Raw genomic sequence first — 57,671 nt, 5'->3', positions numbered from 1 at the left:
GTTCCTTATGCAACAGAACAAGATTTAGAGGATATTTTAAGGTCTTTTAAACTTGATGTCCGCATTATAGGAGATGAGTATGCTAGCAAACAATTTACAGGTAGAAAGTATTGCGAAGAAAAAGGAATTGACTTGTACTTTAATAAAAGAGAGCACCGTTTTTCTAGTAGTGGACTGCGTAAAGAAGTTCAAGAAAAAGAGAATTTAAAAAAGAAAGAGAAATAAGTGTTTTACATATTCTGGTGAAAAGATTTCATTTTTAGAATGATTTAATATTTCGCCAATAATAGCGTGAAAACACCTATTTACCGTGGAATAATTTAATTTATATTTGCAAAATAAATGAAAAAACTTATTATAGTATCAGGATATTTTAATCCAATTCACAAAGGACATCTAGAGTATTTTAACAATGCAAAAGCGTTGGCAGATGAATTGTTTGTAATTGTTAATAGTGATCTTCAAAGAGGATTAAAAGGCTCTAAAGAATTTCAAAAAGAAGAAGAGCGCTTGTTTATTGTAGAGAATATTAAATCTGTAGATAAAGCAATGGTTTCTGTTGACAAGGATAGAACTGTTTGTGCGTCTATACGTGCTATTCATGAAAAGTATGGAAAAGAGTATCAAATAGGTTTTGCCAATGGAGGAGATCAAGACAATAACTCTATTCCTGAAGTACCTGTTTGTAAAGAATTACATATTGACTTGATTGATGGTTTGGGAGATAAAATACAATCATCATCGTGGTTGTTGAAAAATAATTAGAGAGAAAAACACTTATTTTTAAGTGTTTTTTTATGATGATATCTTAAATAAAATTGAATATTAAAAAATAAAAAGAATTATGAATATTGCTGTTATAGGTTCAGGTTATGTTGGTTTAGTATCTGGTACTTGTTTCGCAGAAATGGGAAACAAAGTTACTTGTGTAGATATAGATCAAAATAAAATTCAAAAATTAGAGGAAGGAATCATTCCTATTTTTGAACCAGGTTTAGAACAAATGGTTTTAAAAAATGTAAAAAATGAAAACTTGTTTTTTACGACGAACCTTGGAGAAGCTATTAGTGATGCTGAAATTGTTTTTATTGCGGTTGGTACCCCAATGGGGGATGATGGCTCTGCAGATTTACAATATGTTTTAGCTGTTGCCAAATCTATTGGAGAAACTATGCAGAAAAGATTGATCGTAGTAGATAAATCTACAGTGCCAATTGGTACAGCAGACAAAGTAAAAGCGACTATTCAGGCAGAATTAGATAAAAGAGAATCTGATTTAGAATTTAGCGTAGTCTCTAATCCAGAGTTTTTAAAAGAAGGTGCTGCTATAGATGATTTTATGAAGCCTGATAGAGTTGTTATCGGTGCAGATTCTGAGTATGCTTTTGATTTAATGAAGCAATTGTATTCTCCTTTCTTTAGAACCCATGATCGTTTTATAACGATGGATATTCGTTCTGCAGAAATGACAAAATATGCTGCAAATACAATGTTAGCAACAAAAATTTCATTTATGAATGAGATTGCAAATATTTGTGAAAGAGTAGGCGCAGATGCAAATATGGTGCGTATCGGTATTGGTTCAGACAAACGTATTGGGTATAGTTTTATTTATCCAGGTGCAGGTTATGGAGGTTCTTGTTTTCCTAAAGATGTAAAAGCTTTAAAGAAAATTGCAGAAGAAAACGGTTATAAAGCAAACTTAATCGAGTCTGTAGAGAATGTTAATGATGCTCAGAAATTAGTGATTGCACATAAAATTGTAAAACGATTTGGAGAAGACTTATCAGGTATGACTTTTGGTTTATGGGGATTGGCCTTTAAACCGGGTACCGATGATATGAGAGAGGCTCCAGCTATTTATATTGTAAAAGAATTAGAGAAAAGAGGTGCAAAAGTGAAGGCTTATGATCCTAAAGCGATAGAAGAAGCGAAAGAATTTTATTTAAAAGACGCTAAAAACATTACGTATTGTAGTTCTAAGTACGAAGTTTTACAAGGTTCGGATGCATTAATTTTATTAACAGAATGGAAAGAATTTCGTTCTCCAGATTTTGTAGAAATAAAGCAACAATTAAAGAATCCTATTATTTTTGATGGAAGAAATCAGTACAATGCTTTCAATTTAGAAGAAAAAGGATTTGAGTATTTTCAAATAGGGAAATAAAAACCGATTTCGGATGTTCGATATCCGTTTACAGCTCGAACGAAAAATGATAGCCGAAAAAGGTGACATCAGATAAGAAAAAAAAGATGAAAAAAGATACTAAAATATATATTGCTGGTCATAGAGGAATGGTTGGTTCTGCTGTATGGAGAACTTTAGAAAAAAAGGGATATACAAACTTAATAGGCAGATCTAGCAAAGACTTAGATTTAAAAAATCAAGAAGTAGTTCTTAATTTTTATCAAACAGAAAAACCTGAAGTTGTGATTGATGCAGCTGCAAAAGTTGGTGGTATTTTAGCGAATAATAATTTTCCATATCAATTTTTGATGGAAAATATGCAAATTCAAAACAATTTAATTGATAGTGCTTTAAAATCAGGAATTGAGAAGTTTATATTTTTAGGGAGTTCTTGTATCTATCCTAAGTTTGCTCCACAGCCTTTAAAAGAAGAGTATTTGTTGACTGATTCTTTAGAACCGACCAATGAATGGTATGCGATTGCAAAAATAACAGGTGTAAAAGCATGTGAGGCAATTAGAAAGCAATTTCAGAAAGATTATGTAAGCTTAATGCCTACAAATTTATACGGTACGCATGATAATTTCGATTTAAAGTCATCACATGTGTTACCTGCCATGATTCGTAAATTTCATGAGGCAAAAATGAATAATAATTCAGATGTTACCTTATGGGGAAGCGGAACGCCAATGCGTGAATTTCTGTTTGTAGATGATATGGCGGAAGCTGTGGTTTATGCTTTAGAAAACGAATTACCAGAATACCTATACAATATAGGTACAGGTGAAGATTTAACGATTAAAGAATTGGCAGAAACCATTCAACAAGTAACAGGGCATCAAGGAACTATTGTTTGGGATGCTGATAAACCAGACGGAACACCAAGAAAACTGATGGATATTTCTAAAATGCACAACTTAGGTTGGAAGCATAAAGTTGATTTAAAACAAGGAATCGAAAAAACCTATGCTTGGTTTTTAGAAAATATAGAAAATTTTAAAGAAGTCAAGCTTTAAAAATCGTCCAACGAAAATCGTCCATCGTTTACCGTTTACCGTCCATCGAGTAACGAATAACGAACATCGAACAACGAAAATCGTCCATCGTTTACCGTCCATCGAGTAACGAACAACGAACAACGAACAACGAACAACGAAAATCGTCCATCGTTTACCGTTTACCGTCCATCGAGTAACGAACAACGAAAATCGTCCAACGAATAACGAACAACAAAAACCGAACAACGAAAAAAAAATGGAATGTAAACTACAAGTTTGGAAACTAGCGCATCAATTAACGCTTGATGTATACCAAGTTTCAAAAAACTTTCCTTCCTCAGAAAAGTTTGGGTTAACCAATCAAGTAAGAAGAAGTTCTAGTAGTGTTCCAACAAATATAATAGAAGGGCAAGGGAGGCAGTATAAAAAGGAGTTTATTCAATTTTTATATATTGCGAAAGGCTCTTTGGAAGAAGCTAATTATCAATTATTTTTGGCAAAAGATTTAGGATACATTTCTAATGAAGAATATGTGAAATTATTTGATCTTTGCACGAGAATTAAGATGATGCTGTATAAATTAATAAAATCACTAAAGTGAAAAATCGTTCTTCGATTTTCGTCCACCGTTTATCATTTATCGTCCACCGAGTAACGAAAAACGAAAAACGAAAAACGACCAACGAATAACGACCAACGAACCACGAATAACGAAAAAACGAACATGAAAGTAGCATTAATTACAGGAATTACAGGACAAGACGGCTCATATTTAGCTGAGTTGTTATTAGAAAAAGGATATGAAGTACATGGTATTAAGAGAAGATCATCATTGTTTAATACAGATAGAATTGATCACTTGTACCAAGACCCACACGATCCTGATCAAAGATTAAAATTGCATTATGGTGATTTAACGGATGCCATGAATTTAACACGTATCATTCAAGAATGTCAGCCAGATGAAATATACAATCTAGGTGCAATGTCTCACGTTGCTGTTTCTTTTGATACACCAGAATATGTAGGTAATGTTGATGGATTGGGAACTTTAAGAATTTTAGAAGCCGTAAGAATTTTAGGCTTAGAAAAGAAAACAAGAATTTATCAAGCTTCTACTTCAGAATTATATGGTGGTATGCCAGAGAATAAAAATGAAAGAGGTTTTTATGATGAACTGTCTCCGTTTTACCCTCGTTCTCCTTATGGAGTAGCAAAAATTTATGGATTTTGGATTACAAAAAACTATCGTGAAGCGTATGATATGTTTGCTTGTAATGGTATTTTATTCAACCATGAATCTCCAAGAAGAGGGGAAACATTTGTAACAAGAAAAATTACACGTGCGGTTGCAAAAATTGCATTAGGCTTACAAGAAAAAGTGTTTTTAGGAAACTTAGAAGCAAAACGTGATTGGGGACATGCAAAAGATTATGTTCGCATGATGTGGATGATTTTACAAGCGGATACACCAGAAGATTGGGTGATTGCTACAGGTGTAACTACCACCGTAAGAGATTTTGTTCGTTTGGCTTTTAGTGAAGTAGGTATCGATGTAGAATTTAAAGGAGAAGGCGTAGATGAGAAAGCATATGTTACAGCATGTAATCATAAAGATTTTCAAGTAGCAATAGGGAAAGAAGTTTTGTCTGTAGATCCTTCTTATTTCCGTCCAACAGAAGTAGATTTGTTAATCGGAGACCCTTCTAAAGCAAAAAATAAATTAGGTTGGGTACCAGAGCATGACTTAGCTTCTTTGGTAAAAGATATGATGCAAGGTGATGTTGCAATAATGAAAAAAGATGTTGTTTTGCTAAAAGCTGGTCATGAGATTTTAAAACAGGCAGAGTAATTTTTTAATCAATATTTAAAATTAAGAGTTATTAAAATTATTACTAAAATAGATACTTCCTTTGAGTTCTAAGTCAATTTTTACAGGAGTACTTTGGACGAGTATTCAATTTATTATAGATATAATATTTCGTTTTGCCGTTAGGTTTATGTTAGCCAAACTGCTTTTACCAAGCCAATTTGGGTTAGTAGGTATGTGTACAGTGTTTATAGCTGTTGCAGGTGCTGCGTCTGAATTAGGTATGTCTGCAGTTTTAATTCAAAAAAAAAATGACAAAGATGCAGAAGAAATGTATCCTACGGCCTTTTGGTCTGGATTAATTTGGGGTGTAGTAATTTATTGTATTTTAAGCTTAGTGATAACCCCGTTAGCTGCTAGTTTTTATGACGAACCTAAACTTAAAATATTAATACCTGTTTTAAGTTTAGGTATTCTTTTAAAACCGTTTAATTTAATACATACGGTAATATTAACGAGAAGTATGGATTTTAAAAGTTTGGCAAAAATATTAAACACATCTTCTATTATTGCTGGAGTTGTTTCTTTAATTAGTGCTTATTTTTTTAATTTTGGTGTATGGGCATTAGTTTTAAATAATGTTTTAGCTGTAGTTATTTCTGTTCCTTTTCTTTTCTATATAACAAAATGGAAACCTGTTTTAGAATGGAGTAAAGAGCATTTTAAAAATATATTTGGTTTTGGTGCTTACTCTTCAGGGACATTAATATTTAGCACGTTAACTTATAATATTGATAACTTGATGATTGGGAAGATGTTAGGTGCGTCTTTGCTAGGTTCTTATACACTTTCATTTTCGTTAACAGAACAGATAAGACAAGCTATAAGCGGTATTTTAAATAAAGTAATGTATCCTGTTTTTGGTAAAAACCAAGATGATAGGGTTAAACTAAAAAATTATTTTTTAAAAATAGTAAATCTTAATTCTATCGCGATTTATCCTTTAATGAGCTTTATTTTCTTGTTTGCGACAGAAATAATTAATTTTTTTGGAGAAAGATGGTTAGATGCTGTTATTCCATTAAAAATAATGTGTATTGCTATGATGACTCATTTATTAGTTAATTCTTTTACTTCATTAATTAGGGGACTTGGTAAACCTGGTTTAGAAATGAAAATAATTATTAGTTTAACTTTATTTGTATTAATACCTGGATTGTATTTTGGTATTTCTAATTATGGATTAATTGGAGCAGCCTTTGCTATTTTATTAAACAAAATAGCTCTTGTCATAGTTGGTGTTTCTGTTTTAAAAAATGAAATTAATCTATCTATAAAAGAATTGTTTTTTTCGATTAAAGGTGCAATTGTATCGATTATTTTAGCTACAACAATTTTTTTATTAGTTAAGAATTTTATTTACGATAATGTCTTTTTTTTAATGATATTATTTGTTACGACATATTTACTTGCGGTATTTATATTAGAAAAGAAAAATTTAAACCTCTTATTATCTAAATTAAAATGAAAAAAATATTAATAAAAATATTCCAATTTCAAGTTCTTTTTAGAACTCAAATTTTACCTAAAATTTTTGTCTTTTCTCCTTTTTTTAGTAGTTTATACTATTTGTTGTTTTCTAGTCAATTTAAAAGGGAGCAACATGCCGTATTAAAAGGGAAAATGAAACATTTAAAAGATTTAAAGTTTCATAAAAATAATATTTATACATTAATAAGAAATGTACATAGAGTTGAAAAAGGGTTAATAATGAAAGAGCGAAGATTGATTTTCGCAGTAGATTTTATTACTGAAACAATGGATGCTTTTGTAGCTTTGTGGAGTGTTGAAAAAATGGAAGGGAATCTACAATACCGATGGTTTTATGATGTACTAAATGAGTATTTTAGTGTTACTGGAAGCCATGCCGTAATTGATGTTGAAAAAGCGAGGTTTCAAGATCATACAAAAAGATATATTACAAAAGAAAGAAATATTGATTCCATTAAAAATGCACCTTACAAGAGAGAATTAAAATTGGAATCTAAAATATCATATGATCAATTTTATGATTTAACGGTATATAGACGTTCTGTAAGGTGGTTTCTTGATAAGAAGGTTTCTCACGATTTAGTTGATAAAGCAATACTTGCAGCTAAACAATCACCAAGTGCTTGTAATAGACAACCGTTTAAATTTAAAATTTTTGATGACCCAATTTTACTTAAACAGGTAGCTAATTTACCTATGGGGGTAAAGGGATACGTAGAGGGGATTCCAATGATGATTGCTGTTGTTGGTAGTTTAGATGCATATTTTGATGAGCGAGATAGGCATATAATATATATAGACGGCTCTTTGGCTAGTATGACTTTTATGTATGCTTTGGAAACCCTTGGTTTAAGTAGTTGCGCAATTAATTGGCCAGATATAGAGGTGTTAGAGAAGAAAATGGAGAGCACATTAAAATTAGAAAAACATGAAAGAGTAATAATGTGTATCGCTGTGGGGCATCCTGACCTCGATTTAAAAGTCGCTTATTCTGGTAAAAGAGATATTAGTGACATTAGAACATACAATAAATAAAAGTTATGATTATACAAATAGACGGTACCAATACATTAAATAAAGGAGCAGAGTTAATGTTGGTTGCAATTATTGAGCAAATTGAAGAGAAGTTCCCTGCTGCTAAGGTAATTTATAACTCCAATCATTCAAATGAAAAAGAATTAGATATAAAAACAGAGCTTAGTATAAAAAAAAGATTTTGGCTTAAAAATTCAAGGTTGCCAATAGCTTTGCTTTCTCGGTTAAAAATTCCTTACACTTTTTTTACATCTAAATACCCATTAAAAAATATTGATATTGTCCTAGATGCGTCTGGTTTTCAATTTTCTGATCAATGGAATTATTCAAAAGAAAGGTTATCTATATTAGATAATTATCTTTTAACTTTAAAAAAGTACAATTCTAAAGTAGTACTTTTACCACAAGCTTTAGGACCTTTTGATACTGAAGCTGGTAAGAAATCAGTAGAGATTATCAATCAACATTGTGATATTATTATTGCCAGAGAGCAAATTTCTTATGATTACGTAATTAAGGCAGGAGCTAATAAGGAGAAAGTTTGGAAACATCCAGATTTTACTTTATTAGTTAATGGAATTCTTCCGGAGAAATACAATCATTTAAAAGGAAAGGTGTGTATTGTACCAAATAAAAAAATGGTAACACATACTAGTGCTGGAGATAGTGAATATTTAGAGTTCCTTAAGAAAATCATTATCGAATTTAAAGAATTAGGGAAAGAAGTTTTTATTTTAAATCATGAAGGTGCTGGAGATTTAAAAATATGTAATAAATTAAATTCTTTATTTAATAATTCAGTTGAAGTAGTTACAGGTTTAAATGCGAAAGAAGTAAAGGGAGTTATTGGAGCTTCATTTATAACCGTATCATCAAGATTTCACGGAGTTGCAAGTGCTTTAAGCCAAGGTGTTCCTTGTTTAGCTACAAGTTGGAATCATAAATACAAAATGCTATTTAAAGATTACAACCAACAAGATAAGATAATAAATGTTACTGACGATTGGTTAACAACTAAGGTTAAGATTAATGAAACATTTAATGACCATAAGAAGTTAAATGAAGAGTTAAGTGCTAAAAAAGAAATTTTAGCTAGTGAAATTCAATCTATGTGGAGTAAAATTTGGTCTCATTAACATGAAATATTTACTTTAATTAATTATTATTAGTACTATATTAGATTTTTATGAAAAATAAAATACTTTATGTACATCATGCAGGGTGTCTAGCAGGTGCTCCTAAGAGCCTAAGTTATATTATAAAAGGATTGGATAAGAATAAATATACACCTTATTTGGTTAACATTGAACGAGGGCCAGTAGATGAATTTTTTAACAAATTACCTGTAAAAATTCTTAAGTTAAAGGGAGCTAAACCATTTCATGGTTCTACTGTTGTTGAAAAAAGTTTAAAACTTTTTATAAGAAATTTAATTTTTTTAATACCCACCATTTTTAAAGCAAATCGATTTATAAAAAAAATGGATTTTGATTTAATACATTTAAATTCAACTTGTTTATTTGCTTTTGCAATTGCAGCAAAATGGAATAAGGTAAAAGTTGTTTGTCATGTGAGAGAACCTCTTAGAAAAGGTATTTGGGGAACACCATTACGTTATTTTTGCAATCGTTTTGTAGATGGTTTTATTGCAATATGTGAAAATGACTTAAATTCTTTAAAGATTAAAAAATCGAACCAAGTTAAAAAAGAAGTGATTTATAACTTTGTTGATTTATCTAAAGATATTAAGAATAAAAATATTTTAAGAGAAGAATTAAAACTAAAAAAGGGAGATGTATTGTTTCTCTATTTGGCTAGGTTTTCTAAAAGCAATGGGTGGAAGGAATTAATTAGTACTATTGAAAATAAAATTGATGAAAATGAAAATTTTCATTTTGTTTTTGTTGGTGCAAAAAATGAATATGAATTAAATTTTTCAAAAAATAAAAATATTCATATACTTCCTTTTAGAGAAGATGTTGATGATGTTTTATTTAGTTCGGATGTTTTTATTTGTCCCTTTGTAGAACCTCATTTTGCTAGAGGTATCATCGAAGCTTCTGCACATAGTATATCTGTTTTAGGAACAAACATAGGTGGGGTTAATGAATTAATTATAAATAATTCGACTGGTTTTTTGTACAATTCAGAAGAAGAGTTAATAGAAAAGATACATTTATTAGGTAATAATCCTGATTTAAGAATTCGTTTAGGAAAATCGGGTAAGGAATTTTCAGAAGTTAATTTTGATTTAGATAAAAACCTGAATAAAACTTATAGTTTTTATTCTAAAATTTTAAATTAATATTCTTTTATGACTGTAATTTATAATACATGACAGCCATTAGTCTCTGTAATTACAATTGTCTTAATGAAACACAAAGTATTATTAGCAAGATAAGAGTATTACGGAATAAAAAGTTAATGATTTTGGGTTTGTCATTATTGATGGTGATCCAAATTATGGTAAACAGGAAGTAATTGAAAAAATAAACATAAATCTACTTATTATGTAAGTGTAAAAAGACAAAGGTATTATTATGTTATATATAAAGATGCCCATAAAGCTCTTGGTAAGTAGGGGATTTTATGAATGCTAATGATATTTTTAACTCGCCACAAGTTTTAAGTATTTTTTTAGTGTAAATAATATAACGATAAAGTTTTAGTTTATGGTTATAAATATCAAGAAAAAAAACTTTATATTCTAATAGTTTAAGTTATTTAAAAGAAGTACTAAATGAAAATTATCTATTCATTTTTAATTTTTATAGCCTTAACCATATAAATTAAAATATGAAGTGTTTTTTAAACTATAAAAAGGTGTGTTTTTATAGAAAAATTAAGTAATCAAATTCAAATTGAATTTGATTTTTTTTGAACAAATAAAAATGTTAATTATAAAGCAAGTTGTATTTGTTCATTTAAAAATGAATATACTATACATGAAAGATATTCTAATAAAATAATACTTTATTAATTAATCTAATTTATAATGACTATGTGAGGATTGGGGTCTAGGTAAAATAGAAAACTTTATTGAAAAGTTAGTGTTTTATAGTAAAAGTATAATTCTGTATAATTATTTAAAAATAAATACTATTAAAGAGATGGTAAAAGTAATTATATTTAGAGTAAACTCAAAATATTTTAAGAAATGAATAAATTAATCTTCGACCCAGTAATAACAGGTCATCATTCAGAGTATATAGGGCATTTAGTCGATTATATAGCAACAAACCCTTCCCCTTCAGACGTTAATTATATCTTTGTAATAAACCCTGCTTTTAAAGAAGAATTTTTAGATATTGTTGCTAAAGCAGTTAACAGTTTAAATATAACTTGGGTCTATGTAACACCAGCAGAATTAGAGTTGTGTTCTAAAGGGAATTTAATAAAAAAAAGTTTTAACCAATATAAAGTTTTTAATAAATATGCATTGTTATATAATGTTAAACATGCTGTTATATTATATTTTAACACCTTGCAATTAGCTCTAATACTTAAGAGGCCAAATTACACTGTAAGTGGTATCTTGTTTTTACAATTTCATAGAATGCAAGTAAATAGTTTTAAAGAAAAAGTTAAATATTATAGAAAGTATTACACAACTTATTTATACACATTAAATAAAAATATTACAAGAATACATGTTTTAAATGATAAAAAATCAGCAGATTTTTTAAATGAAAATTTTAATACAGATATTTTTAAAAAATTGCCAGACCCTATACCTCAATTAGTTCCTATAACTAATTTTAACATTTATGAACATTATAATATTTCTAGAGACCAAAAGATTTTTTTACATATTGGAGGTTTGGCAGATAGAAAAGGTACTTTTGATATCATTAAAGCTACAGAAGAAATACCTAGAGAAGTTCAATCTAAAATAGTTGTTTTGTTAGTAGGTAAAGCAAATGGGAATGATGTTGAAGAGAAAATAAAAAGACAAATTATGTTAAGTAAACAAAATACCTTGGCAACAATTATATGGGATAACCAATTTGTACCTAACAGCATGATGAAAAGTTTATTTGATAATTGTAATATTGTTTTAATGCCCTACAAAAACCCCGAGGCATCTAGCGGTATTTTAGGACATGCAATGGCTTCTGATAAAAAAGTGATTACTACTGGACAGGGTTTATTAAAAGAAATGGTGTTAATTAATAATTTAGGTTACTTATTAAGTGAAGTTACCTCCAAAAGTATTGCCTCTAAAATGTGTGAAGTACTTAACGATACTAGTATATATTCAGAAAATACTAAAAAACTCGTAGCAAACCATCATCCTAAAGTTTTTAGTCAATTAATCGTTTAATCATTGAAAAAAATAAAAATTATTTACAAGGATAAAAGTTTTTTTGTTAAACTAGCTAAATATATTTATTTAAATTATATTACTGAATGAGACTAAGTAAAAGACAGGGTAGCGATAAAATAAACAATCTACGGACAAATATTTTTGTTTTTAGTGTTTTTTTTATGGTTTGGTCCGTTAATGGATATTTTATATTAGGAAATAATTTTAAATTGGGATGTTTATTCCTTGGTTTTTTAGGAGTAGTCTTCTCATCATTCTCTTTGAAATTTAATAAAAAATTTATAAAATTCTCGATAAAAAGCACCTTAGTATTGCTGCTTTTTTGGTTGTTTGCTTATTTAAATAATCAATATACATTAGATAAAATAACAATAATTTTTGATGTTATATGTTTGCTTTTATTATTATCTGGATATCTAATAACTCAGTATCCATTATTTTTCACCCAAATAAATAATAATGTTATACTTTTTTTATGTTTTCTATCATTTATTGGAGCCTTTTTTTTTATTCAAAATCAAACCTTAATGAGCTTAGATACTGGAGGAGGTGGCAGAATAGGAGGTGGTGAGGTTGATGATGGTATTAATGCTGTTGGCCTTGCTTATGTTAATGCAAATTTATTTTTTATTTTATTCTTTATTATCAATCAAAAATATGTAAAAAAGGTGGTTAAGTACATCTTGTTTTTAGCTATTTTAGCATGCCTTATTATTGTTGTGTCATCAGGTTCTCGAGGAGCTTTAATTTTTACGGCATTTATTGTTACTCTTAAATATTTTAGTGAAATAAAATCTGTTCTTTCTGTTTTTTCTTTGTTCTCAAAATCAATTTTAATTTTAATAGTGGTGGTTAGTTTTTATTTTTTTGTTTCAGATTATTTTCCTGTTTTGGAGCAAAAAGTTAATGCTACTAGTAAACGATTTGAATCTATGTTTGCAGTAGTACAAACTGGCAGTGGAGATGAATCTGTTCTTGAGCGTGAAAAAATGTATGATAGTTTTTATGATAATTTAGACGATTTTATTATTTTAGGAAAGTCTGAATACAAGCCTTATCCTCATAATATTTTTATGGAAGTTATAACACGTTGGGGAGCTATTCTAGGGATACCTTTTATCTTTTTTTTAATAAAAGGATTATTTGAATCATTTAAAATGTTATTTGATAAGAAAAAAAATCACCCTTTTTATTCATTGTTTATTTACTGTTTATTTTACTGTTTTTTACAATCTTTAAGTAGTTTGTCTTTAGAGATGAATAGAATTTTGTGGTTAAGTTTAGGTGGTATTTATGGAATATTATTAAATAAAAAAAAATAGTTTTAAAAATAACAGGTATTAGATAATTAGAATAAAATTGAAAAAAGAAATATGACTAGATTTAGTATCCATACTTTTTGCCTATAATAGATCATACCAGAAAAAAAAATACTAAAACTTTGTAAGAATACACTTGTACCAGATTCTGAATTGTATATTTTTGTGATACTATCGTTAAAGATATTTATATATAAAATATTAAGAATAATAATAAAAAAAATGTTTATGGATAAAGTATGTATTGTGCTTAACTATGCACCTCATTATAGAACCAGTATTTTTAAAGAAATAGATAAAGAATTAACTTGTGATTTTGTTTTTGGTGATAATGTAGCTGGAAATATTAAAAAAATGGATTATTCTCTATTGACTAATTTTAAAGAAGAAGTTCAGAATAAATATTTCATTAAAAAACCTTTGTATTATCAAAAAGGAGTATTAAAACTATTAAAAGAAAATTATTCATCCTTTTTATTATCAGGAGAATTGTATAACTTAACGACATGGTTGCTCTTACTTTTAGCTCCATTTTATGGTAAAAAAGTTTATTTATGGAGTCACGGGTTTTATGGAAGTGAGGGGTGGTTGAAAAATACAATTAAAAATTTTTTTTTTAATAGAGCTAGTATTATTTTTTTGTACGGAAATTATGCTAAATCTATTATGGTTAATAATAAAATTTGTGAAAATAAATTAGAAGTGATTTATAACTCACTGAATTATAAAGAACAACTTTTGTTAAGAAATGAAAATAAGACAACAGATACATATACGAAATATTTTAATAATACTCATAAGAATTTAGTCTTTGTAGGGCGTTTAACCTCAGTTAAACGTTTAGACCTATTACTTAAAGCAATGGTTAAGTTAAGGGAGGAAAATTTCGAAATAAATTTAACTATCATAGGAGATGGGATTGAAAAAGAAAATATATATAAAATTATAAAGGATGAGTCCTTATCAGATAATATTTGGATGTATGGTGCTTGTTATGATGAGAAAATACTATCCGATTTAATATATAACGCAGATTTATGTGTGTCTCCAGGTAATGTCGGTTTAACCGCAATACACTCTTTGATGTTTGGAACACCGGTAATTACTCATGACGATTTTACTTTTCAAATGCCTGAATTTGAAGCTGTCATTAAAGGAGAAACAGGTGATTTTTTTAAACATAATAATATTTATTCTTTATCTAAAACGATTAAAAATTGGATTTTAACTAAAACTGATAGAGAAAAAAATAGAGAATATTGTTTTAAGATTGTAGATGAAAAATATAATCCATTAAGTCAAATAAAAATTTTAAAAAAAAGAATTAAAGATGTTTAAAAGAGTATATTCTAGATTAAATATAATTAGGTTTGTACCACATGCTTTGTTTTATTTTATGAAAAAAAATGAAATTTCATTAGACATTAAAAGATGTAAAGAACATCATGATATAGACGTTAATGGTCTTAGTGGTTTATTATATTTATTGACATTTGACAAATCTTTTAGAGCTGTTTTTTATTTTAGAATTGGTTTATGGTCTAACTTAATAAGCTTTTTAGCACCTTCTTTTGATTCTTTAATGATAAATTCACATTCTAAGATAGGTCATTCTGCATTATTTGTACATGCTTTTTCAACTATTATTAATCATAATGGAATTGGTGATAATTTCAGAATAACTCATGGATGCACTATAGGTAATTCTAAAGGAGGGAGACCAATAATTAAAAATAATGTAACAATACATACAGGGGCAATTATATTTGGAGATATTGTTATAGGTAATAATGTTATAATTGGTGCAGGTAGTGTTATAAATAAATCAGTACCTGATAATTGTGTTGTCATTGGGAATCCAGCATATATAATTAAGAAGGGAGATAATAAAACTTGTGAAAAACTATAGTAAATTATAGATGAGTTTTATATACCAAGTAGTTAGTTGAAGGTGATTAAAAATTTAATTTAAATATATTTATGCAAATACATGCAACCAATATAAATGGTTTAGGGGCATCACAGGTTGTGATTTCTTTTTTAGATGCTTTTGAAAAAAGTATAAATTCTAATAAAACAATAATACATTTACCTAACAGTGGTATTTTAGCAGATTATGAACCTAAAAAGGGAACTATAAAAAGATTTCATAGAAAATTGCCAAATGCTTTATCTAGGCTTTTTGAATGTTTCTTTTCAAGATTGTTTTTTGCTAACATTCCTACTATAGTTTTAGGAGATATTCCATTAAGGGGTATAAAAAATCAAATAGTTTTAGTACATCAGCCAAATTTAATATATCCTAAAATTAATTCCTTTTCTAGCACTAGTATTACTTTTAGAGTAAATAGGTTTTTGTTTAAAATTAATCATAAATATGCAAAAAAAATAATTGTACAAACCGGAGCGATGGCAAAAGATATGATTGCTTCATATCCTAGTATTAAAGATAAAATTATTATATCACCTCAACCAGTTCCTAATTGGTTGTCTCAAGATAAAATTGTAAAAATTAAGAATAATGATAAAATAGTCCTATTTTATCCTGCTGCTTTTTACCTACATAAGAAGCACAATTTTTTATTGAAAATAAATAATTATATTAAAGAGAATAATATAGATGTTTCTAGTTTTGAAATTTTGTTAACATTAACAAAAGAAGAATTTGCTCCACTAAAAGGTGTTAAGTTTTTAAAAAATTTAGGAAGATTAAATGCAGAAGAGATGAATAATTATTATAGAAAAGTTGATGCATTGTTGTTTTTGTCTTCAATGGAAAGTTATGGCCTACCTTTGGTTGAGGCTTTAACCATAAACTTACCTATTGTAACAGTAAAGTTTGACTACGCTACTTGGTTATGTGAAGATTTAGCTTATTATTTTAAGCCTTATGAAGAAAAATCTTTTTTGTCTGCTATAGGTAACTTAAGGAATGATTTAAAAAATAATAAATTAATCAACTACGATAAAGCATTAAAAAAGTTTCCAGTATCATGGAAAGAAGTAGTTTCTGTTTATGAACATGCTTTAAATAATTAAATAACAATGAAAATTTCAATTATAACAGTTTCTTACAATAGTGAAGCGACTATAGAAACAACATTTCAATCAGTAGCAAACCAAACGTTTAATAATATAGAATATATTGTTGTTGATGGAGGTTCTACAGATGGAACTTTAGATTTAATTAAGAAGTACAGTAAACATATTACTAAATGGATTTCTGAACCAGATAACGGCTTGTATGACGCGATGAATAAAGGAATTGCTATGTCTACAGGTGATGTTATAGGCCTAATTAATTCCGATGATCTTTTTTGTGATAACAATGCCTTGGAGAAAGTAGGTAATGTCTTTAGCAAACAACCCAATTTAGATTCAGTTTATGCCGACCTGTATTATGTTTCACAACAAAATACAGATAAAATTGTTAGACATTGGGTTACAGGAAGCCAGAAAAAATTTAGAAATGGTTGGCACCCTGCACATCCAACATTTTATATTAAAAAAGAAGTGTATAATAAATATGGGAATTTTGATTTAACTTATAAATTAGCTGCAGATTTTGAAATAATGCTTCGCTTTTTAGAAAAATTTAATATTTCTACTACTTATTTAAAGGAACCTTTGGTGAAAATGAGATTGGGAGGTGAAACGAATAAAAGTTTAAACAATATTCTTAAACAAAATGCAGAATGTATTAGAGCTTTTAAGAAAAATGATGTTTCTGTTAGTTCTTTTTTATACCCTATTTTAAGAATTTTACCCAAATTAGTACAATTTGTGAATAAAAAGTAAATAAAGTTATGAGGCTACTAATTACAGGTTCAAATGGTTTTTTGGGAAGAAGTTTTGTAAAAGCTTATAAAAATAAATATGACTTAGTTACTTTAAGTCGTAAAAATGCAGATATATGTGTAGATTTAACTAAGGACGATGTATTAGAAGAATTAGTAACTGATATTGTTATCCATGCTGCAGGTAAAGCTCATTCTGTACCAAAAACAATAGAGGAAGAAAAAGAATTTTATGATGTAAACCTTGAAGGAACAAAAAGACTAATTAATTCCTTAAAAGGCGTTAAGTCTTTTGTTTTTATTAGTTCCGTTGCTGTTTATGGTTTAGAAAAAGGAATAGGTATTGATGAGTCTAGCCCTTTAAGTGGTAATACTCCTTATGCAAAGAGTAAGATTCTTGCAGAAGAAATGTTAATTGATTGGAGTAAAAAAAAGAATGTAAATTTATTGATATTAAGACTACCACTTTTAGCCTCTAAAAACCCTCCAGGAAACTTAGGAGACATGATTTTAGCTATAAAAAATAAAAAATATTTTTCTATAAATTCGGGCAAAGCAAGAAGAAGTGTTGTGTTAGTTGACGATATTGTTGATTGGTTACCAAATCATTTTACAAGTAATGGAATATATAATTTAACAGATGGAGATAACCCTTCCTTTTATGATTTAGAAGTACTAATATCTAAACAATTAGTAGTAAGAAGACCTTTTTCTATTCCTTTGTTAGTTGCTAAAATTATCGGATTTTTTGGTGATATTTTGAGATTGTCCATTATTAATAGCAATAGAATCAATAAAATGACTCAAGACTTAACTTTTTCAAGTGAAAAAGCAAAGGATTTATTATCATGGAAGCCAAATTTGGTTAAAAATAATTTTAGAATTTAATAAAGATGGAGAAGAATTTAATCGTTTTATGTATATTAATTGCAGCATCTTTTGTGTATTTAAAGTTGGCTAATAAATTTAATATTGTAGACAAACCCAATGAAAGAAGTTCGCATACGAAAGTAACAATAAGAGGAGGGGGAATTATTTTTCCGATTGCAATTTTATTATTCTTCTTTTTGAATGATTTTCAATATCCCTTTTTTGTTTTAGGGTTGTTTTTAATTTCTTTTGTTAGTTTTTTAGATGATATCTACACTTTAAGTTCAAGAGTTCGGTTTCCTTTTCAAATAATTGCGATATCCTTAATCTTATTTCAAGCAGCGTTTCCTGTTTTTCCATTGTATTATTCAGTTCTTTGTTTAGTGTTGGGGGTTGCGGTAATTAATATGTTCAACTTTATGGACGGTATTAATGGCATTACAGGTATGTATAGTTTGGCTGTATTATCTGGTATGTATTTTATAAATTTAAATGAAGCGATTGTTCATACAGATTTAATTGTGTATTCGGGCTTGTCTCTTCTTGTTTTTGGGTTTTATAATTTCAGAAAAAAAGCGCTTTTTTTTGCAGGAGATATAGGAAGTATTGCTATAGGAATGTTGCTCTTTTTTATCGGGTTTTTATTTGTTTTAGAATTGCATTCTCCAATATTATTATTGTTAATTTTAGTTTATGGTGTAGATACCGCACTTACAATGCTGTATAGAATTATATATACAAAGGAAAGTATTTTAGACCCTCATAGGCACCATGTGTATCAAAAATTGGTTGATGTATCTAAAATATCACATTTAAAAGTTTCTCTGGGGTATGGAGTACTCCAGTTAGTTGTTAATTTTATCATCCTTAAAACCTATAAATTAGATATGACAACTCAATTAATAGTGTTTTTTGGTGTGATTATACTTTTTATCTTACTTTATATTTTCCTTTTTAGATTGCTAGCTAAAAAAGCAAAAATTAACAATGCAACATAAAATTCCTTTATCTGAGTCTCTTATAGATATTGATTTAAAAGCTTCTTTTTCATCAATAGATATTGATGTTGTTGCAAAGTTTGAACAATCATTAGAGTCGTTCTATGAGGATCAGAAAAGTGTTTTAGCAGTAAATTCGGGAACTTCTGCCATTCATTTGGCATTAATTTTAAGTGGTGTAGAAAAAGGAGATGAGGTTTTATGTCAATCATTAACTTATGTTGCTACAATAAACCCAATTATCTACCAAAATGCAACCCCTATTTTTATCGATAGTGAGCAAGATACTTGGAACATGTGTCCTATTCAATTAGAATGCGCTATAAAAGATAGAATCTTAAAAGGGAAAAAACCAAAGGCAATTATTTTTGTCCATTTGTATGGTATGCCAGCAAAAATTGATGAAATAGTTGGAATTTCTCGTAAATACAATATTCCATTAATTGAAGATGCAGCAGAAGCTTTAGGAGCAGATTACAAAGGGAAGAAATGTGGTGCTTTTGGAGATTTTGGAATTCTCTCTTTTAACAATAATAAGATTGTTTCTACTTTAGGAGGCGGAGCATTAATCTGCAATACAGAAATAGAAAAAGAAAAAGCCTTTTTTCACGCTACACAAGCTAAGGAAAATGAAAGGCATTATGAACACAAAGTAATAGGGTATAACTACAGAATGAACTCTTTAGGTGCCCTTATCGGAATTACCCAACTTAAAAAGTTGGATGCATATCTTAAAAAGAGACATGAAATTAATGATTTTTATAAAGAATCTTTTAAGAACTTTTCAGGAGTATTTTTCATAAAAGAGCCCTCAGCATCTATTGTGTCAAATCATTGGCTGAGTTGTATTCTTTTAGAAGTTGAAGAGGTTACTATTACAAAGCATAAGCTGTTGGATGTACTTAAGAAAAACAATATTGAAATTCGCTTTTTATGGAAGCCGATGCATTTACAGCCTGTTTTTAAAGAGTATCCATTCTATGGTGGTGAAATTGCAGAAAATTTATTTCAAAAAGGAATTTGTCTTCCATCTGGATCTACCCTCAAAAAAAATGATTTAATCAAAATTTCAGAATCCATTAAGAAATTTTTGTAGATTTGTAAAAAAAAAACTAGAAAACTAAAAAATGATAAGAACCTTTTTTCTTCGAACCTTAAATAAATATGCATCTAAATGGCTAGTTTTATTGATAGACTTATCCTTAGTTTTTACCTCTTTTTTTATTGCCTATTTTATACGATTTAATGTAAGCTTTAATTTTAACTTTTCTAATTTATTAAATCAAATACCTTATGTTTTAGTTTTTGCGCTGATAAGTTTTTTAACAGTAGGTTCCTATAAAGGAATTATTAGACATACGGGAGTTAGAGATGCTTTTAATGTGTTTATTGCGAGTTCATTAGTCTGTTTGTTATTACTTTTGGCCGTAACTTTTAATGTTTTTTTTAAAGTAATCGATTCTTTTTACATTCCAAAATCCATTATTATTATCCATTATTTAGTAACGACTTTAGTCCTTATTTTAAGTAGATTTATTTTTAAAGCTTTTTTTGAAGTCTTATCCACAGAATTAGATACAATTCATAATGTTTTGATTTATGGAGCAGGAGATTCTGGTATTATTGCTTTTAGTGCCTTAAACAGGGATAAAAAAAACAATTATGATGTTATTGGGTTTATAGATGATAATAAAAATAAAATTGGAAAGAAAATAGATAGAGTTAAGATTCACAACCCTAAACATATTACAAAACAGTTTATAGAAAAACATGCTGTAGATGAAGTAATTATTTCTATCCAAAATATTAAACCCAATAGATTATTGGCGATCACAGATAAATTTATTGATTTGGATATTGCCGTTAAAATAGTACCACCATTATCTAAATGGATAGATGGAGATTTAAATGCAAACCAGATTAGACAAATTAAGATTGAAGATTTATTAGATAGAGCTCCAATTATTATAGACAATCCTATTGTACAAAGAGAAGTAAATGATAAAGTGATTTTAGTTTCTGGTGCTGCAGGATCCATAGGAAGTGAAATATCTAGGCAATTAAGTTTATATAATTGTAAAATGATTATTTTAATAGACCAGGCAGAATCTCCTTTGTATGATTTACAACAAGAATTAATTCAAAAAGGAATTACAAACTTTGTAGCAATAGTATCTGATGTAAGAGATCGATTTAAAGTAGAACGTATCTTTAAAAAATACAAACCGCAAAGAGTGTTTCATGCGGCAGCATATAAACATGTGCCTTTAATGGAAAAATCGCCTTATGAAGCAATTAAAGTAAATGTTTTAGGGACTAAAAATTTAGCAGATTTGTCTGTTGAATATAAAATTGAAAGATTTGTAATGGTTTCTACAGACAAAGCTGTAAACCCAACAAATGTAATGGGCGCATCTAAAAGAATTGCAGAACTATATATTAGTTGTGTCAGTAAGAAATCTAAAAAAACAAAATTTACCATTACAAGATTTGGTAATGTGTTAGGCTCTAATGGATCTGTAATTCCATTATTTAAAAGGCAAATAGAAAATGGCGGACCTTTAACGGTAACTCATAAGAAAATTACTAGGTATTTTATGACCATTCCAGAAGCATGTAGTTTGGTTCTAGAAGCAGGTACGATGGGTAAAGGAGGAGAAATTTATATTTTTGATATGGGGAAATCGGTTAAGATTTTTGAAATAGCAAAAAGAATGATTTATCTATCGGGTTTACGATATCCAGAAGATATTGATATAAAAATTACAGGTTTAAGACCAGGAGAAAAATTATATGAAGAGTTATTAGCAGATGGTGAGAATACTACAAAGACCTATCATGATAAAATAATGATTGCTAAGACTCAAAAAATTGATAATTCTATCGTTAAAATTAAAATTGATGATTTATCTCTTAATTTTGACAAACTAAACAATAGTGAATTGGTGGCATTAATGAAAACGTTAGTTCCTGAATATGTTTCTAATAATTCGGAATTTGAGATATTGGATGTGAAACTTAAAGAAGTCAATATTAAATAGTATTTTCGCAAAAAAAAAAAATGAATAGAATTACAACGATTCTCTTTTTATCCGTATTTGTAATGTCCTCCTGTGTTTCAAACAAAGATATTGCATATTTTCAATTTGATGAAATAGAACAAGCTAATGTGAGTAATAAGTTTGAAACAATTTTTAAGCCAGACGATTTGTTACAAATCACCATTTCATCGGATAACATTGAAGCGACCTTACCTTTTAATCTACCGGCAGTAACTTTTGGTACTACAGGTTCAGCAACAGGAACACCTAAGCAACAGACCTATTTAATTGATAGCCGAGGTGAGATAGATTTTCCTATTTTGGGGAAGTTAAAGTTAGGAGGGGTTTCAAGAGAGGAGGCTTTAGAGCTATTTAAACAAAAATTATCTCCCGACTACGTTGCGAATCCAACGATTAACATAAGTATAGCAAATTTTAAAGTTACGGTGTATGGAGATGTGAAAAATCCTGGTACTTTTACGATACCTAATGAAAGAGTGAGTATTTTAGACGCTATAGGTTTGGCTGGAGATTTAAATATTTCAGGAAAAAGAGATAATGTATTGGTAATAAGAGAGGAAGATGGTAAGAAAGTAAAATATATTGTGAATTTATTATCTAATAAAACTTTAACCTCTCCCGTTTTTTATTTGCAACAAAATGATGTAGTCTATGTAGAGCATAATTATGCAAGAATTCAATCTGCTTCTTCTAATTCCAATACTAGTTTATTTATATCAGTCACAGGACTTATTATTACTATTGTTTCTCTTTTAACAAGATAAAAAAATGCAAGAACATCAAGAAAATACTGTTTTAAGTGGTAATGAAAAACCTGATACTTTAAATATTAGAGAGGAGCTAGATAAATATTTGTTTCACTGGAAATGGTTTGTTTTAGGTGGGGTGGTTGCATTATTTGTCGCTTTAATCTTTTTAAGGTACAGTACAGCTCAATATACTGCATCTACCTCTATACTGATAAAAGACAATCAAAAGTCTGGTATTTCAAAAGAATTAGAAGCTTTTAAAGACATGGGAATTGTTGGAAGCGGGTCTTCTAATAATACAGATAATGAGATAGAAATTTTAAAGTCGCGTAAAATTATTGGAGCAGTAGTTGACTCCCTAGACTTAACAACACTTTATTTTCAAGAAGGTAGAGTAAAAAGAACAGAAGTTTATAGTCAAAACCCTATTAGAATAGCTTTTGAGCCTAATAAAGAATATTTAATAAATGTAGAGAGAGACACCTCTTTCACTATTAATATCATTTCAGAAAATAAATTAGAATTGAGTAATGTTGAGGATAATTTAGTTTCAGAGCATTCTTTTAATGAAACCATTACTGCTGGTGTTAGTTCTTTCAAAGTTCTAAAAACTGAAAATTTTGAATTTAAAAATAAAAATAAAATTTATGTTAGAATCTTAAAAAGAAGTAAAGTAATTGATGGATATAAATCTGCTGTAAATATTAATACAGTAAATAAAAATTCAAGTGTTTTAACCTTGTCATTAACACATCCTTTAAAAGAAAAAGCAGAAGATTTTTTAAATGAATTAGTTACGCAATACAATAGAGATGCTATAAAAGATAAAAGTGAAGTTTCTCAAAAAACGAAAGCCTTTATTGATGATCGATTGTCTGCTATCGGGAAAGATTTGAATGCAATTCAAGACCGGGTAAAGGACTTTAAAACAGATAATAAGATTACAGGTCTTTCTATGGAAGGACAATTAGCTTTGGAAACAGCTTCTTTAAATAATGAAAAGTTAATTAATATAAAAACACAATTAAATATTGCAGAAGGTGTTTTAAAAAATATAAAAAATCAGTCTAATACTGACGAGACTTTACCACAAAATTTAGGCTTTTCGGAAGGATCTATTTCAGAATCTATCAAAGCATACAATGAATTAGTTGTTTATAAAAATCGTTTAAGTGTAAATGCGGGGGATAAAAATCCTCAAATAATACAATACCAGAAAGAAATTAATTCGTTGAAATTGAATTTAAGGAATAGTATTTCAAATTTAATTGCTTCGCTACAAACACAGTATGCTCAAATTAATACCGAAGCGAATAAAATAAACTCGAAAGTATCTGCAATTCCTGTTTTAGAAAGAGGCTATATCGACATTGAAAGAGAACAAGAAATTATATCTGGTTTATATTCTTATTTATTAAAGAAAAAAGAAGAAACTGCCATTTCTCTGGCGGTTACGGTACCAAATGCAAAAATTATTGATGTTGCCTATAGTAATGGGATTCCGGTTTCACCAAAAAGAAAAATTATTTTTTTAGCGGCATTATTATTAGGTGTTTTAATACCTTTTGTAATTATCTATTTGAAAAATATTTTAGATACTAAGATTCATACTCGAAAAGATATTGAGGAGTTAACTACAGTGCCTTTTTTAGGAGATGTACCGCATTCTGATACCAATGAGAAAATTGTGATTGGCAATGATGCTAGAACAAGTACCGCAGAGGCCTTTAGGTTGATACGAACTAATTTAGATTTTATGTTGCCTAATAAACAAGGTAATGAAGGCAAAACAATTTTTATCACTTCTACGACCAGTGGTGAAGGAAAATCGTTTATTTCTATTAACCTTGCAGCGGCACTTTCACTTTCTAATAAAAAAGTATTATTAATAGGTATGGACCTTAGAGCTCCTAAGGTTACTGAATATTTGGGGATACCAGAACGAAAAGGAATTACCAATTTTATTACAAACGAAAAAATTTCTTTAGATGATATTAAATTTTCTATTCCAGAAATTAAAGGATTAGATATTATTGCATCTGGTGTTATTCCGCCAAACCCTGCTGAATTGTTATTGCATTCTAAGGTGAAAGAATTATTTGAAGAGGTTAAAAAGGACTATGATTATATTATTGTAGATACTGCTCCAGTAAACTTAGTAACGGATACCTTATTGGTTTCTAAATATGCAGATATGTTTCTATATGTTTCTAGAGCTAATTATTTAGACAAACGTATGTTAAATGTTGCGCAGACTTTATACAATGAAAAGAAATTACCAAACATGGCAATTGTTTTAAATGATACAGACATGACAAGAGGTTATGGTTATGGTTACGGTTACGGATATGGAAACGCTTATGTAGAAACCGTTAAAAAACCATGGTATAAAAGAATATTAAGTTAATAAAGCTATCTAGGAAAGCTTTAAACTTGTCATACTGAACTTGTTTCAGTATCTAAGTCACCAAGACTTAATGCGCTCGTAAGAAGCTAAATACAGATTCACATAAAAAAGCATCCATTTGGATGCTTTTTTATTATATGAATTTTTTATTATTATCTAAGAGATGCTTAATTTTTTCTAAATTCTTTTTAGTGCCTATTTTTTTTAGAAGTTCTAAATGATTGTTATGATGTGTGTCTGTACCAACAAAATCATATAAATTTTCTTTTAAGATTTTTTCAGAAACTTTTTGCACTCCTTTTCCATATTGCTCGGTAAGGGATAATAAATTTAACTGAAACAAACAGCCTGCTTTCTTTAATTTATAATAATGGTTAAAGTCATTATGAAGAAAACTATAGCGCTCTGGATGTGCTAAAACGGGCTTATAACCTTTAACTTGTATTTCAAAGAGAATTTCATAAAGATTAATTGGCGCACTGAAATAAGACATTTCTACCAAAACATAATTGTCTTTTATTGTAAGGATGTCATTTTTTTCTAATAATTCAGAAAACTGCTCATCCATCATGTATTCTGCAGCTGCATTTATAGAAATATCTGTAATATTTTTTCTTTGTAGTGCTGCTTGTACTTCCCTAAGTTTGTCTTTTATGGTATCCGAAGAGTTTTGATAAAGATCTCCCAACACGTGAGGTGTCGTGATGATATTTTTAATACCATAAGAACGCATCTTAGTGATTAATGCTATAGAGGTTTCTATATTTTTTGCTCCATCATCTATTCCTGGTAGTAAATGTGAATGAATATCTACAAAACCATCTGGAAAAAAATTGATTAAAGGAATTTCTTTCTTTTTAAAAAAGATCATATCATTATTTTAGAACAAATTTACAATAATTTAACGTGTTTCATAAATGTTATACTCAATCAAAATAAAATATTTAATACGAAAACGATTGAATATTGATTTCCTATTGTATATCAATTTTAGTTGTAATATCTTTGAGTAAAACAATATAATTATGATTTTAATTGCAGATGGAGGTTCTACAAAAGCAGACTGGATTGCTATAAATAAAAATAAGGAAGAGGCTTTTAGAACAAGGACACTTGGTTTAAATCCTGCTATAGTTCCAGCAGAAGAACTTTATAACAGAATCATTAACATGTTTCAATTAATTAATGTTAAAGACGATGTAGAAGAGATTCATTTTTATGGAGCTGGGTGTGGTACTCCAAAACCTATTCAGATTTTAAAAACTATTTTAGAATCTATTTTTGTGAATGCAAAAATAGTTATTTCAGAAGATATGTTAGCGGCTGTTTACGCAGCAACAGGTAATGATCCTGCTTTAGTTTGTATTTTAGGTACGGGATCTAATAGTTGTTATTATGATGGTAAAAACATGGAGATGTTAGTACCTTCTTTAGGATATATTTTAATGGATGAAGCAAGTGGTAATTACTTTGGTAAAAAATTGATTATCGATTATTTCTATAACAATATGCCTGTAGAAATTGCTGAGAAATTTAAAGAAGAGTTTGATCTTGATCCAGACTATATTAAGAAAAATTTATATAGAGAACCAAACCCGAATATGTATTTAGCTTCTTTTGCGAAATTTATGTTCGACTTTAAAGAAGAAAAATATATTAAGGAAATTATTACAGCAGGTTTTCAAGAGTTTTTTAAATATAGAATTTTACCATACAATAAAACAGCAGAAACACCAATTTACTTTATTGGTTCTATAGCACATTACTTTAGAGATATTTTAGAAGAAATGGCAGGGAAAAACAATCTGGTTATTACAGATGTGATTCAAAGACCTATTGATAACTTATTAGAGTATCATATAAATAATATCAACTAATAATAGTGTCCGTTAAAAATATTTTTATCTAGATATTGCAGTCATTATATTTTAAATTATAACTCTTTTAGAATAAAGTTAGGTTTAGTCTTGATTCTTGTTTCCAAAAACGAAGTGGTCTTATATCTTTTTTCGGATAATAATATCAACTAATAGTATCTAATAGTCTTTCTAAACGCATTCCTCTTGAACCTTTAATCAGTATTGATTGATCTTTAAGAGGATTGTTCTTTAGGTGGCTTAACAAGTCTTCAAACGTTTTAAATAAAGAGTTCTTCTTTTTAGTTTGATAAAAATTTTCTCCAACAAAAAAGCAATGGTCAAAATGTAGATTTTCTACGAAGTCTACAATACTTTGATGTTCTTCTAAGCTCGTTTTTCCTAACTCGAACATATCACCCAAAATAACGGTTTTACTTTTTGCTTTAATTTCTTCAAAATTTTCTAAGGCAGCTTTCATGCTCGTAGGATTCGCGTTATAAGCATCTAAAATAATGGTATTCGTTGTTTTTTTAATGATTTGAGAACGGTTATTTTCTGGGATATAGTTTTCTATTCCAGCTTTTATTTCTTGGTTAGAAACCTTAAAATGATGCCCAATGGTGCAAGCAATAGCAATGTTTGTGTAATTGTATTTTCCGATAAGGTTACTTTGTATATCGTTTGAATTTAAAGACAACTTTACAAACGGATTTACCTCTAAAAATTGCAAATCTTCTAGAAACGAAATAGACTCTATGTTCTTTGTTTTTTCTACTTGTAATGAATCTTGTGGATTTATAAAGGCAGTTTTATGGTGCTCTTTTAAATAGGAGTATAACTCACTTTTAGCTTCTATAACACCTTCAATTCCGCCAAAACCTTCTAAATGTGCTTTTCCAAAATTGGTGATATAACCGAAATCAGGGTTACAAATAGTACACAGAAAGGCAATCTCTTTTTTATGATTTGCACCCATTTCTACAATTCCAATTTCAGTTTCAGGTGTCATAGAGAGTAGGGTAAGTGGCACTCCAATATGGTTGTTTAAATTTCCTTTGGTGGCACTGGTTTTATATGTTGTAGATAAAACAGCGTTTATCAATTCTTTGGTTGTTGTTTTTCCGTTACTGCCAGTTAGTCCAATAATAGGGATGTTTAACGTTTTTCTGTGGTGTTTTGCCAATTCTTGTAGCGTTTCTAAAACATCATCAACCAAAATAATATGAGAGTGGTTATTATATTTTTTTTCATCTACAATAGCATAAGACGCACCTTGCTTTAATGCTTCTGCAGCAAATGCATTTCCATTAAAATTATCGCCTTTTAGGGCGAAGAAAATAGTGTTTTTTCTAATAGTTCTCGTGTCTGTATCTACCAAAAAATGTTTGGTATATAATTGGTAAATGTCTTCGATTTTCATCTTTTTAAAATAAAAAAACCTCACTGTAATACATACAGTGAGGTTGTGTTCTTTAATAAATAGTGTATTATCTCGCTGAATTTCTTGCTTTCTTATTTTTAGATGAAGACATAGGACCTACTTTGTCAGTTACACATCTAAAACCAATAAAGTTAGTAGCCATATATTCTGGCAAATATCTTCTTTGAGCTGGATCTAACCAATATTCTCTATCAGACCAAGCACCACCTTTATATACTCTTGTTCTATTACTAATTAAAGTAGTTCTTTTTTGATCGTCATTTACTGAAATTTCTCTACCCGTTTCTGGATCTATTTCCTTCGTTGGGTTTCTTGGAGAGTTGTACATACTTGGTTTAGAACCAAACTGATCTTGTTCGTCTTCATAGAATCTAGAAGAATTTAAGTCACCATCACCAATATCGGTATTGTCTGAAACAGAAAAGTTTCTTCTTAAGGTAGCATCGTCTCTCGTAATTGGAATGTATTTAATAGTTCCAGGTAATTGCTTTGGAGTGATGATACCATTTGGTAATGTATCATATTCTACTTCTGCAGTACTATTGCTATTTACAATAACAACTTTACCATCTTTATCAATCATCTTTTTGGTGAAAATATTACCTCTAAAATAATTAAAATCGTTTGCTTCACTATCAATAATAGGTCTGTAAACATCAGCGACCCATTCTGCAACGTTTCCAGACATATCATACAATCCGAATGCATTTGGTGGATATGATTTTACTTTAATAGGAATGTCTGAACCATCAGAACTCCAACCAGACAAACCACTATAGTTACCTTTTCCTTGTTTAAAGTTAGCCATTTGGTCTCCTTTATGTCTTTTGCTTGTTTCTCTAGAATATTTACCATCCCAAGCATATTTTTTTCTACCTCTAATATTGTTGTATTCTCTATTTTCAATATTCGCTTTAGCAGCAAACTCCCATTCTGCTTCTGTAGGCAATCTGTATTTCTGACTTAAAACACCATCTGCTTGTGTAATTTTTCTACCCTGAAAAGCATCTCGACCTCCTTTAGCAGAACCACCTGTTCTAATACCTCTTCTGTAGATGGTAGAATCTCCATCAAAAAGATTATCAGAATCAGCTAAGAAAACATCAGTATCAAAAAAGTTTCTAATACTATCGTTTTCAAAAATATTTTTAACATATCCTTTATCTATTAACTTTTTTAAGTTAACAGCATTGGTACGCCATTTACAGTATTGGTTAGCCTGTAACCAACTAACACCAACTACCGGATAATCTGAATATGCTGGGTGTCTTAAGTAATTTTCAGATAAAATATCTGTATTACCTAAACTCTTTCTCCATACTAAAGTATCTGGTAAAACAGAGTTATAAATATGTTTGTATTTTTCTTCTGAAGGAGGAAAAACATCTTTTGTATTCTGTACATATAAAAAGTACTCAGAATTGGTAACTTCGGTCTCATCCATATAAAAAGAACGGATGTGCATTTTTTTAGGAGTTGTATTCCAATCAAACATAACGTCATCTTGTACTTGTCCCATTGTAAACGAACCACCTTCAATAGCAACCATTCCTAAAGGAATTTCTTGTCCGGCAGTTTCACTTCCTCTTATATAGTTACCATACTTAGAATTGTTAAATGGCAATCCTGTAAGTGTCGATTTTCCTGAAGTTGATTTACTGCAACTAGCCAAGGTTAAGGCTGATAGTACAACTAAAGATATTTTTAATACGTTTCTCATTTCCTAATTAAAAATTAGTTTAAGGTTTTTATTATAGCGATGCAATTTACAATAATTCTACATTCATACAAGTAAAAGAGAAAATTTAACGCTGCATTTTTATTGCCACATTTAATTAAACGATTGCTTTTTAAATTTAGTATAATTTATCTTTGTAAGACTTAAAATATCTCTAAATTATTTGCGTTATTTGAATACTATTATGAAAAAACAATATTTACCCCTTTTTTTTATTTTTTTAGTTCAAGTAATTTCTGCTCAGACCACTAATTCTGTACTTTCTACAGGAGACTGGTTTAAATTTTCTGTGGATACTACAGGCGTTTTTAAAATAGATAGAAGCTTATTACAACAAATAGGAATCTCTACAAATGGATTAAATCCTAAGAAAATAAGCATTTATGGAAATGGTGGCGCCATGTTACCGGTTTTAAATTCTGATGTTAGATTTACAGATTTACAAGAAAATGCCATTTATATTGAAGGGGAAGATGATGGTTCTTTTGATGCGAATGATTATATCCTTTTTTATGCGCAAGGACCACATGGTTGGGAAGGTACAGATGCTAGCAACATAAAACATAGGCAAAATATTTATTCGGATGAAGCATATTACTTTATCACTGTGTCTAACAACGATGGAAAACGGATTCAAGAAAAGACACCAATAACAACCACTGCTACCAAACAAATTACAATTTTTGACGATTATACTTTTTATGAAAAGGAGGAAAGAAACTTAATTGCTGCAGGTACTCAATGGTTTTCCAATACAGATTTTAATATAGAAAATACACAGAATTTTAAAATACCTTTTCCCAATGCGGTTTCTGGAGCAAATATATCAGTTACTGTTAGAGGTGTTTCTACATCTATCTCCTCTTCTTCAATGGCAGTAAATGTGAACGGACAAGACCTTTATAGTCTTAATTTTTCGCCAGCAAATACTACCGTTAAAGCAAAAACTTCTGAAAGAACAGGGAATATTGTAAATTCAGCAGATATTTTAGATGTTTCTATTACCTATAATAACAATGGAAACCCATCTGCAACAGCCTTTTTAGATTATATTGAAATTGTAGGTAAAAAAGAACTCATTGCAGCTGCTAATCAATTTTCTTTTAGAAGTTTTGAACAAGCAAATTCAGTAGGTGCTGTGGAATATCGAATTGAAAATAGTTCAACTATTTTTCAAGTTTGGGACGTGTCAGATCATGTAGCTCCTAAAACAATTCAAAATAATAGTACGGACAATAGTTTTACTTTTATTGCTGATGGAGGAACGCTAGAGGAATATCAAGTATTGAATCAGAATGATTATTATACACCTAAAGCATTGCAAAATGGACGAGTTGCAAACCAAAATCTACATGCTTTAAAAGACCTTAATTATATTGTAATTACCAATACGGAACTTTCTAGTGAAGCCCAAAGATTGGCAGATTATCATCAAGAAAATTCTGGACTCACTACCAAAGTAATTATTTTAGATGATATCTATAATGAGTTTTCTTCAGGATCAAAAGATATTACCGGAATTAGAGATTTTCTAAGACATTTTTATATGACAAACTCATCCGAAGAAACAAAACTAAAGTACGTGTGCTTTTTTGGTGATGCTTCTTATGATTATAAAGATAGAATTACAGGAAATAATAATATTGTACCTATAAAATTGTCTGATGTAAGCTTTAATTTAGCGACCTCTTGGGTAACGGATGATTTTTTTGTTATGCTAGGTAATTCTGATGGAGGCATGAATACTAGTGATCAAATAGATGTTGCATCAAGTAGAATTCCGGTTTCTACTTTAACGCAAGCCAAAGATGTGGTAAATAAAATTTTGTCTTATTATGATAAAAGTTCTTTAGGCGATTGGCGTAATACGATTACTATGTTGGCAGATGATATAGATAACCCTTCTAGCGATGCGTCTTTGCAACCAGGTTTAGATAGAATTGCAGAGTCTATAAAAACGAATAAACCTAGTTTTAATATTAATAAAATTTATGCGGATGCTTTTGTGCAAGAAAACTCATCGGGTGGAGAACGATATCCTGAAGTAAATGAAGCCATTACCAATGCTATCGAAAAAGGAACCTTAATATTTGATTATTTTGGTCATGGAGGAGAAGATGGTTTTGCAGAAGAAAAGATTTTAGATAAAGCTCAAATACAAGGTTTTAATAACCCTAATACACTACCTCTTTTAATAACAATTACTTGTGATTTTTCTAGATTCGATAATCCGAATAGAGTTACTGCGGGTGAGCTTACTTTATGGAACACCAGTGGTGGTGCAGCTAGTATGATTACCACAACTAGAGAGGTTTATATTAGTACCGGACAAACGTTTAATGAAGATTTAATCAAAATTTTGTTAGAGTATGGAGATGCAAGTATTCCTGATAATTTATCTATTGCTGAGGCTTTAACTGTTGCTAAAAATAGGTCTTCTAGCTCTCAAAAATTCTTTATATTTTCATTTGGAGATCCAGCAATGAAATTGGCAATACCAAGACCTAATGTGCGTATTACTAAAATGAATGAAAAAGAGATAACAAGTTCTATAGATACTTTAAAAGCATTGTCTAGGGTAAGTTTTGAAGGTGTTGTAGTGGATGATTCTGATGCTATCTTAACCGATTTTAACGGTTCTCTATCTACGGTTGTGTACGATAAAGTAATAGAGAAAACCACCTTAGCAAATGATGGTAACGGAAGTAAAGTTCCTTTTGATACACAAGATAGTAAGTTGTTTAGCGGTAAATCTACCGTAACAAATGGTGTTTTTAAATTCGATTTTATTGTTCCTAAAGATATTAAGATCGCCTACGGAAAAGGTAAAATAAGTTTTTATGCGGAAAATGGAGTTTTAGATAAAGCAGGTGCCAATTTTGATGTAATTGTTGGGGGAATCAATGATAATGCACCAGATGATACGGTGGGACCAGAAATAAAGCTCTATATGAATGATGAGTCTTTTATAGATGGGGGAAACACCAATGCTTCCCCTAGTTTAGTGGCTGTTTTAGTTGATGCAAGCGGAATTAACACTTCTATTACAGCAGTAGATCATGATATTGTAGGAGTTTTAGATGGAGATACTACCAACCCAATTATCTTAAATGACTTTTATGAAACCGAATTAGACGATTTTACAAAAGGAAAAGTTACCTATAAATTAAGGGATTTAGAGGTGGGACCTCATACTTTAAAAATAAAAGCCTGGGACACTTATAATAATTCATCTGAATTAACGTTAAACTTTGTGGTTGTTAGTGATGCTATCTTAAATTTAGAAAATGTATTAAACTATCCAAATCCGTTTGTTAATTATACCGAGTTTTGGTTTAACCATAACAAACCAAATGAGAGTTTAGATGTGCAAGTACAGATTTTTACGATTTCTGGTAAATTAGTAAAAACGATTAACCAAAATATACCCAATGCAGAAACGTTGGTAAGAAGTGTTTCTTGGAATGGTTTAGACGATTTTGGAAATAAAATTGGAAAAGGAGTGTATGTTTATAAATTAAAAGTGAAAGCAACCTCAAGTAACCTTATTTCAGAGAAATATGAAAAATTAGTAATACTTCAATAAAAATTAGATATTTGTCAAATTAAAATCAGAATAAAGAAATCAAATGAAGAAATTAGGAATTTGTATTGCACTTTGTGCTTTCATAAGTGTAAAACTTGCAGCTCAAGAGAGTTCTATTACAACAGCTACACCATTTTTATTAATTGTACCAGATGCTAGGGCAGCAGGTATGGGAGATGTTGGTGTGGCAACTTCTGCAGACGCTTTTTCGCTTTTTCATAATCCTGCGAAAATGACGTTTAGTAATAGACAAGTAAAAGCAGGTATTGCGTATTCACCTTGGTTACGTAATTTAACAGATGATATTTTTGCAGGAACTGGCTCATATATAAACAGATTTAGTGACAGAGCAGCTTGGGGAGCTTCTGTAAAATACTTCTCTTTAGGTCAGATAGACTTAACGGATATTGATGCTAGAGGTTTTCCTGTGTCAAATGGTATTATTAAGCCAAATGAATTAGCACTTACCGGAGCGTATTCTTTAAAGTTGAGTGAGACTTTTTCAATGGGAGTTTCTCTAAAATATATACATTCAGATTTGGGGTTTCCAGGTAATGGATTAGAGCCTATAAATTCTTTTGCTGTGGATATTTCTGGTTATTACCAATCTTTTGAAGAAAACTATGGAGATTTTAATGGTCGTTACAGGTTAGGATTTAATATAGCCAATATTGGACCTAAGGTTTCTTATAGCCCAGGAACAGGTAATGAAAATTTTATTCCTACCAACTTAAAGTTAGGTGGTGGATTCGATTTTATATTAGACGATTACAATACCATTTCTACCAACGTAGAATTTACAAAATTATTAGTGCCTACTCCACCAATTAGAGATACGGATGGTAATATTGTAGAAGGAGAAGATGACGATGTTGGTTGGGTTAGTGGTATTTTTCAATCTTTTGGAGATGCTCCAGGAGGATTTAGCGAAGAAATCCAAGAATTCACCTATGCTTTTGGTGCAGAATATTTATACAACAATGCTTTTGCTTTAAGAGGTGGTTATTTTCATGAAAGTCAAGACAAAGGAAATAGACAATACTTTACTTTAGGTGGTGGGTTTAAAACCAATGCTTTAAATGTAGATTTATCTTATTTAATTAATTCTTCTGATGTAAATAATCCGTTAGAAAACTCTTTACGTTTTTCATTATCATTTGATTTAGGTGAAGTTTTTGATGATTATTAAAAGTCATTTATTTTTAGTAATTTTATAACAATATTTAAAAGCAGTCAAATAAGGCTGCTTTTTTTGACGAACAGATTTTTATGAGAAAAATTGAAGTTTCAACATCAGCAATAGTTTATAATGATATTTCAGAATTATCTGCAGAAGATACTCTTTTAATGCAGAAAGCTATAGAAGCTAGAAAAAAAGCCTATGCTCCCTATTCTAAGTTTCATGTTGGTGCCGCTTTATTATTAGACAATGGTGAAATTGTTTTAGGTAACAACCAAGAAAGCGCTGCATATCCTTCTGGTATGTGTGCAGAAAGAGTTGCCATTTGGAAGGCTGGTTCTGAATATCCAGATATGAAAATTATAAAATTAGCAATTACGGCAAGTTCTACAATAACTAACGTAAACAAGCCGATTGGACCTTGTGGTGCTTGTAGGCAAACATTGTCTGAATATGAAATCAATCAAAAATCACCATTTCAAGTCCTTTTTATGGGAGAAGTAGGTGAGGTTGTTGTTACAGAATCGCTACTTTCATTATTGCCTTTTTCTTTTGATAGCAAGTATTTATAATATCTTTTGGGCGTTTTAACGGGCTTGGAATTTATCTTGATCGTAGTCGAAATACTTTATCTTTTTACTTTAAAAAAAACGATGTCATTTCAATCCCTAACGCAAGCAAACAGCAATCTTGTAAACACTTATAATATTTAAAGAACCTTTTAGGTACTCTAAAAAATAAAATATGAAACCAGATATTTCATCAAGAAAAGATATAAAATATATCATCACTAAGTTTTACGACTTGTTATTAGCAGATAAAAAAATGATTCCTTTTTTTGAGGATATTGTTGCACAAAACCATTTAGAAGAACATTTAGAGGTGATTTCCGACTTTTGGAATGACATTCTTTTCGATACCAATACGTATACGAATAATGTGATGAAAAAACATGTAGATAAAAATGTTTTTGTTGCTTTTAAGAAAGAGCATTTTACCATTTGGATGTCGTATTTTTTTAAAACTATTGATGACAATTTTGAAGGAGAAAGGGCACATAATATGAAGAACAGAGCGAGGTCTATTGCTACTGTTATGGAGTTAAAAATGGGCGTATACCAATAACATAAACGTAATTTTTCTCTATTTATATTTTTCCTCAAAAAGTAGTTTTGAATATCGTTTTTTATACGATTTTTTAATTCTATTAATAGTGAAATTCGTACTTTAGAGGGCTAATATTTTTTAAGTAAAATAATATTTAATATCAATTATGATTTCATCAAAAATAACAGGAACAGGTACTTTTATTCCTTCTATAACTAAAGAAAATAAAGATTTTTTAAACGAACACTTTTTAAATGAAGATGGTTCGCCTTTTAATTCTGATAACGATGTAATTATAGAAAAGTTTAAGGCAATTACGGGTATTGAAGAAAGAAGATATGCAAAACCAGAATATACATCTTCTGATTTAGCATTTTTTGCGGCTCAAAAAGCTATTGAAGATGCTAACATCGATCAAGAAGAGTTAGATTATATTATTATAGCGCATAATTTTGGAGAAGTTAAAGCTGGTGGAGGTCAGAGTGATTTATTACCAAGTTTATCTACAAGAGTAAAACATAAATTAGGTATTAAAAACCCTAATTGTGTAGCCTATGATATTCTTTTTGGTTGCCCAGGTTGGATAGAAGCTACCATACAAGCACACGCATTTATAAAAGCTGGTATGGCTAAAAAATGTTTGGTAATTGGTGCCGAAACTTTATCTCGAGTGGTAGATAAGTACGATAGAGATTCTATGATTTTTAGTGATGGAGCTGGAGCTTGTATTTTAGAAGCTACGGAAGAAACTGATGCTGGTATTTTGAGTCATGCAACCCAAACTTTTGCAAACGAAGAAGCTTATTATTTACACTACGGAAGTTCTTTTAACAAAGAAGTAGACCAAGACGTGCAATATATAAAAATGCTAGGAAGAAAAATTTATGAATTTGCTTTGGTTCATGTTCCTGTAGCTATGAAATTCGCTTTAGATAAAGCTGGTGTAGAAATAGATGAGGTTAAAAAGATTTTCATCCATCAGGCCAATGAAAAAATGGATGAAGCAATTATGAAGCGCTTCTTTAGACAGTTTAAAAAGAAAGTTCCAGAAGGTGTTATGCCTTTAAGTATTACTAAATTAGGTAATAGTTCTGTAGCAACTGTACCTACACTTCTAGATTTAGTTTTAAAAGGAGAAATAGAAAATCAAGAAGTAAATAAAGGAGATGTTGTTATTTTTGCTTCTGTTGGTGCAGGAATGAATATAAATGCAATCGTTTATAAGTTTTAAAAAATTAAGCTTACAAGCAAACATATTAAGTGATAGTTTGTTTTTACAATAGATCATAAATATTGTAAAATATTTATAAAAGAAAACTCAAGAATATAAATTTCTTGAGTTTTTTTATGCTTTATTTTTAATATATAGCAAGATATATTAAGAAGTAATTGCAATTATATTTTCTTTGAAATCTTAACGAAAATTCTTTGCGTCCTTTGCTTTAATTTCAAATCAATATATTATTTTTGCGCATGCAACAACACAACGTACTTATTTTAGATTTCGGATCGCAATACACACAGCTAATTGCGAGAAGAGTAAGAGAATTAAACATTTATTGTGAAATTCATCCTTATAACCATCCACCAAAAAATCAATCAGAGTTTAAAGCAGTTATCTTATCAGGTAGCCCAAATTCTGTAAGGGGAGAAAATGTTTTACATCCAGATTTATCAGAAATTAGAGGAAAAAAACCTGTTTTAGCTGTTTGTTATGGTGCGCAATATTTAGCGCATTTTGCAGGCGGACAAGTAGCTCCTTCTAATACGAGAGAATATGGTAGAGCAAATTTATCATATATAAAAAGTGATGAAACTTTTTTTGATAACATTTCAGCAGGTAGCCAAGTTTGGATGAGTCATTCAGACACTATAAAAGAATTGCCAACCAACGGAGAGTTATTGGCGAGTACTAAAGACGTAGAAAATGCGGCTTATAAAATTAAAGGAGAAGAAACGTATGCTATTCAGTTTCATCCAGAAGTATACCATTCTAAAGATGGTAAACAACTATTAGAAAACTTTTTAGTTAAAATTGCAGGTGTTGCACAAACATGGACACCAGATTCTTTTGTAGAAAGTACAGTAGCAGCAATTAGAGAAAAAGTTGGGAATGATAAAGTAGTTTTAGGACTTTCTGGAGGTGTAGATTCTTCTGTAGCAGCGGTTTTGTTAAACAAAGCAATTGGTAAAAACGTATACTGTATTTTTGTAAATAACGGACTTTTACGTAAAAATGAGTTCGAAACAGTATTGAAGAGATACGAAGGTATGGGATTAAACGTTAAAGGTGTAGATGCATCGGCACGTTTTTTGAAAGCCTTAGAAGGTTTAACAGATCCAGAGAAAAAACGTAAAGCAATTGGGAATGCTTTTATAGAAGTTTTTGATGATGAAGCACATAAAATTAAAGATGTTACTTGGCTAGCACAAGGAACTATTTATCCTGATGTTATTGAGTCTGTTTCTGTAAATGGAGGTCCATCTGCAACTATTAAAAGTCATCATAATGTGGGAGGTTTACCAGATTATATGAAATTAAAAATTGTAGAACCTTTAAAAATGATTTTTAAAGACGAAGTAAGAAGAGTAGGTGCTTCTATGGGGATAGACCCAGAATTATTAGGTCGTCATCCATTTCCTGGACCAGGTTTAGGTATTCGTATTTTAGGAGATATTACGGCAGAAAAAGTAAGAATTTTGCAAGAAGTAGATGCTATTTTTATAAACGGTTTAAAAGAAGACGGTTTGTATGATAAAGTTTGGCAAGCAGGAGCTATGTTACTTCCGGTAAACTCTGTAGGAGTTATGGGAGATGAAAGAACTTATGAAAAAGTAGTGGCTTTAAGAGCAGTAGAAAGTACAGATGGAATGACGGCAGATTGGGTGAATTTACCTTATGAATTTTTGCAAAAAACATCTAATAAAATAATAAATCAAGTAAAAGGTGTAAATAGAGTTGTTTATGATATTAGCTCTAAACCACCTGCAACTATAGAATGGGAGTAATGTATATGAAACATGTAAAGTTTATTGTATTTCTATGTATTTTAACGTTTACCGTTTCTTGCGGTCAACAAAGTAAATACGTTCAGTATAAAGTAAAAGAGGGGGAAACAATGAGCGGTATTGCTCAGAGGTTTAATATGAACACCAAAGATTTACTGCGATTAAACCCAGATGTGGGAAGCAATCCAGCAGTAAATTCTGTTATTGTAATCCCTAATAAAAAAATAAAAGCAACATCTTCTACCAAAGATAAAACGGTAGAAGATGTTGCAACGGGTGCTAAAGACAAAGAAGCTACTTTAAAAGAAAAAAAGGAGGAGCTTATAGATGAACTTAAAAAGAACTTTGTTGTTTATGAAGTTAAAAAAGGAGATACTTTTTATAGTTTAACTCGTTTTTATAATGTGACTCAAGAAGAGTTAACAACACTTAATCCTGTTTTATCAGAAGGTTTAAAAGTTGGGCAGATTATTAAAATAAAAGCCATTGAAGAAGGAGAAGTTGTTATCGAAAACAATATCTATGAAGATGTAATTGATTCTAAAATTCATTTAAAAGCGGCGTTATTACTACCTTTTAGAGCTGATGAATATAGATCTTCTACGTCAAAAGATATTTTTCAGAAGAGCAAATTGGCAGATATGGTTACAGACTTTTATTTAGGTGCACAAATTGCCGTAGACTCTTTAAGAAGTCAAGGAGTTAACATTGAGTTAAATGTCTTTGATACAGGAAGTAATAGTACAAAGATTAAAACAATTTTGTCTGAAAATAACCTGAATAAGAATGATGTTGTAATTGGTCCTTTGTATTCGGAAGAGGCAGAATTGGTGGCAAATAGGTTAAATGTACCTGTTGTTTTTCCTTTTTATTCTACTAAGCAATCTAAATTTACTGCTTCAAAATTGATTAAAACATCACCAGAGAAAAAAGTTTTTAGAGACGAATTAGTTACGTACATAAAAGACAATTTTACTACTGGTAATTTAATTTTAGTAGGAGATGGAGGGTATGAATCAAATATTTCTAATGCTGCAATAAAACAGTCGTTACAATCTCATGATTCTATTACGGTTGTACATGTTTTAAAACCTAGCAGTGGATATATTGCTAAAAATCGTTTTTTAGAAATCTTAAAACCAAATCAGAATAATTGGGTTGTTTTAACTTCTGATAACACTATTTTAGTGGCAGGTGCTATAAATAGTTTAATTAGTTTACCAGATAATACAAACGTTCAATTATTTACCTATAACAAAGGAGATGCTTTTGATAAAATTGCAAATCTAAAATTAGCAAAAGTTAATTTAACGTATGTAAGTGATGAGTATGTAAGTGAAGCTTCAATTTCAACACAACAATTTAACAATCAGTATTTTCGAAAAAACAATGCGTTGCCTTCATTTTCTGCAACCAAAGGTTTTGATATTACTTACGATGTTTTAATTCGATTGGCTTCTGGAGATGATTTAAAAGACACGTTTAAAGAAGGTGCTTCTTTTAGAATAGAAAGCAAGTTTGATTATACCAAAAAGTCTGGTGGTGTCACAGAAAACAAAGGTTTATTTATTGTAAAGTATAATAATGACTTAAGTTTAACTAGATTAAAGTAGTTAAGGTTTAGCTTGTAGTAGCAGTGTTTTTTTAGAAGCTATTTCCTGCTTTTACTACTCGCTTTTTTTATCCTAAAAAGGAATAAAAAAGAGCTCAAACAAATAGCTTGTCTTGAGCTTGACGAAAGGTTCAGTCAGGGCTAAACAATGCTTATTAGCTTTCTGTTTAAATAAGCTGTTAGAAGTTTTTATAAGAAAGTAAGAAGTACATATAAGTTATAAAAAAATCCGCTAAACAGCGGATTTTTTTTATATCAGTAAAATGAAAGTATTAGATTTTTATCGGGTCTTTCATTATCTCCATTTAGTCTTTTAATATACTGTGTTTGTCTAGTTTTTCACCTTCAGCCTATCAAGTTAGTTGCCTCACGGTTGTGTCTTTTTTTACTGCAATACCTTTTAATTATAATAATTATAAGTCATAAAAAATCCGCTAAATAGCGGATTTCTTTATATCGGTAAAAGGAAAGTATTAGATTTTTTTCATCTGATCTTTCATCATCTTCATTTGGTCTTTTAACATACCGTGTTTGTCTAATTTTTTAGCTTCAGCCATTAAGTTAGTTGCTTCACGTTTACGTCTTTTTGTCATTGCAATACCTGCTAACTGTAATTTAGCCATTGCTAAATCATGATCCATAGGTAAACCTATTTTTACAGCTTTACGTAAAAACTTCTCTGCTTGTGTAATATTAGTCTGACTTAATATAATACCATGTAAATAATTAAAGTAACCTTGTTGCTTAACAATTAATGCGGCTTCTGGATTTTTAATATACCCTAACCATTTTTTAGTTCCTTCAAAATTTTGCTTACGTAATTGTAAAAAAGCTAGTAAAATAAATTCGTTTTTGAAATAAAATAACACGAAAATTCCTGCCAAAAGTAAGATCGAAATTCCGTTCATTATATTACCTAAGGTAAATTGATACACCGCGTAAGCTGTTATTAAACCAGCTAAAATTAATTTTATATTTTTATGAAACATATTGTTTTTTATTGTTATTAAATCAGTTGCAAAAGTACATTTTATTGCTAAATTATGTGTTACTTTTTAAAGTATTTCTTGTATTTAAAGGATGCTAAAACTGTAAGTAAAACTAATGCACCAATATAAATATAAGCCTCTCTAGGTGTTACAGCCTTGTCTCCACTTGCATAAGAATGCAAACCAGATAAATAGAAGTTCACTCCAAAATAGGTCATCATTATAGCTAAATAAGAAAAAGCAGAAGCAAAACTAAACGCTAATCTACTACGTAAACCTGGTATTAAACGCATGTGTAGAACAAAAGCATATACCATGATAGAAATTAGAGCCCAAGTTTCCTTTGGATCCCAACCCCAATAACGTCCCCAGCTTTCGTTGGCCCACATACCTCCTAAAAAGTTACCAATAGTTAACATAACCAAACCAACACTAATGGCCATTTCATTAATAATAGTTAACTCTTTAATATTAAGATCCATTCTTTTCTTGTTTTTCTCAGTTGTAAAAACAATAAGAATTAAAGAAACAATACCTAAAATCATTGCTAAAGAGAAAGGACCATAACTAGCTACAATAATAGACACGTGCACCATTAACCACCAAGAATTTAAAACAGGTTGTAAGTTGGCAATTGCAGGATCTAACCAGTTTTGATGTGCAAAAAACAGAATAATAGCTGCTAAAAAAGTAGTTGCACCAATGGTTAAAGTCGATTTTTTTCCTAAAAACAGCCCAAATAACATGGTTGCCCAAGCAACATAAATAATAGATTCATAAGCATTACTCCAAGGTGCATTACCACTTATATACCACCTAGAGGCTAATCCAAACGTATGAAATAGGAAGCTTAAAATTGTTAAAGCAATAAGTCCTTTAACTATATAACCTAGTACTTTAGATTTATAATAGAATATTTTTAATATTTCAATAAATATTAATAACAACCCTAAAATCATATATAATACAGAAGTTTTTGTGAAGATTTCCCATTTATTATATGTGATTTCTAAGTCAATTCTATTTTGTGAAGGGTATACTTCTGATCCAAATTTCTTCTGAAACTTCTTAATACCATCTAAAATTTGATCTGCTTTAGTATAATCATTAGATTTTTTAGCTTCTTGTAAAAGTTGAATATAAACAGGTAACGATTGTCTAACAAATACTGAATCTGTAGCTTTAAAACCTGCAGTGGAAGTTTCTGGTTGAGAAACCCAAGTATTATTATCGTCATTAGGTATTGGGTAAATACGTAGAATTCCACCTCCAATTGCACTGTATAATAAACCTACACGTTTATCAATTTTAATTAAATCGTTTTCATATTTATTTTTTATATTTTTCTTTTGTGCTTCTGCTACATCATCTTTTATTTTATAAGCTCCAGTTGGAGTAATAAAATCTGATAAACGAGCGTGTGTAGCGGTTACGGGTAAACTTAAAACCTCTCTAATTTTTGAATTTCCTTTTTCTAAATATATAATAGGCACTTCAAACCAAAGTCTTGGGTTTTCTATAATAGACAGTAAAACCTGACTAGGTTGCATTCCCTTAAAAGTTTCTTCTTTACTTACTTTTCTAACCAATTCAGAAGCAAAAGTATGTGCCGGTTTCATTCTACCTCCAGCATCTTGAATAACCAATTTATTAAAACTCTCGGCATGTTTAATATCAACTATATTAGCTTGTAGTAGAGAGTCTATTTGTTGGTTTGTAATTTGATTCGGTTCATGCGGAGCGTGTGGTGTTTCTTGTGCAAAACTAAAACTAGAAAGTAGTAATGTTGCTACAAGAGATAGGGTAGCTTTTTTCTTTCTGATTTTCTTTAAAGATTCTTTTAGGTGACTAAATCTCGTGTGTTTTGCGAATAGAATACAGATTAAACCTGTGTATAAGAAAGAATATCCTAGGTAGGTAATAAATGTTCCTAGAAAATCATGATTTACAGAAAGATGTGTCTCTTCTACTGGTCCAGATAAGTCGTAACTAGATTGGAAGAATTTATAGCCTTTGTGGTCTAAAATGTGATTCATAAATATTCTATAATCAAAAGATTCATCTCCATCTATTACGGTTACTTCACTAGCGTAAGATGCAGCACTTTCAGATCCTGGGTATTTTTCTAATTGAAAGTCATTTAATTTCACTAAAAAGGGGGTTTCTAAAATTTTTGCACCATATAATACTCTAAAATTTAGTCCTCCAACAGTAACTTCTTTAGAACCTTGAGAGTTAAATTTACCTCCCGTTAATTCTACTCTTTCCGTTTGACCATTACTTGTAATATCTACAATAACAACATCTAGTTTTTTATCGTCTTTTGGACCACTAGTTGTTTTCATTATACCTTTTTCTGAAGGTCTTGGAATTACAAATTGCAATCCAGAAACATTGTGTAATGTTAAATATTGAAAGTTTTGAACTGAGTCTTTTACAATATTACCCTTTTTCTGGTCTGCCATTCTAAACCAATCACCATCATCTTTAGAAACCATTTTTAAGTTTCCATCTTCTTCTATAAAATTGATAGAAGCATTATCATCCTCAGCATTATAGCCAACTAAAACGCCATGAATATTTTGAATCGTTCCTTTTTGAATCCAGTGTTCATGACGACCTCCTTCCGAAGATTCTACAAAAAACAAATGTTCAACTCCATTTTCATCTTCAACTAATTTTCTTTCAGCCCAAGGAATATATTCAACAAGCTCAAAACTAAAATCTTGTTCTGTGTCTTCGGTTTTAAAGTGATCTGAGTAAGACCAAGAATTTTTTCCCCAAGCAGATAACAGCATTGGTTTGTTTATTTCTGGCTTCTGTACCTTATTATTATCTACAATTGCGTTTAAGTAAGTAGTCTCAGATAAAAATTTATCGGTAGATTCTCCTTCTTTAATCAACATAATACCTTCGTAACCAATATAACGAGTTACGCCTGCACCAATAAGAATTAATAAAAAGGATAAATGAAACATTAAAACGGCCCATTTTTCTTTTTTATACAATCTGTATCTAAAAATGTTACCAAAGAAATTAATAACAAATAACAGCATAATTAGTTCAAACCACCAGGTGTTATAAACGAGTGCTTTAGAGGTTTGTGTGCCAAAATCGTTTTCTATAAATGTTGCAACTCCCATTGCAACCGCAAAAAGGATAAATAAAACGGCCATTAAACGAGTCGAGTAGAGAATACTAATAATTTTTTTCATCCTTCTGAAATGCTTTTTTAAAAGAGCTACAAATTTAAGCATAAAAGCACAAATGAACTTCTAGATATGGGTATATTTATGTACTAAAGTTTTAAAAAAATCATAAAGTTTATGCCTAAATATCATGTAATTCCTAAAACCATAAAAGATGAAGTAGAAACTGCGCTAAATTACTATCCGCAGTTAAAAAATATACATATTGAGTTTAAATTTAAAAAGAATATTAAAAAATCTACCATGCAGGCAAGACCTACTTTTGATAGTTTTTTTAAATTGAAAAAAAATAGAAAATTTTTAATTTTGATTAGTGAAAAATTTAAAATTTCTGATAAGGAATTTTCTACACGAGATATTCCAAAAGATATTTTTATTGGTTGGATTGGTCACGAGTTAGGGCATATTATGGATTATCAAAATAGAAGCAAGTTAAATTTAATCTGGTTCGGACTTAAATACTTGTTTTCAGATAATCATATTGTTGAAGCAGAAAGAGCTGCAGATGGTTTTGCTGTAAAGCACAAAATGGAATTGTACATTATAAAAACAAAGAATTTTATTTTAAACCATGCTGATATTTCAGAAGCATATAAAAATCGGATTAAAAGATATTACCTGTCTCCAGAAGAAATTATGGTGTTGGTGGATGATCGAAATAAATTAGAAGAAAATTTAGAAAATATAAAATAAGTATTCTTAAAGTAAAAGTAAAAACCATCACTAATTTGTGATGGTTTTTACTTTTATTCAATTTTAGAAAAATTAATCTATCCAAATAGACTTTGTATTTACAAATTCTCTAATTCCGTAGCTAGAAAGCTCCCTACCATAACCACTATTTTTAATACCACCAAAAGGCAATCTTGGGTCTGAGGTAACTAGTTTATTTACAAAACTGTTTCCTGCTTCTAATTGCAAAGCAATTTTTTCTCCTCTTTTAGAATTACCCGTAAGTACACCAGAACCCAAACCAAAAGTAGAGTTATTTGCAAGCTCTATGGCTTCCTCTTCATTTTTGGCTTTAATAACAGAAGCTACTGGTCCAAAAAGTTCTTCATCAAAAGCGGTCATCCCAGGTTTTAAATCAGCTAAAATTGTTGCAGGATAATAAGCACCTGTTCTATCAGGAATTTTTCCACCCAAAATTAACTTTCCACCTTGTTGAACTGTTTTTTCTACCTGTTCATGAATTTCGTTCCTTAAATCTATACGTGCCAAAGGTCCGTAATAAACATCTTCGTCTGTAGGAGCTCCCATTTTTGCGGCTTTCATTTTTTTAGTGAATAGTTTTAAGAAATCGTCATAAATTTCTTCTAAAACAATAAAACGCTTTGCAGCAATACAGGTTTGTCCGTTATTTTGTAATCGTCCAAAAGTAGCCATGTCGGTCGCCTTCTCTAAATCCACGTCTTCTAAAACAATGTAAGCATCACTTCCACCTAATTCTAAAACGGTCTTTTTTAAATTTTCTCCTGCAGTTTTAGCAACAGCACGTCCTGCGGGTTCACTTCCTGTTAAGGTTACTGCAACAATGTTTTTATCTTCAATAATTGCTTCTATAGCATCTGATGCCACATTTAAGTTTGTAAAAACTCCTTCTGGGAAACCTGCTTCTGAAAACGCCTCTTCTAAAGCAAATGCACAACCTTGTACGTTAGACGCGTGTTTTAAAACTCCAGTGTTCCCTGTCATTACTGCTGGAGCAGCAAAACGAACTACTTGGTAAAAAGGGAAATTCCATGGCATTATGGCCAAAGTAACTCCTAAGGGCTGAAATGTTACATAACTTTTACTTGCTTCTGTTTCTACTATTTTATCGGCTAATAATTCTGTGATGTTATCTGCATAATATCTACATATTAAAGCACATTTTTCTATTTCTTTACGAGATTGTTCAATTACTTTCCCCATTTCTTGGGTAGCTAATTGTGCGTATTTCTCTTTGTTATTATCAAAGATATCAGCAAGTTTGTGCATCAACTTAGAGCGTTCTTCTAAACTTGTTTTTTTCCAAGATTTATAAGCCTCATTTGCTTTTACTACTTTTTCTTTTGTCGTTTTTTCTGAAATTCTGTTATAAGTTGTAATTTCTTCCTCTGTGGCAGGATTTATAGTGGTGATTGTTTTCATAATTTTATTTTTTAGAATTTTCACTTAGTAATACATTTAATATTTCATGATTTAATGAATAATCTACGGCTAAATCAATTACATGTACTCCTTTTAAATTTAATGTTTTTGTTAAAGTTTCTTCGAACTCAGATACTGATGAAGGTCTGTGTCCAATAGCTCCAAAACTTTCTGCATATTTTACAAAATCTGGGTTTTTATATTCTAGTCCAAATTTAGGGAATCCTTCTCCTTCTTGTTTCCATTCAATCATTCCGTATGCGTTATCATTCAAAATAATAATAACCAAATCTAAATCCATACGAACAGCAGTTTCTAGTTCTTGCGAATTCATCATAAAACCACCATCACCATTTATAGAAACAACTTTTTTATGAGGATATAATTCTTTTGCCATCATTGCTGAAGGAAAACCAGCACCCATTGTTGCCAAAGCGTTGTCTAAAAGTAAGGTGTTTTGAGCATAAGCAGGATAGTTTCTAGCAAACCATATTTTATAAATTCCGTTGTCTAAAGTTACAATTCCGTCTTCTGGTAAAATGTTTCTTGTAATTTTCACTAAACGCTGAGGTAGTATTGGGAATCGATTGTCTTCTTCATATTTAGATAAATGAGATAATACATTCTCTTTTACTTTTAAGAAAAAGTCGAGATCCCATTTTTTTGCATTCGAAGCTAACTCTTTTGTTAATTGATGAATACTTGTAGCAATATCTCCAATTACATTCAATTGAGGGAAATAAACTTCGTGAACTTCTGCTGCAAAAAAGTTAATATGAATCACTTTTCTTTTGTCATCTGCATTCATCACAAATGGAGGTTTTTCAATCGTATCATGACCAACATTTATAATTAAATCTGCTGCTTCTATAGCTTCATGTAAAAAATCGTTTGAAGATAGTGCGGCAGTTCCTAAATAAAGCGGATTCCTTTCGTCAATAATTCCTTTTCCCATTTGTGTGTTAAAAAAAGGAATTCCTAATTGATCTACAAAATTAGTTAAAGCTTCACTGGCTCTTTTTCTATTTGCTCCAGCGCCAATTAATAATAAAGGTTTTTTTGCTGAAAGTATCATCTCTTTTGCTTCTAAGATAGAACTTGCATTTGCTGAAGGAATTTTAGCGCTATTTACATTAAAACATTGTGGATTCTCAACGATTTCTTTACAAACGTCTTCTGGAATTTCTATATGTACAGCACCTGGTCTTTCTTCTTGAGAAACTCTAAATGCTTCTCTAATGGTTGCACTTGCATTTTTACCATAGGTTATTTGTTTAGAAAACTTTGTAAGTGGTTGCATCATCTCTAAAATGTCTACAATTTGAAATTTACCTTGTTTGCTTTCTTTTATCGGTTTTTGCCCGGTAAGCATTACCATTGGCATTGCACCCAATTGTGCATAAGCTGCAGGTGTCATTAAATTGGTGGCTCCTGGTCCTAATGTAGACATGCAAACTCCAGGTTTTCCTGTTAGTCTGCCATAAGTTGCTGCCATAAAGCCAGCTCCTTGTTCGTGCCTGGTTAGTATTAATTTTATTTTATCTGATTTCCTGATGGATTCTAGAAGGTCTAAATTTTCTTCACCAGGTAAGCCAAAAATATATTCTACACCTTCATTCTCTAAAGATTTTATGATGATATCTGAAGTTTTCATTTTAGTAAGTTTAAAAGTTAATTTTAGTTTTTTTGAATTATGCTTTTTGAACAAATTTTTCCCAGTCGGCAAATTTTTCTTCTTTCATTACACGTTCCATTTTTACTTGTCCACCTTTTTTCTTGTTATTGTCATTCCAGTCATGAAATGTTTCAACAGGAATTACGGCAACCTTGACACCTTTTAATGCTTTGCTTCTTGCAACTTTATAATTATTATTTGCTTCTTTTAGAAAATCATCTAAAGCTGTTGCAATTTTATCATTGTCACCTTTTAAATCGGAACCTAAATACCAAGAATGATAAAATTCACCATCTTCAAATCGCTTTGCACAAATGGTGTATTCTGTGATTGTTGTAGAGAATTTTTCCTCTATATACTTGATAGCATCATCCATCTTATTAACGGATAGTTGAGATCCAACAGTATTTAAGAAGAATTTAGTACGTCCTGTAATCTTAATTTCAGCCTTTTCTACATCTGTAAATTTAATGGTATCACCTATTAAATAACGCCAAGCACCACTTACGGTACTTATAATTAAAATATAATCGGTGTCTGTTTCAACCTGCTCTAAAGTTAAAGAAGGTGCGTTTTGTTTGATAGATCCATCCTCATTTATATAATCTGGATTCATAGGAACAAATTCAAAATAAATACCATTCTCTGTATTTAACTGCATTGCATCGGTTTCAGGTCTTACTTGTGTCGCAATATATCCTTCGGAAGCCAAATAAGTGTCTATAACCGTAACGGGTTTTCCTAATAAGGATTTAAAACTTTTTTCATAGGGACCAAAAGCAACTCCACCAGAAGTGTACACTTGAAGATTTGGCCAGATTTCATGAATGTTTTCTAAATGATGAAAATCAATCACTTTCTGCATCATTAACTCTATCCAAGAAGGTATTCCGCTTAAAGCACCAATATCCCATGATTTAGTATTTTCTGCAATATGTTGTACGCGCTCGTCCCAATCTTCAATCTTGGCAATTTCTTCTCCGGGTTTGTAATAACCTTTAAACCAAAAAGGAATATTACTAGCACTAATTCCACTTATTTCTCCTTCAAAGTGATCGTCTTTCTCATCTAAATCCGTAGAGCTTCCTAACATCATAATGTCTTTCTCGAAGAAATCTACAGGTAAATCAAAATTATTTAAAGAAGTAACTTGTTTGATTCCAGAACTTTTTATAGCAGCAATCATTTCATCTGTAACCGGAATTCTTTTACTCGTTTTTCCGGTGGTACCAGAACTTAAAGCAAAATAAGACGGACTACCAGTCCAAGTTACATTTTCTTCTCCATTATGGATTTTGTACCACCACTTTTCGTTGAGTGAATTATAATCAAAAAAAGGAACTTTATTAGCAAAGGAGGTTTGTAAATCATCACTTAAGAGGATGGATTCAAAATTATAAGCTTCACCAAATTGAGTTCCTTTGGCTGTTTCAAGTAAGTTTTGTAAAACTTCTTTTTGAGCTTCGATGTGATTTGTTTCTGATGAAAGTGTATCAGTTAAATTGATAATTCCTTTTATAATATTTCCTAAGATTGCCATAGTTTATGTTTTTTACAAAGATCAAGATTGTGTAGCTATTAGATTAACTCGTATCGTAGAAAAAAGAGTGCATTAGAGTTTTTGATTTGAGTTAAAATCTAAATGATTTGCAGTCTCTTTTTCTATGTAATTGCTTTTAATTTGTAATGAACCTAAATTATATATAAAATGAATAACGATAAAAATGAATTAGAAATAATAAAAAAATACCAAGAAAAGGGGTATACCAGTAATTATAGAGTGGTAGATGGAACGTTAATTGATAACAATACAAAAAGTAAGTACAAGCCTACTGAAATTTTTATTGTAGCAGAACATCGATTTGAAGGAATGAGTAATCCTTCGGATATGTCTATATTATATGTTGTGGTAACAAAAGATGATGAGAAAGGAACTTTTTTAGCCTCTTACGGAGGAGCATCTAGCACTGAAGCAGCAGAGTTTTTTAATGAAATTCCGAAAGTAAATGTATCGAATAAAGAAAACTTATTTATGTAAAAATGGGTTTTTATTCGGCTGTACTTTCAATTAAAATAGTTAGTAAGTCAATGGCAGCTTGTGCAATTTTAGTTCCAGGTCCGAAGATACCAGCAGCACCGGCTTCTAATAAAAAGGGATAGTCTTGTACAGGTACAACGCCACCAACAATAACCATAATGTCTTCTCGTCCGTATTTTTTTAATTCGGCTATAACTTGCGGAACTAAGGTTTTATGCCCTGCAGCTAAAGAGGAGATTCCTAAAATATGGACATCATTTTCTATCGCTTGTTTTGTTGCTTCTTGTGGTGTTTGAAATAAAGGGCCAATATCTACATCAAAACCTAAATCGGCATAACCGGTGGCTACAACTTTTGCTCCTCTATCGTGTCCATCCTGCCCTAATTTGGTAATCATAATTCTCGGACGCCTTCCGTCTAACTCTGCAAATTTATCAGATAAATCTGCTGCTTTCTTATAGAGTTTGTCGTCTTTTATTTCTTTGCTATATACTCCAGAAATTGTTTTGTGAATTGCTTTGTGTCTCCCAAAAACCAGTTCTAAAGCATCAGAAATTTCACCTAGAGTTGCTCTGTTTTTAGCTGCTTTAACTGCTAAGTCTAATAGGTTTCCTTCTCCAGATTTTGCCGATTCTGTTAACGCGTCTAAAGAGTTTTTTACAGCTGAACTATCTCTTGTGTTTTTTAAATGATTTAATCGTTTAATTTGAGAATTTCGTACAGCTTCATTGTCAACCTCTAAGATTTGTAGAGGATCTTCTTTTTTTAACTGATATTTATTAACTCCTACAATTACGTCTTTTTCACTGTCTATTTTTGCTTGTTTAATAGCTGCAGCTTCCTCAATACGCATTTTAGGAATTCCTTTTTCAATGGCTTTTGTCATGCCACCAAGTTCTTCTACCTCACTAATTAATTCCCAAGCTTTATTTGCTAAATCTTCGGTTAACTTTTCTACATGATAACTTCCTGCCCAAGGATCTATCGTTTTGGTTATATATGTTTCTAGTTGTAAGTGTATTTGTGTATTTCTAGCAATTCTTGCAGAAAATTCTGTTGGTAAAGCAATGGCTTCATCTAAAGCATTGGTGTGTAAACTTTGTGTACCACCAAAAGCAGCAGCCATAGCTTCTATGGTTGTTCTTGCTATGTTGTTAAAAGGATCTTGTGCTGTTAAAGACCAACCGCTTGTTTGGCAATGTGTTCTTAAGGCTAAAGATTTTGAGTTTTTTGGATTAAACTGTTTTACAATTTTTGCCCATAACATTCTTGCAGCTCGTAATTTTGCAATTTCAGTAAAATGATCCATGCCAATTGCCCAAAAGAAAGAAAGTCTTGGGGCAAAAGCATCTATTTCCATGCCTGCTTCAATTCCTTTTCTAATATATTCTAAACCGTCTGCTAATGTATATGCCAATTCTATTTCTGCTGTAGCACCGGCTTCTTGCATGTGGTAACCAGAAATAGAAATAGAATTAAATTTAGGCATTTTACTGCTTGTAAATTTAAAAATATCAGCAATAATTTTCATGGAAGGAGCAGGAGGGTAGATGTATGTATTTCTAACCATAAACTCTTTTAGAATATCATTTTGGATAGTACCAGATAATTGTTCTAAAGAAACACCTTGTTCTTCTGCGGCAACAATATAAAAAGCTAAAATGGGTAAAACAGCACCATTCATAGTCATAGAAACAGACATCTTATCTAACGGAATTTTGTCAAATAGAATTTTCATATCCTCTACAGAGTCTATGGCAACACCAGCTTTACCAACATCACCTTGTACTCGTTCGTGATCGGAGTCATAGCCTCTATGAGTTGCTAAGTCAAAAGCAACAGACAATCCTTTCTGACCTGCTTCTAAATTTTTTAGATAAAAAGCATTGCTTTCTTCTGCCGTAGAAAAACCAGCATACTGTCTAATTGTCCAAGGTCTTCTAACGTACATAGTAGCATAGGGGCCTCGTAAATTAGGAGCAATACCAGCAGCAAAACCTTCTTGATTAAAAGAAGGTTTTGTGTTAACGTCTGTATTTTTGAGTTTTATATTTTGTAAATTTTTTCTACTCATTTTTAGGGCTGCCCTCGTCTAGTTTCATTAATTTATATAATTCAACTCCAATTTTTTTTACTTTTTTCTGCCTTTTCTTAATTTTAATATAGTTCTTTAAGATAAAAGCTAAAGAGAATACACACAATAGCATAACGGTGCTAAATATAAAGTTAACACTGTTCCCAAACAAATGATAAAACTTGTCTTCTAGAAAATAAAGACTGACTGCAACGAAAAAAATAAATCCGATTATAAGTGAAGGAAGTTTCTTTTTTAATTGTTGAATCTCAAGTTTTAGCTCATTTTGTTTTTTCTGTTTAAGTAGAATTTCTTTGTTTTTATCCATTTTTATTTTGTTCTATACTTTTTTCAGAATGTAACCGATCCTTTTCTAATGATTCTGAAAGCCGTTTTCTAGTTAATGGGGGGACTAGTGTTTTTATATTTCTTTGCTTAACAAAAGGATACAATTCTAAATCTTGTTGCATTTTATCTTCCTTATTTTGTTGCAAATTTGTACCTAAAAGTATTATTTCTTTTTGAATGAAACTATTTTCTTCTTTTAAAGCACTTTCTTTAATTTTTTTCTGAATGATGCCGCTCTTTAATTGTTTTAAAAAACCGCCACTTTTTTCTATTTGCTTAAAAAGAGTTAATGCGTTTTCTGCTAATTGTTGTGTTATTGATTCTATATAATAAGAACCTTCGGCAAAATATTGAGCTTCTGCTAAGTAACTTTCTTGTTGTAATATTAGCAATTGATTTCTAGAAATACGATTTCCGAATTCGTTAGATTTATGATAAATGGCATCGTAAGAAACATTAGAAATTGTATTTGATCCACCTAAAATAGCGCTCATACATTCTGATGTTGTTCTTAATAAGTTTACATTATAATCATAAATAGTTTTGTTTCTTAAACTTGGTTGCACAAAAATATGAGCTTCTAAATCCGCAATTTCATATTCTTTTATAAGTGCAGACCATAAAATTCTAAAAGCTCTTAATTTTGCAATCTCAAAAAAATAATTACTTCCTACAGAAAAAGAAAAACTTAATTTTTCTGCAACAGTATTTCCAAACTTATTTAGATATTCATTTGCATGCGCTAGCGTATAAGCTAATTGTTGTGTAATTGTTGCTCCGCAATTTTGATATAGATCTCCAGAAATAGCAATGCAATTTGTAGCATTTTTCTGAATTCTCTCTAGCTTTATAAAATCTTCTTTTAAATTAAAAAACCAATTACCTGTTTCCGCTAAGTTACCTATTATATCTGTTTGAAAATATGTTTTTTCTGAATTTACAAATTTAGAAACTTCTAACTGAAAGGTGTCCTCTAAAAAATGAAATTGAAAGTAAATGAAAATAGATTTTACATCAATATTAAGAAGTAGTTTTCTATAATCGAAATTTTTATATGCAATAAATTGAACCGAGTTGGCACCTCTTTTTAAAGCATCTATAGCTAGTGAGTTAGCTATTTTTTCATCATCAACAAAAATAGTTTCACAAATATTAAATCCTTTTTTTGGAGTTTTTATTTTAAGACTAGATCTATCTTCTTGTGTATAAAATGGCTTTACAACAATACCTTCTTGAGTTTTCCATAACAACGTGTCATTATAATCTGCACCTTTTAAGTCTACTTGAATTTTATTTTTCCAAGCAGCTGGTGTAGTTTTTAGAAAATCATCAAAAAGAGAATTTTTCATTTCTTATTTTATGGTATCAAATTCTATTAAATAAATTTCTTCATTTTCTTTTTTCATTAAATACTTTTCTCTTGCAAAACGTTCTAATTGAATAGAGTCTTGTAGTTTTTTTATGGTGGCTTTGTCTTCTGCTATTTTCTTTTGATAAAATGAAATTGTACTTTCTAAGTCTTTAATTTCATTATCGAATTTTCTATGTGCTAAATAGGAATTTTCGTCAAAAAAGAACATCCAAATTAAAAATGGAATTAAGATTAAAACAAAAACGTTTGTTAGAATCTTTACTGCCTTATTATTTTTAAACGTGCTAAAAGTCATAATTAGATTATAAACGATCGTTAATTACTGTTCTAACAACATCAATTGCTACGGTGTTGTGTTTATTATTAGGAATAATAATATCTGCAAAATTTTTAGTTGGCTCAATAAATTGAAGGTGCATTGGTTTTAAAGTATCTTGATACCTATTTAAAACTTCGTCAATGTCTCTTCCTCTTTCTGTAATATCTCTTCTAATTCTTCTAATTAAGCGCTCGTCTGTATCTGCATGCACAAATATTTTTATGTCAAACAAATCTCTTAATGCTTCATTGTTTAAAATTAAAATACCTTCTACTATAACCACTTTTCTAGGATGTGTTTTAATAGTGTCTGTAGTTCTGTTGTGTGTTACGAAAGAATAAACAGGTTGTTCTATTGTTTTTCCTAATCTTAATTTTTTTAAATGCTTAACAATTAAATCAAAATCGATGGCTCTTGGATGATCAAAATTAATTTTTGATCTTTCTTCATAAGATAAGTTTACGGTTTCGTTATAGTATGAATCTTGAGAAATTACACAAACCTCACCTGTAGGTAGTTGTTTAATTATTTGATTTACAACCGTAGTTTTTCCACTTCCTGTACCTCCGGCAATTCCAATAATGAGCATATAATTATGATTAAGATAATTAATTGTCTAAAATAATAAAGAATTTACAAATATTTAGGATTTATTTAATCTTAAATAGCTTCTATTTTAAAATAATAGAGCTATTTTTAATTAGCTGCATTTTTTAAAATAAAAATTAAATTATTATTTAGACTGATTTTTAGTGTTTTACATAAAAAAAGTCTCAAAAATTAATTTTTGAGACTTTTTAATAAATTGAGCCGATGGAGGGACTCGAACCCACGACCTGCTGATTACAAATCAGCTGCTCTAGCCAGCTGAGCTACATCGGCTTTTATTTTGAGAGCGCAAATTAAAGACTATTTTTAGTTACTACCAAATTAAATTTCATTTTTTTTAATAAAAAAGCTTCAATTTACATTGAAGCCTTTAAAACAAGAATAATTTTACATAAAATTGAAGAATATTGAATAGATATTTTTCTATTTTATAAGTAAAAAACGTATTTATATTTTATATGTTGCTTTCTTTTATATTTAAATTTGATAAAAAAAAATTGTAAGAACAACTAGAAATCTACCAATGCTTTTTTATAGGTGGTTAAACAACGTTCTCTAGCAGATTTATGTTCTACAATAGGAGCAGGATATGTGAGTTCTTGAAAGTCTGGAACCCATTTTTTGATATAATTTAAATCTTTATCAAATTTTTTAATTTGAGTGGTGGGGTTAAAGATTCTAAAGTAAGGCGAGGCATCCACTCCAGTACCTGCAACCCATTGCCAATTACCTATGTTGCTGGCTTGTTCGTAATCGTGTAATTTTTCTGCAAAATAAGCTTCTCCCCATCTCCAATCTATCAATAGATGTTTGCAAAGAAAACTACCTACCAACATTCTAATTCTGTTGTGCATAAAACCTGTTTGGTTTAATTCTTTCATGCCTGCATCTACTAACGGATAACCTGTTTCACCTTTGCACCATGCTTTAAATTCGTCTTCGTTATTTCTCCAAAGAATTCTATCGTATTTTGGTTTAAAACTCTCTTTAACGGTGTGTGGAAAATGCCATAAAATCTGCATAAAAAACTCGCGCCAAATCAATTCTTTTAAGAAAGTAATGTTGTTGCTTTTTGATGCTTCGTCAACCATTTTACGGATACTCACGGTACCAAAACGTAAATGAGTACCTAATTTAGAAGTACTGTCTTTTGCAGGGAAGTTTCTGGTTTCTTCATACGTATCAATTAATTTAGAAGATACTTTGTAGGAAGCAACTTTTATGGCAGATTTTATAAAACCAATAGCTTCTAATTTTAAAATAGGTTGGTTTTTACTTTTGATAAAATTCTCTAGCAATGTTTCTGAAGGGAAAAATTGAATTCCTTTAAAATGAAAAGCTTCTAGCCATTTTTTAGAAAAGGGTGTGTAAACTTTATACGGTGTACCGTCTTTTTTTACAATTTCATTTCTTTCAAAAATTACTTGGTCTTTAAATGTTTTAAAATTGATGTTTTTTGATGAAAGAAATTCCTTAATCTCTAAATCCCTTTTTATCGCATACGGTTCATAATCATGATTTGTAAAAACGGTATCGATGGTGTACTTTTCTGATAATGAGTTGTAAATTTCTTTAGGCTTTCCTTGATAAACCTCTAAAACACTCCCTATTTCAACTAATTTTTCATGAATATGCGCTATTTCCTGATAAATAAAAGAAACACGTGCATCATCTTTCTTTAATTTACTTAAAATTTCTTCATCAAAAATAAAAATTGGAAGTACTTTTTTACCTGATTTTAAGGCATGATATAATCCGCAATTATCATCTAACCGTAAATCTCTTCTAAACCAAAAAATGTTTATCTCTGTCTTCATTTATTATAATTATTTAATTTCTGTAAAACAGAAAAAATCTATTTAATTGGCGGGTAGTATTGTCCAAAAAGTTCAATTAATTTCTTTTGTCTGTACTCAAAAATTTCCTCTAATTTGGGTTCTACTAGTATAGGATGTGCTATTTGACCTAAAATTCCCATAGGAACTTTATAGTCTATAATGTCTTCCATTTCTACGCCACCTTCAATTTCTTTGATAAAATGTTTGTGATGCCATAATGCATACGGTCCAAAACGTTGTTCATCTACAAAGTATTCGTTTTCTTTTACGTGCGTAATTTCGGTAACCCATTTTGTTTTTATCCCAAGAATTGGGGTAACAATATATTGTATAATCTGACCAGCAAACATTGGTTTTTCTGCTCCCGAAAGAATATCAAAACTCATATAAGTAGGCGTAATTACTTTTAAATTTTTTGGGCTCG

The 57,671-nt window shown here is 30.0% G+C and carries 47 protein-coding genes and 1 tRNA gene (2 of these 48 only partly in view); 32 read left to right on the top strand and 16 right to left on the bottom strand.

What is annotated here, in order from left to right; all coding sequences use genetic code 11:
- The 22 genes from GQS57_RS11545 to GQS57_RS11440 form a co-directional block, all read left to right on the top strand.
- Window positions 1-225: the 3' portion of an adenylyltransferase/cytidyltransferase family protein gene (locus GQS57_RS11545; RefSeq protein ID WP_165733004.1), read on the top strand. It extends 207 nt beyond the left edge of the window; the window shows 225 of its 432 coding nt (coding positions 208-432); its start codon lies beyond the left edge, outside the window; it ends in the stop codon at window positions 223-225.
- A 117-nt stretch (window positions 226-342) separates the two neighbouring features.
- Window positions 343-765, top strand: coding sequence for an adenylyltransferase/cytidyltransferase family protein (locus tag GQS57_RS11540; protein WP_165733003.1), 423 nt, complete (start codon window positions 343-345; stop codon window positions 763-765).
- Between the two features lie 79 nt (window positions 766-844).
- Window positions 845-2,167: a UDP-glucose/GDP-mannose dehydrogenase family protein gene (locus tag GQS57_RS11535; RefSeq protein WP_165733002.1), complete on the top strand. Its 1,323-nt coding sequence runs from the start codon at window positions 845-847 to the stop codon at window positions 2,165-2,167.
- Window positions 2,168-2,253: 86 nt separating this feature from the next.
- Window positions 2,254-3,204, top strand: coding sequence for a GDP-L-fucose synthase (locus GQS57_RS11530; RefSeq protein ID WP_165733001.1), 951 nt, complete (start codon window positions 2,254-2,256; stop codon window positions 3,202-3,204).
- A 238-nt stretch (window positions 3,205-3,442) separates the two neighbouring features.
- Complete coding sequence (locus GQS57_RS11525) at window positions 3,443-3,787, top strand: four helix bundle protein (RefSeq protein WP_165733000.1); 345 nt, start codon at window positions 3,443-3,445, stop codon at window positions 3,785-3,787.
- A 123-nt stretch (window positions 3,788-3,910) separates the two neighbouring features.
- Complete coding sequence (gmd, locus tag GQS57_RS11520) at window positions 3,911-5,038, top strand: GDP-mannose 4,6-dehydratase (protein WP_165732999.1); 1,128 nt, start codon at window positions 3,911-3,913, stop codon at window positions 5,036-5,038.
- A gap of 61 nt (window positions 5,039-5,099) precedes the next feature.
- Entirely contained in the window at window positions 5,100-6,524 is a 1,425-nt protein-coding gene (locus tag GQS57_RS11515) for a lipopolysaccharide biosynthesis protein (RefSeq protein WP_205860259.1), read from the top strand.
- Window positions 6,521-7,582 (top strand): nitroreductase family protein, encoded by a 1,062-nt coding sequence (locus GQS57_RS11510; RefSeq protein WP_165732998.1) that lies wholly within the window; start codon window positions 6,521-6,523, stop codon window positions 7,580-7,582. The genes GQS57_RS11515 and GQS57_RS11510 overlap by 4 nt, the downstream gene beginning before the upstream one ends.
- A gap of 5 nt (window positions 7,583-7,587) precedes the next feature.
- Window positions 7,588-8,718, top strand: a complete 1,131-nt coding sequence (locus tag GQS57_RS11505; RefSeq protein ID WP_165732997.1) for a polysaccharide pyruvyl transferase family protein — start codon at window positions 7,588-7,590, stop codon at window positions 8,716-8,718.
- A 50-nt stretch (window positions 8,719-8,768) separates the two neighbouring features.
- Window positions 8,769-9,887, top strand: coding sequence for a glycosyltransferase family 4 protein (locus tag GQS57_RS11500; RefSeq protein WP_165732996.1), 1,119 nt, complete (start codon window positions 8,769-8,771; stop codon window positions 9,885-9,887).
- A gap of 852 nt (window positions 9,888-10,739) precedes the next feature.
- On the top strand, window positions 10,740-11,906 hold the full coding sequence (locus tag GQS57_RS11495) for a glycosyltransferase (protein ID WP_165732995.1): 1,167 nt from the start codon (window positions 10,740-10,742) through the stop codon (window positions 11,904-11,906).
- Window positions 11,907-12,436: 530 nt separating this feature from the next.
- Window positions 12,437-13,231 (top strand): O-antigen ligase, encoded by a 795-nt coding sequence (locus tag GQS57_RS11490; RefSeq protein WP_165732994.1) that lies wholly within the window; start codon window positions 12,437-12,439, stop codon window positions 13,229-13,231.
- Window positions 13,232-13,456: 225 nt separating this feature from the next.
- Window positions 13,457-14,566, top strand: coding sequence for a glycosyltransferase (locus GQS57_RS11485; RefSeq protein WP_165732993.1), 1,110 nt, complete (start codon window positions 13,457-13,459; stop codon window positions 14,564-14,566).
- Window positions 14,559-15,137, top strand: a complete 579-nt coding sequence (locus GQS57_RS18865; protein ID WP_205860258.1) for a serine O-acetyltransferase — start codon at window positions 14,559-14,561, stop codon at window positions 15,135-15,137. Before GQS57_RS11485 ends, GQS57_RS18865 begins: the two co-directional genes overlap by 8 nt.
- Window positions 15,138-15,208: 71 nt before the next feature.
- Complete coding sequence (locus tag GQS57_RS11475) at window positions 15,209-16,267, top strand: glycosyltransferase (RefSeq protein WP_165732992.1); 1,059 nt, start codon at window positions 15,209-15,211, stop codon at window positions 16,265-16,267.
- A gap of 6 nt (window positions 16,268-16,273) precedes the next feature.
- Complete coding sequence (locus GQS57_RS11470; RefSeq protein WP_165732991.1) at window positions 16,274-17,026, top strand: glycosyltransferase family 2 protein; 753 nt, start codon at window positions 16,274-16,276, stop codon at window positions 17,024-17,026.
- Between the two features lie 8 nt (window positions 17,027-17,034).
- Window positions 17,035-17,913 carry an NAD(P)-dependent oxidoreductase gene (locus GQS57_RS11465; protein WP_165732990.1) on the top strand — a complete coding sequence of 293 codons (879 nt, stop codon included), beginning with the start codon at window positions 17,035-17,037 and terminating at the stop codon, window positions 17,911-17,913.
- 5 nt (window positions 17,914-17,918) lie between these two features.
- Window positions 17,919-18,893: a glycosyltransferase family 4 protein gene (locus GQS57_RS11460; RefSeq protein ID WP_165732989.1), complete on the top strand. Its 975-nt coding sequence runs from the start codon at window positions 17,919-17,921 to the stop codon at window positions 18,891-18,893.
- Window positions 18,883-19,989, top strand: a complete 1,107-nt coding sequence (locus tag GQS57_RS11455) for an aminotransferase class I/II-fold pyridoxal phosphate-dependent enzyme (RefSeq protein ID WP_165732988.1) — start codon at window positions 18,883-18,885, stop codon at window positions 19,987-19,989. Before GQS57_RS11460 ends, GQS57_RS11455 begins: the two co-directional genes overlap by 11 nt.
- A gap of 31 nt (window positions 19,990-20,020) precedes the next feature.
- Window positions 20,021-21,934, top strand: a complete 1,914-nt coding sequence (locus GQS57_RS11450; RefSeq protein WP_165732987.1) for a nucleoside-diphosphate sugar epimerase/dehydratase — start codon at window positions 20,021-20,023, stop codon at window positions 21,932-21,934.
- Between the two features lie 20 nt (window positions 21,935-21,954).
- Entirely contained in the window at window positions 21,955-22,719 is a 765-nt protein-coding gene (locus tag GQS57_RS11445) for a polysaccharide biosynthesis/export family protein (protein WP_165732986.1), read from the top strand.
- A 4-nt stretch (window positions 22,720-22,723) separates the two neighbouring features.
- On the top strand, window positions 22,724-25,111 hold the full coding sequence (locus GQS57_RS11440) for a polysaccharide biosynthesis tyrosine autokinase (protein ID WP_165732985.1): 2,388 nt from the start codon (window positions 22,724-22,726) through the stop codon (window positions 25,109-25,111).
- Window positions 25,112-25,244: 133 nt separating this feature from the next.
- Here GQS57_RS11440 and GQS57_RS11435 read toward each other — a convergent pair whose 3' ends face one another.
- The gene (locus tag GQS57_RS11435) at window positions 25,245-25,982 is read right to left on the bottom strand and encodes a tyrosine-protein phosphatase (RefSeq protein ID WP_165732984.1); all 738 of its coding nucleotides are present in this window, start codon (window positions 25,980-25,982) and stop codon (window positions 25,245-25,247) included.
- Between the two features lie 154 nt (window positions 25,983-26,136).
- Between GQS57_RS11435 and GQS57_RS11430 the strand changes: the two genes are divergently transcribed.
- Window positions 26,137-26,988, top strand: coding sequence for an N-acetylglucosamine kinase (locus GQS57_RS11430; RefSeq protein WP_165732983.1), 852 nt, complete (start codon window positions 26,137-26,139; stop codon window positions 26,986-26,988).
- Window positions 26,989-27,133: 145 nt separating this feature from the next.
- Here the strand turns inward: GQS57_RS11430 and murF are convergent, their stop codons facing one another.
- Window positions 27,134-28,390: a UDP-N-acetylmuramoyl-tripeptide--D-alanyl-D-alanine ligase gene (gene murF, locus GQS57_RS11425; protein WP_165732982.1), complete on the bottom strand. Its 1,257-nt coding sequence runs from the start codon at window positions 28,388-28,390 to the stop codon at window positions 27,134-27,136.
- 67 nt (window positions 28,391-28,457) lie between these two features.
- Complete coding sequence (gldJ, locus tag GQS57_RS11420) at window positions 28,458-30,131, bottom strand: gliding motility lipoprotein GldJ (protein ID WP_165732981.1); 1,674 nt, start codon at window positions 30,129-30,131, stop codon at window positions 28,458-28,460.
- Between the two features lie 202 nt (window positions 30,132-30,333).
- Between gldJ and porU the strand changes: the two genes are divergently transcribed.
- From porU to GQS57_RS11385, 7 genes are all read left to right on the top strand, one after another.
- Complete coding sequence (porU, locus tag GQS57_RS11415) at window positions 30,334-33,735, top strand: type IX secretion system sortase PorU (RefSeq protein ID WP_165732980.1); 3,402 nt, start codon at window positions 30,334-30,336, stop codon at window positions 33,733-33,735.
- Between the two features lie 43 nt (window positions 33,736-33,778).
- Complete coding sequence (gene porV, locus GQS57_RS11410; protein ID WP_165732979.1) at window positions 33,779-34,924, top strand: type IX secretion system outer membrane channel protein PorV; 1,146 nt, start codon at window positions 33,779-33,781, stop codon at window positions 34,922-34,924.
- An 80-nt stretch (window positions 34,925-35,004) separates the two neighbouring features.
- Window positions 35,005-35,487, top strand: a complete 483-nt coding sequence (locus GQS57_RS11405) for a cytidine deaminase (protein ID WP_165732978.1) — start codon at window positions 35,005-35,007, stop codon at window positions 35,485-35,487.
- A 172-nt stretch (window positions 35,488-35,659) separates the two neighbouring features.
- Window positions 35,660-36,040 (top strand): group III truncated hemoglobin, encoded by a 381-nt coding sequence (locus tag GQS57_RS11400; RefSeq protein WP_165732977.1) that lies wholly within the window; start codon window positions 35,660-35,662, stop codon window positions 36,038-36,040.
- A gap of 148 nt (window positions 36,041-36,188) precedes the next feature.
- On the top strand, window positions 36,189-37,253 hold the full coding sequence (locus tag GQS57_RS11395; RefSeq protein WP_165732976.1) for a 3-oxoacyl-ACP synthase III family protein: 1,065 nt from the start codon (window positions 36,189-36,191) through the stop codon (window positions 37,251-37,253).
- A 242-nt stretch (window positions 37,254-37,495) separates the two neighbouring features.
- Complete coding sequence (gene guaA, locus GQS57_RS11390) at window positions 37,496-39,031, top strand: glutamine-hydrolyzing GMP synthase (RefSeq protein WP_165732975.1); 1,536 nt, start codon at window positions 37,496-37,498, stop codon at window positions 39,029-39,031.
- Between the two features lie 5 nt (window positions 39,032-39,036).
- Window positions 39,037-40,644 carry a LysM peptidoglycan-binding domain-containing protein gene (locus tag GQS57_RS11385; RefSeq protein WP_240915468.1) on the top strand — a complete coding sequence of 536 codons (1,608 nt, stop codon included), beginning with the start codon at window positions 39,037-39,039 and terminating at the stop codon, window positions 40,642-40,644.
- A 472-nt stretch (window positions 40,645-41,116) separates the two neighbouring features.
- Here the strand turns inward: GQS57_RS11385 and GQS57_RS11380 are convergent, their stop codons facing one another.
- Complete coding sequence (locus GQS57_RS11380) at window positions 41,117-41,632, bottom strand: DUF2892 domain-containing protein (protein ID WP_165732973.1); 516 nt, start codon at window positions 41,630-41,632, stop codon at window positions 41,117-41,119.
- 59 nt (window positions 41,633-41,691) lie between these two features.
- Window positions 41,692-44,847: a cytochrome c biogenesis protein CcsA gene (gene ccsA, locus GQS57_RS11375; protein WP_165732972.1), complete on the bottom strand. Its 3,156-nt coding sequence runs from the start codon at window positions 44,845-44,847 to the stop codon at window positions 41,692-41,694.
- 111 nt (window positions 44,848-44,958) lie between these two features.
- Here ccsA and GQS57_RS11370 point away from each other — a divergent pair, with 111 nt between their 5' ends.
- Complete coding sequence (locus GQS57_RS11370) at window positions 44,959-45,534, top strand: hypothetical protein (RefSeq protein WP_165732971.1); 576 nt, start codon at window positions 44,959-44,961, stop codon at window positions 45,532-45,534.
- A 72-nt stretch (window positions 45,535-45,606) separates the two neighbouring features.
- On the opposite strand, the gene GQS57_RS11365 is transcribed toward GQS57_RS11370, so the two are convergent.
- From GQS57_RS11365 to GQS57_RS11355, 3 genes are read right to left on the bottom strand one after another with little or no spacing between them, the layout of a single operon-like run.
- Window positions 45,607-46,974: an NAD-dependent succinate-semialdehyde dehydrogenase gene (locus tag GQS57_RS11365; RefSeq protein WP_165732970.1), complete on the bottom strand. Its 1,368-nt coding sequence runs from the start codon at window positions 46,972-46,974 to the stop codon at window positions 45,607-45,609.
- A 4-nt stretch (window positions 46,975-46,978) separates the two neighbouring features.
- Window positions 46,979-48,628, bottom strand: coding sequence for an acetolactate synthase large subunit (locus GQS57_RS11360; RefSeq protein ID WP_165732969.1), 1,650 nt, complete (start codon window positions 48,626-48,628; stop codon window positions 46,979-46,981).
- A 37-nt stretch (window positions 48,629-48,665) separates the two neighbouring features.
- Complete coding sequence (locus GQS57_RS11355) at window positions 48,666-50,189, bottom strand: GH3 auxin-responsive promoter family protein (RefSeq protein WP_165732968.1); 1,524 nt, start codon at window positions 50,187-50,189, stop codon at window positions 48,666-48,668.
- 168 nt (window positions 50,190-50,357) lie between these two features.
- On the opposite strand from GQS57_RS11355, the gene GQS57_RS11350 reads away from it, so the two are divergent.
- A complete protein-coding gene (locus GQS57_RS11350; RefSeq protein ID WP_165732967.1) occupies window positions 50,358-50,687 on the top strand; it encodes a hypothetical protein in 330 nt (109 codons plus the stop codon).
- Between the two features lie 10 nt (window positions 50,688-50,697).
- Here the strand turns inward: GQS57_RS11350 and scpA are convergent, their stop codons facing one another.
- The 8 genes from scpA to GQS57_RS11310 all read right to left on the bottom strand — a co-directional run.
- Window positions 50,698-52,761 (bottom strand): methylmalonyl-CoA mutase, encoded by a 2,064-nt coding sequence (gene scpA, locus GQS57_RS11345; RefSeq protein WP_165732966.1) that lies wholly within the window; start codon window positions 52,759-52,761, stop codon window positions 50,698-50,700.
- Window positions 52,754-53,089 (bottom strand): hypothetical protein, encoded by a 336-nt coding sequence (locus tag GQS57_RS11340; RefSeq protein WP_165732965.1) that lies wholly within the window; start codon window positions 53,087-53,089, stop codon window positions 52,754-52,756. The genes scpA and GQS57_RS11340 overlap by 8 nt, the downstream gene beginning before the upstream one ends.
- On the bottom strand, window positions 53,082-54,458 hold the full coding sequence (locus tag GQS57_RS11335) for a methylmalonyl-CoA mutase subunit beta (RefSeq protein ID WP_165732964.1): 1,377 nt from the start codon (window positions 54,456-54,458) through the stop codon (window positions 53,082-53,084). Before GQS57_RS11335 ends, GQS57_RS11340 begins: the two co-directional genes overlap by 8 nt.
- A gap of 3 nt (window positions 54,459-54,461) precedes the next feature.
- Window positions 54,462-54,776 carry a septum formation initiator family protein gene (locus GQS57_RS11330; protein WP_165732963.1) on the bottom strand — a complete coding sequence of 105 codons (315 nt, stop codon included), beginning with the start codon at window positions 54,774-54,776 and terminating at the stop codon, window positions 54,462-54,464.
- A gap of 7 nt (window positions 54,777-54,783) precedes the next feature.
- The gene (gene udk, locus GQS57_RS11325; protein ID WP_165732962.1) at window positions 54,784-55,389 is read right to left on the bottom strand and encodes a uridine kinase; all 606 of its coding nucleotides are present in this window, start codon (window positions 55,387-55,389) and stop codon (window positions 54,784-54,786) included.
- Window positions 55,390-55,608: 219 nt separating this feature from the next.
- A tRNA-Thr gene (locus GQS57_RS11320) sits at window positions 55,609-55,682 on the bottom strand.
- Window positions 55,683-55,918: 236 nt separating this feature from the next.
- Entirely contained in the window at window positions 55,919-57,226 is a 1,308-nt protein-coding gene (locus GQS57_RS11315) for a deoxyribodipyrimidine photo-lyase (RefSeq protein ID WP_165732961.1), read from the bottom strand.
- A gap of 38 nt (window positions 57,227-57,264) precedes the next feature.
- On the bottom strand, window positions 57,265-57,671 hold the 3' portion of the coding sequence (locus GQS57_RS11310; RefSeq protein ID WP_165732960.1) for an SRPBCC family protein. The gene runs 70 nt beyond the window's last position; only the last 407 of its 477 coding nucleotides appear in the window; its start codon lies beyond the right edge, outside the window; its stop codon occupies window positions 57,265-57,267.

The sequence above is a fragment of the Polaribacter sp. 20A6 genome (genome assembly GCF_011378915.1).
GTDB classification, from domain to species: domain Bacteria; phylum Bacteroidota; class Bacteroidia; order Flavobacteriales; family Flavobacteriaceae; genus Polaribacter; species Polaribacter sejongensis.
This window is presented reverse-complemented; position numbering and strand designations above follow the sequence as displayed.

Excerpts from the sequence above, each read along its gene's own strand:
- GQS57_RS11340 (WP_165732965.1), bottom strand. The coding sequence starts at position 53,089 with ATGGATAAAAACAAAGAAATTCTACTTAAACAGAAAAAACAAAATGAG.
- GQS57_RS11435 (WP_165732984.1), bottom strand. The coding sequence starts at position 25,982 with ATGATCTTTTTTAAAAAGAAAGAAATTCCTTTAATCAATTTTTTTCCA.
- GQS57_RS11395 (WP_165732976.1), top strand. The coding sequence starts at position 36,189 with ATGATTTCATCAAAAATAACAGGAACAGGTACTTTTATTCCTTCTATA.
- GQS57_RS11445 (WP_165732986.1), top strand. The coding sequence starts at position 21,955 with ATGAATAGAATTACAACGATTCTCTTTTTATCCGTATTTGTAATGTCC.
- GQS57_RS11450 (WP_165732987.1), top strand. The coding sequence starts at position 20,021 with ATGATAAGAACCTTTTTTCTTCGAACCTTAAATAAATATGCATCTAAA.
- GQS57_RS11315 (WP_165732961.1), bottom strand. The coding sequence starts at position 57,226 with ATGAAGACAGAGATAAACATTTTTTGGTTTAGAAGAGATTTACGGTTA.
- GQS57_RS11355 (WP_165732968.1), bottom strand. The coding sequence starts at position 50,189 with ATGGCAATCTTAGGAAATATTATAAAAGGAATTATCAATTTAACTGAT.
- GQS57_RS11455 (WP_165732988.1), top strand. The coding sequence starts at position 18,883 with ATGCAACATAAAATTCCTTTATCTGAGTCTCTTATAGATATTGATTTA.
- udk (WP_165732962.1), bottom strand. The coding sequence starts at position 55,389 with ATGCTCATTATTGGAATTGCCGGAGGTACAGGAAGTGGAAAAACTACG.
- GQS57_RS11350 (WP_165732967.1), top strand. The coding sequence starts at position 50,358 with ATGAATAACGATAAAAATGAATTAGAAATAATAAAAAAATACCAAGAA.
- GQS57_RS11540 (WP_165733003.1), top strand. The coding sequence starts at position 343 with ATGAAAAAACTTATTATAGTATCAGGATATTTTAATCCAATTCACAAA.
- GQS57_RS11430 (WP_165732983.1), top strand. The coding sequence starts at position 26,137 with ATGATTTTAATTGCAGATGGAGGTTCTACAAAAGCAGACTGGATTGCT.
- porU (WP_165732980.1), top strand. The coding sequence starts at position 30,334 with ATGAAAAAACAATATTTACCCCTTTTTTTTATTTTTTTAGTTCAAGTA.
- GQS57_RS11365 (WP_165732970.1), bottom strand. The coding sequence starts at position 46,974 with ATGAAAACAATCACCACTATAAATCCTGCCACAGAGGAAGAAATTACA.
- GQS57_RS11535 (WP_165733002.1), top strand. The coding sequence starts at position 845 with ATGAATATTGCTGTTATAGGTTCAGGTTATGTTGGTTTAGTATCTGGT.
- GQS57_RS11525 (WP_165733000.1), top strand. The coding sequence starts at position 3,443 with ATGGAATGTAAACTACAAGTTTGGAAACTAGCGCATCAATTAACGCTT.
- GQS57_RS11370 (WP_165732971.1), top strand. The coding sequence starts at position 44,959 with ATGCCTAAATATCATGTAATTCCTAAAACCATAAAAGATGAAGTAGAA.
- GQS57_RS11380 (WP_165732973.1), bottom strand. The coding sequence starts at position 41,632 with ATGTTTCATAAAAATATAAAATTAATTTTAGCTGGTTTAATAACAGCT.
- GQS57_RS11530 (WP_165733001.1), top strand. The coding sequence starts at position 2,254 with ATGAAAAAAGATACTAAAATATATATTGCTGGTCATAGAGGAATGGTT.
- GQS57_RS18865 (WP_205860258.1), top strand. The coding sequence starts at position 14,559 with ATGTTTAAAAGAGTATATTCTAGATTAAATATAATTAGGTTTGTACCA.
- ccsA (WP_165732972.1), bottom strand. The coding sequence starts at position 44,847 with ATGAAAAAAATTATTAGTATTCTCTACTCGACTCGTTTAATGGCCGTT.
- GQS57_RS11465 (WP_165732990.1), top strand. The coding sequence starts at position 17,035 with ATGAGGCTACTAATTACAGGTTCAAATGGTTTTTTGGGAAGAAGTTTT.
- GQS57_RS11335 (WP_165732964.1), bottom strand. The coding sequence starts at position 54,458 with ATGAAAAATTCTCTTTTTGATGATTTTCTAAAAACTACACCAGCTGCT.
- GQS57_RS11400 (WP_165732977.1), top strand. The coding sequence starts at position 35,660 with ATGAAACCAGATATTTCATCAAGAAAAGATATAAAATATATCATCACT.
- guaA (WP_165732975.1), top strand. The coding sequence starts at position 37,496 with ATGCAACAACACAACGTACTTATTTTAGATTTCGGATCGCAATACACA.
- scpA (WP_165732966.1), bottom strand. The coding sequence starts at position 52,761 with ATGAGTAGAAAAAATTTACAAAATATAAAACTCAAAAATACAGACGTT.
- GQS57_RS11485 (WP_165732993.1), top strand. The coding sequence starts at position 13,457 with ATGGATAAAGTATGTATTGTGCTTAACTATGCACCTCATTATAGAACC.
- GQS57_RS11495 (WP_165732995.1), top strand. The coding sequence starts at position 10,740 with ATGAATAAATTAATCTTCGACCCAGTAATAACAGGTCATCATTCAGAG.
- GQS57_RS11505 (WP_165732997.1), top strand. The coding sequence starts at position 7,588 with ATGATTATACAAATAGACGGTACCAATACATTAAATAAAGGAGCAGAG.
- GQS57_RS11330 (WP_165732963.1), bottom strand. The coding sequence starts at position 54,776 with ATGACTTTTAGCACGTTTAAAAATAATAAGGCAGTAAAGATTCTAACA.
- GQS57_RS11470 (WP_165732991.1), top strand. The coding sequence starts at position 16,274 with ATGAAAATTTCAATTATAACAGTTTCTTACAATAGTGAAGCGACTATA.
- GQS57_RS11490 (WP_165732994.1), top strand. The coding sequence starts at position 12,437 with ATGAGCTTAGATACTGGAGGAGGTGGCAGAATAGGAGGTGGTGAGGTT.
- murF (WP_165732982.1), bottom strand. The coding sequence starts at position 28,390 with ATGAAAATCGAAGACATTTACCAATTATATACCAAACATTTTTTGGTA.
- GQS57_RS11460 (WP_165732989.1), top strand. The coding sequence starts at position 17,919 with ATGGAGAAGAATTTAATCGTTTTATGTATATTAATTGCAGCATCTTTT.
- GQS57_RS11475 (WP_165732992.1), top strand. The coding sequence starts at position 15,209 with ATGCAAATACATGCAACCAATATAAATGGTTTAGGGGCATCACAGGTT.
- GQS57_RS11510 (WP_165732998.1), top strand. The coding sequence starts at position 6,521 with ATGAAAAAAATATTAATAAAAATATTCCAATTTCAAGTTCTTTTTAGA.
- porV (WP_165732979.1), top strand. The coding sequence starts at position 33,779 with ATGAAGAAATTAGGAATTTGTATTGCACTTTGTGCTTTCATAAGTGTA.
- GQS57_RS11360 (WP_165732969.1), bottom strand. The coding sequence starts at position 48,628 with ATGAAAACTTCAGATATCATCATAAAATCTTTAGAGAATGAAGGTGTA.
- GQS57_RS11440 (WP_165732985.1), top strand. The coding sequence starts at position 22,724 with ATGCAAGAACATCAAGAAAATACTGTTTTAAGTGGTAATGAAAAACCT.
- gldJ (WP_165732981.1), bottom strand. The coding sequence starts at position 30,131 with ATGAGAAACGTATTAAAAATATCTTTAGTTGTACTATCAGCCTTAACC.
- GQS57_RS11405 (WP_165732978.1), top strand. The coding sequence starts at position 35,005 with ATGAGAAAAATTGAAGTTTCAACATCAGCAATAGTTTATAATGATATT.
- gmd (WP_165732999.1), top strand. The coding sequence starts at position 3,911 with ATGAAAGTAGCATTAATTACAGGAATTACAGGACAAGACGGCTCATAT.
- GQS57_RS11500 (WP_165732996.1), top strand. The coding sequence starts at position 8,769 with ATGAAAAATAAAATACTTTATGTACATCATGCAGGGTGTCTAGCAGGT.
- GQS57_RS11385 (WP_240915468.1), top strand. The coding sequence starts at position 39,037 with ATGAAACATGTAAAGTTTATTGTATTTCTATGTATTTTAACGTTTACC.